The 57671-nt window shown below is 68.8% G+C and carries 53 protein-coding genes (2 of these 53 cut by a window edge); 16 read left to right on the top strand and 37 right to left on the bottom strand.

Annotation, left to right across the window (positions count from 1 at the left end; translation table 11 throughout):
- Together J2X34_RS20995 and J2X34_RS21000 are read right to left on the bottom strand one after the other, a co-directional pair.
- Positions 1–1361, bottom strand: partial view of a pyruvate dehydrogenase gene (locus J2X34_RS20995; protein ID WP_429519614.1) — the 5' portion only. It extends 415 nt beyond the left edge of the window; the window shows 1361 of its 1776 coding nt (coding positions 1–1361); its start codon is at positions 1359–1361; its stop codon lies beyond the left edge, outside the window.
- Between the two features lie 99 nt (positions 1362–1460).
- Positions 1461–1898, bottom strand: coding sequence for a nitroreductase family deazaflavin-dependent oxidoreductase (locus J2X34_RS21000; protein WP_174910940.1), 438 nt, complete (start codon positions 1896–1898; stop codon positions 1461–1463).
- 161 nt (positions 1899–2059) lie between these two features.
- Here J2X34_RS21000 and J2X34_RS21005 point away from each other — a divergent pair, with 161 nt between their 5' ends.
- Positions 2060–2293, top strand: a complete 234-nt coding sequence (locus tag J2X34_RS21005) for a hypothetical protein (RefSeq protein ID WP_114719448.1) — start codon at positions 2060–2062, stop codon at positions 2291–2293.
- 67 nt (positions 2294–2360) lie between these two features.
- Here the strand turns inward: J2X34_RS21005 and J2X34_RS21010 are convergent, their stop codons facing one another.
- Genes J2X34_RS21010 through J2X34_RS21020 form a run of 3 tightly spaced genes read right to left on the bottom strand, consistent with a single transcriptional unit; the run spans position 2361 to position 5465 of the window.
- Positions 2361–3032 carry a DUF4097 domain-containing protein gene (locus J2X34_RS21010; RefSeq protein WP_147283472.1) on the bottom strand — a complete coding sequence of 224 codons (672 nt, stop codon included), beginning with the start codon at positions 3030–3032 and terminating at the stop codon, positions 2361–2363.
- Positions 3019–4581: a hypothetical protein gene (locus J2X34_RS21015; protein ID WP_429519616.1), complete on the bottom strand. Its 1563-nt coding sequence runs from the start codon at positions 4579–4581 to the stop codon at positions 3019–3021. The genes J2X34_RS21010 and J2X34_RS21015 overlap by 14 nt, the downstream gene beginning before the upstream one ends.
- Positions 4578–5465, bottom strand: coding sequence for an ABC transporter ATP-binding protein (locus tag J2X34_RS21020; protein WP_429519618.1), 888 nt, complete (start codon positions 5463–5465; stop codon positions 4578–4580). The genes J2X34_RS21015 and J2X34_RS21020 overlap by 4 nt, the downstream gene beginning before the upstream one ends.
- A 161-nt stretch (positions 5466–5626) precedes the next feature.
- Between J2X34_RS21020 and J2X34_RS21025 the strand changes: the two genes are divergently transcribed.
- The 4 genes from J2X34_RS21025 (at position 5627) to J2X34_RS21040 (ending at position 9291) form a co-directional block, all read left to right on the top strand.
- Positions 5627–6958: a sensor histidine kinase gene (locus J2X34_RS21025; protein WP_114719316.1), complete on the top strand. Its 1332-nt coding sequence runs from the start codon at positions 5627–5629 to the stop codon at positions 6956–6958.
- Entirely contained in the window at positions 6943–7617 is a 675-nt protein-coding gene (locus J2X34_RS21030) for a response regulator (RefSeq protein ID WP_258557654.1), read from the top strand. The genes J2X34_RS21025 and J2X34_RS21030 overlap by 16 nt, the downstream gene beginning before the upstream one ends.
- A 229-nt stretch (positions 7618–7846) precedes the next feature.
- Positions 7847–8743: a DUF5995 family protein gene (locus J2X34_RS21035; RefSeq protein WP_114719314.1), complete on the top strand. Its 897-nt coding sequence runs from the start codon at positions 7847–7849 to the stop codon at positions 8741–8743.
- A gap of 278 nt (positions 8744–9021) precedes the next feature.
- Positions 9022–9291 carry a hypothetical protein gene (locus J2X34_RS21040; RefSeq protein ID WP_429519621.1) on the top strand — a complete coding sequence of 90 codons (270 nt, stop codon included), beginning with the start codon at positions 9022–9024 and terminating at the stop codon, positions 9289–9291.
- Between the two features lie 57 nt (positions 9292–9348).
- Here J2X34_RS21040 and dnaE read toward each other — a convergent pair whose 3' ends face one another.
- Entirely contained in the window at positions 9349–12885 is a 3537-nt protein-coding gene (gene dnaE / locus J2X34_RS21045; RefSeq protein ID WP_114719313.1) for a DNA polymerase III subunit alpha, read from the bottom strand.
- Positions 12886–13024: 139 nt separating this feature from the next.
- Positions 13025–13954, bottom strand: coding sequence for an EamA family transporter RarD (gene rarD / locus J2X34_RS21050; protein WP_429519623.1), 930 nt, complete (start codon positions 13952–13954; stop codon positions 13025–13027).
- Positions 13955–14124: 170 nt separating this feature from the next.
- Here rarD and J2X34_RS21055 point away from each other — a divergent pair, with 170 nt between their 5' ends.
- From J2X34_RS21055 to J2X34_RS21065, 3 genes are all read left to right on the top strand, one after another.
- Complete coding sequence (locus J2X34_RS21055) at positions 14125–15111, top strand: alpha/beta hydrolase (protein ID WP_174914782.1); 987 nt, start codon at positions 14125–14127, stop codon at positions 15109–15111.
- Positions 15112–15365: 254 nt separating this feature from the next.
- Positions 15366–15917: an NfeD family protein gene (locus J2X34_RS21060; RefSeq protein WP_429519625.1), complete on the top strand. Its 552-nt coding sequence runs from the start codon at positions 15366–15368 to the stop codon at positions 15915–15917.
- A 9-nt stretch (positions 15918–15926) separates the two neighbouring features.
- A complete protein-coding gene (locus J2X34_RS21065) occupies positions 15927–17522 on the top strand; it encodes an SPFH domain-containing protein (protein WP_429519627.1) in 1596 nt (531 codons plus the stop codon).
- Between the two features lie 64 nt (positions 17523–17586).
- Here J2X34_RS21065 and J2X34_RS21070 read toward each other — a convergent pair whose 3' ends face one another.
- Genes J2X34_RS21070 through lspA form a run of 3 tightly spaced genes read right to left on the bottom strand, consistent with a single transcriptional unit; the run spans position 17587 to position 19827 of the window.
- Positions 17587–18255, bottom strand: a complete 669-nt coding sequence (locus tag J2X34_RS21070; RefSeq protein ID WP_114719309.1) for a hypothetical protein — start codon at positions 18253–18255, stop codon at positions 17587–17589.
- 1 nt (position 18256) lies between these two features.
- The gene (locus tag J2X34_RS21075) at positions 18257–19183 is read right to left on the bottom strand and encodes an RluA family pseudouridine synthase (RefSeq protein ID WP_114719308.1); all 927 of its coding nucleotides are present in this window, start codon (positions 19181–19183) and stop codon (positions 18257–18259) included.
- Positions 19180–19827, bottom strand: a complete 648-nt coding sequence (gene lspA / locus J2X34_RS21080; RefSeq protein ID WP_397484363.1) for a signal peptidase II — start codon at positions 19825–19827, stop codon at positions 19180–19182. The genes J2X34_RS21075 and lspA overlap by 4 nt, the downstream gene beginning before the upstream one ends.
- Positions 19828–19892: 65 nt before the next feature.
- Between lspA and J2X34_RS21085 the strand changes: the two genes are divergently transcribed.
- Positions 19893–20846, top strand: coding sequence for a hypothetical protein (locus tag J2X34_RS21085; RefSeq protein ID WP_429519630.1), 954 nt, complete (start codon positions 19893–19895; stop codon positions 20844–20846).
- Positions 20843–21595: a hypothetical protein gene (locus tag J2X34_RS21090; RefSeq protein WP_429519632.1), complete on the top strand. Its 753-nt coding sequence runs from the start codon at positions 20843–20845 to the stop codon at positions 21593–21595. Before J2X34_RS21085 ends, J2X34_RS21090 begins: the two co-directional genes overlap by 4 nt.
- 78 nt (positions 21596–21673) lie before the next feature.
- Here the strand turns inward: J2X34_RS21090 and J2X34_RS21095 are convergent, their stop codons facing one another.
- The 4 genes from J2X34_RS21095 to J2X34_RS21110 all read right to left on the bottom strand — a co-directional run bounded on the left by J2X34_RS21095 (position 21674) and on the right by J2X34_RS21110 (position 25766).
- The gene (locus tag J2X34_RS21095; protein ID WP_258557672.1) at positions 21674–22150 is read right to left on the bottom strand and encodes a hypothetical protein; all 477 of its coding nucleotides are present in this window, start codon (positions 22148–22150) and stop codon (positions 21674–21676) included.
- 128 nt (positions 22151–22278) lie between these two features.
- A complete protein-coding gene (locus J2X34_RS21100; protein WP_114719304.1) occupies positions 22279–23625 on the bottom strand; it encodes a DNA polymerase IV in 1347 nt (448 codons plus the stop codon).
- Between the two features lie 48 nt (positions 23626–23673).
- Positions 23674–24834 (bottom strand): hypothetical protein, encoded by a 1161-nt coding sequence (locus J2X34_RS21105; protein WP_429519634.1) that lies wholly within the window; start codon positions 24832–24834, stop codon positions 23674–23676.
- Complete coding sequence (locus J2X34_RS21110) at positions 24834–25766, bottom strand: metal-dependent hydrolase (RefSeq protein WP_429519635.1); 933 nt, start codon at positions 25764–25766, stop codon at positions 24834–24836. The genes J2X34_RS21105 and J2X34_RS21110 overlap by 1 nt, the downstream gene beginning before the upstream one ends.
- 157 nt (positions 25767–25923) lie before the next feature.
- Here J2X34_RS21110 and J2X34_RS21115 point away from each other — a divergent pair, with 157 nt between their 5' ends.
- On the top strand, positions 25924–26541 hold the full coding sequence (locus J2X34_RS21115) for a TetR family transcriptional regulator (protein WP_114719301.1): 618 nt from the start codon (positions 25924–25926) through the stop codon (positions 26539–26541).
- Between the two features lie 48 nt (positions 26542–26589).
- On the opposite strand, the gene ileS is transcribed toward J2X34_RS21115, so the two are convergent.
- The 22 genes from ileS to J2X34_RS21225 all read right to left on the bottom strand — a co-directional run bounded on the left by ileS (position 26590) and on the right by J2X34_RS21225 (position 52311).
- A complete protein-coding gene (ileS, locus tag J2X34_RS21120; protein ID WP_429519638.1) occupies positions 26590–29778 on the bottom strand; it encodes an isoleucine--tRNA ligase in 3189 nt (1062 codons plus the stop codon).
- 253 nt (positions 29779–30031) lie between these two features.
- A complete protein-coding gene (locus J2X34_RS21125) occupies positions 30032–30274 on the bottom strand; it encodes a hypothetical protein (RefSeq protein ID WP_429519640.1) in 243 nt (80 codons plus the stop codon).
- Positions 30275–30315: 41 nt separating this feature from the next.
- Positions 30316–31164, bottom strand: a complete 849-nt coding sequence (gene wag31 / locus J2X34_RS21130; RefSeq protein WP_114719298.1) for a DivIVA-like cell division protein Wag31 — start codon at positions 31162–31164, stop codon at positions 30316–30318.
- Positions 31165–31278: 114 nt separating this feature from the next.
- Positions 31279–31581, bottom strand: coding sequence for a YggT family protein (locus J2X34_RS21135; protein WP_114719297.1), 303 nt, complete (start codon positions 31579–31581; stop codon positions 31279–31281).
- Positions 31582–31703: 122 nt separating this feature from the next.
- Positions 31704–32291: a cell division protein SepF gene (locus tag J2X34_RS21140; RefSeq protein ID WP_114719296.1), complete on the bottom strand. Its 588-nt coding sequence runs from the start codon at positions 32289–32291 to the stop codon at positions 31704–31706.
- A gap of 91 nt (positions 32292–32382) precedes the next feature.
- Positions 32383–33111: a YggS family pyridoxal phosphate-dependent enzyme gene (locus tag J2X34_RS21145; RefSeq protein ID WP_114719295.1), complete on the bottom strand. Its 729-nt coding sequence runs from the start codon at positions 33109–33111 to the stop codon at positions 32383–32385.
- A gap of 20 nt (positions 33112–33131) precedes the next feature.
- Positions 33132–33872: a peptidoglycan editing factor PgeF gene (gene pgeF, locus J2X34_RS21150; RefSeq protein WP_254622547.1), complete on the bottom strand. Its 741-nt coding sequence runs from the start codon at positions 33870–33872 to the stop codon at positions 33132–33134.
- Positions 33869–35086 (bottom strand): cell division protein FtsZ, encoded by a 1218-nt coding sequence (ftsZ, locus tag J2X34_RS21155; RefSeq protein ID WP_114719294.1) that lies wholly within the window; start codon positions 35084–35086, stop codon positions 33869–33871. Before ftsZ ends, pgeF begins: the two co-directional genes overlap by 4 nt.
- A gap of 221 nt (positions 35087–35307) precedes the next feature.
- Positions 35308–36150: a cell division protein FtsQ/DivIB gene (locus J2X34_RS21160; protein WP_429519644.1), complete on the bottom strand. Its 843-nt coding sequence runs from the start codon at positions 36148–36150 to the stop codon at positions 35308–35310.
- Complete coding sequence (gene murC / locus J2X34_RS21165) at positions 36147–37637, bottom strand: UDP-N-acetylmuramate--L-alanine ligase (RefSeq protein ID WP_429519646.1); 1491 nt, start codon at positions 37635–37637, stop codon at positions 36147–36149. Before murC ends, J2X34_RS21160 begins: the two co-directional genes overlap by 4 nt.
- Positions 37634–38770, bottom strand: a complete 1137-nt coding sequence (gene murG / locus J2X34_RS21170; RefSeq protein ID WP_114719291.1) for an undecaprenyldiphospho-muramoylpentapeptide beta-N-acetylglucosaminyltransferase — start codon at positions 38768–38770, stop codon at positions 37634–37636. The genes murC and murG overlap by 4 nt, the downstream gene beginning before the upstream one ends.
- Positions 38767–40230, bottom strand: coding sequence for a putative lipid II flippase FtsW (ftsW, locus tag J2X34_RS21175; protein WP_114719290.1), 1464 nt, complete (start codon positions 40228–40230; stop codon positions 38767–38769). Before ftsW ends, murG begins: the two co-directional genes overlap by 4 nt.
- Positions 40227–41756 (bottom strand): UDP-N-acetylmuramoyl-L-alanine--D-glutamate ligase, encoded by a 1530-nt coding sequence (gene murD / locus J2X34_RS21180; RefSeq protein ID WP_429519649.1) that lies wholly within the window; start codon positions 41754–41756, stop codon positions 40227–40229. Before murD ends, ftsW begins: the two co-directional genes overlap by 4 nt.
- 3 nt (positions 41757–41759) lie before the next feature.
- Positions 41760–42854: a phospho-N-acetylmuramoyl-pentapeptide-transferase gene (gene mraY, locus J2X34_RS21185; protein WP_114719288.1), complete on the bottom strand. Its 1095-nt coding sequence runs from the start codon at positions 42852–42854 to the stop codon at positions 41760–41762.
- The gene (locus tag J2X34_RS21190) at positions 42851–44377 is read right to left on the bottom strand and encodes a UDP-N-acetylmuramoyl-tripeptide--D-alanyl-D-alanine ligase (RefSeq protein WP_114719287.1); all 1527 of its coding nucleotides are present in this window, start codon (positions 44375–44377) and stop codon (positions 42851–42853) included. The genes mraY and J2X34_RS21190 overlap by 4 nt, the downstream gene beginning before the upstream one ends.
- The gene (locus J2X34_RS21195; protein WP_429519685.1) at positions 44374–46014 is read right to left on the bottom strand and encodes a UDP-N-acetylmuramoyl-L-alanyl-D-glutamate--2,6-diaminopimelate ligase; all 1641 of its coding nucleotides are present in this window, start codon (positions 46012–46014) and stop codon (positions 44374–44376) included. Before J2X34_RS21195 ends, J2X34_RS21190 begins: the two co-directional genes overlap by 4 nt.
- Positions 46015–46223: 209 nt before the next feature.
- A complete protein-coding gene (locus J2X34_RS21200; protein WP_429519652.1) occupies positions 46224–47993 on the bottom strand; it encodes a peptidoglycan D,D-transpeptidase FtsI family protein in 1770 nt (589 codons plus the stop codon).
- A 131-nt stretch (positions 47994–48124) separates the two neighbouring features.
- Positions 48125–48790, bottom strand: a complete 666-nt coding sequence (locus J2X34_RS21205) for a hypothetical protein (protein ID WP_429519687.1) — start codon at positions 48788–48790, stop codon at positions 48125–48127.
- A 5-nt stretch (positions 48791–48795) separates the two neighbouring features.
- Positions 48796–49812: a 16S rRNA (cytosine(1402)-N(4))-methyltransferase RsmH gene (rsmH, locus tag J2X34_RS21210; RefSeq protein WP_429519654.1), complete on the bottom strand. Its 1017-nt coding sequence runs from the start codon at positions 49810–49812 to the stop codon at positions 48796–48798.
- A gap of 273 nt (positions 49813–50085) precedes the next feature.
- Entirely contained in the window at positions 50086–50517 is a 432-nt protein-coding gene (gene mraZ / locus J2X34_RS21215) for a division/cell wall cluster transcriptional repressor MraZ (protein WP_114719283.1), read from the bottom strand.
- A gap of 531 nt (positions 50518–51048) precedes the next feature.
- Complete coding sequence (locus J2X34_RS21220) at positions 51049–51489, bottom strand: DUF3040 domain-containing protein (RefSeq protein WP_114719282.1); 441 nt, start codon at positions 51487–51489, stop codon at positions 51049–51051.
- Between the two features lie 204 nt (positions 51490–51693).
- Positions 51694–52311, bottom strand: coding sequence for an SAV_6107 family HEPN domain-containing protein (locus J2X34_RS21225; protein ID WP_429519657.1), 618 nt, complete (start codon positions 52309–52311; stop codon positions 51694–51696).
- 162 nt (positions 52312–52473) lie between these two features.
- On the opposite strand from J2X34_RS21225, the gene J2X34_RS21230 reads away from it, so the two are divergent.
- Genes J2X34_RS21230 through J2X34_RS21250 form a run of 5 tightly spaced genes read left to right on the top strand, consistent with a single transcriptional unit; the run spans position 52474 to position 57466 of the window.
- The gene (locus tag J2X34_RS21230; protein ID WP_429519659.1) at positions 52474–53094 is read left to right on the top strand and encodes a GNAT family N-acetyltransferase; all 621 of its coding nucleotides are present in this window, start codon (positions 52474–52476) and stop codon (positions 53092–53094) included.
- Positions 53094–54719 (top strand): phytoene desaturase family protein, encoded by a 1626-nt coding sequence (locus J2X34_RS21235; RefSeq protein WP_174914791.1) that lies wholly within the window; start codon positions 53094–53096, stop codon positions 54717–54719. Before J2X34_RS21230 ends, J2X34_RS21235 begins: the two co-directional genes overlap by 1 nt.
- Positions 54716–55537, top strand: a complete 822-nt coding sequence (locus J2X34_RS21240) for a carotenoid biosynthesis protein (protein ID WP_114719279.1) — start codon at positions 54716–54718, stop codon at positions 55535–55537. Before J2X34_RS21235 ends, J2X34_RS21240 begins: the two co-directional genes overlap by 4 nt.
- A 32-nt stretch (positions 55538–55569) precedes the next feature.
- Entirely contained in the window at positions 55570–56292 is a 723-nt protein-coding gene (locus J2X34_RS21245; protein WP_174914792.1) for an LppM family (lipo)protein, read from the top strand.
- A 10-nt stretch (positions 56293–56302) separates the two neighbouring features.
- Positions 56303–57466, top strand: coding sequence for a glycosyltransferase (locus J2X34_RS21250; RefSeq protein WP_429519662.1), 1164 nt, complete (start codon positions 56303–56305; stop codon positions 57464–57466).
- A gap of 29 nt (positions 57467–57495) precedes the next feature.
- On the opposite strand, the gene J2X34_RS21255 is transcribed toward J2X34_RS21250, so the two are convergent.
- Positions 57496–57671 carry the 3' end of an SGNH/GDSL hydrolase family protein gene (locus J2X34_RS21255; RefSeq protein ID WP_429519664.1) on the bottom strand. The gene runs 712 nt beyond the window's last position, so only the last 176 of its 888 coding nucleotides appear in the window; the start codon falls outside the window, past its right edge; the stop codon is at positions 57496–57498.

The following is a 57671-nucleotide window of genomic DNA, read 5'->3' on the forward strand; positions in this document are numbered from 1 at the left end:
ACGGTGAGGAGATCGCCCAGCAGCATCGACAGCCCGCCGTCACCCGACATCGCCACCACCTGACGGTCCGGCCGCGCGAACTGCGCGCCGATCGCGTGCGGCAGCGCGTTCGCCATCGAACCGTGCAGGGCCGACGACAGGAACCGGCGTCGGCCGTTGGGATTGAGGTAGCGGGCGGTCCACACATTGCACATGCCGGTGTCCGCGGTGAAGATCGCGTCGTCGGCGGCGAGGTCGTCGAGGATCGACGCCGCGAACTCGGGATGGATCGGGACCCGCTGCTTGGCCGCCTCGGTGTAGGCCCCGACGACCTTCGTCATGAGCTTCTCGTGCCGGTCGAGGGTCCGGTCGAGGAAGCCGCGATCGGACTTGCGGTCGACGAGCGGCGCGAGCGCCCGCAGCACCGACCGCGTGTCGCCGTGCACCGCGAGGTCGACGCCCGTGCGCCGGCCGAGTTTCTCCGCCGCGATGTCGATCTGCGCGGTGCGCACGTCGTCGGGCAGGAACTGGTCGTACGGGAAGTCGGTCCCGACGAGCAGCAGCAGATCCGCGCCGTGGATGCCGTCGTGCGCCGCGCCGTAGCCGAGCAGACCGGTCATGCCGACGTCGAACGGGTTGTCGTACTGGATCCACTCCTTGCCCCGCAGGGAATGTCCGACCGGGGCACCGATCGCGTCCGCGAGGGCGAGCAGTTCGTCGCGGGCGCCGCGGACACCGGCACCGGCGAAGATCGCCACCGCCGACGCGGTGTTGATCGCGTCGGCGAGCGCCCGGACGTCGTCCTCCGCCGGCACCACCGACGGGGTGCCGGTCCGCACGAGCGGGGGCGCCGAGCCCTCCGCCGGCTGATCGGCGACATCGCCCGGCAGCGTGATCACGGCGACCCCGGACTGCGCGATCGCGTGCTGCATCGCGCTCTGCACGATCCGCGGCGCCTGCACGGGGACGCTGATCATCTCGTTGTACCGGGAGCACTCGACGAACAGCCGGTCGGGATGCGTTTCCTGGAAGTACCCGGTCCCGATCTGCGCGCTCGGAATGTGGGACGCGATCGCGAGCACCGGCGCGCCCGAGCGGTTCGCGTCGTACAGGCCGTTGATCAGATGCAGGTTCCCGGGGCCGCACGAGCCCGCGCACACCGCGAGCCTGCCGGTGATCTGTGCCTCGGCCGCGGCCGCGAAGGCCGCGACTTCCTCGTGCCGGACGTGGACCCAGTCGATGCCACCGGATGCCGATCCGCCCGTGCGCCGCACCGCGTCCACGACCGGATTGAGACTGTCTCCGACGATGCCGTAGATACGCTGCACGCCCGCATCCACCAATTGGGAAACGAGTTGATCCGCAACAGTTTTCGCCGCCATATCCGCCTCCGCCCGAACGGTCCGGAATCGAGAGCTTGCTTCTCGCAGGCTACCCGGGTCCGCCCCGTTCGGCGCAGAGACGACGACTGTCCCGGCGAGCTAGTCCTGCGGGGACAACACGAAGACCGGAATCTGACGCTCGGTCTTGGTCTGGTAGTCGGCATAGGGCGGCCACGCCTCGACCGCACGCTTCCACCACTCGGCCTTCTCGTCGCCGGTGACCTCGCGCGCGATCATGTCCTGCTTGACCGGACCGTCCTGCAACTCGACGTGCGGGTCGGCGACCACGTTGTGGTACCAGACCGGGTGCTGCGGGGCGCCGCCGAGCGACGCGACCACCGCGTACTGCCCGTCGTGCTCGACGCGCATGAGCGGCGTCTTGCGCAGCTTGCCGGACTTGGCGCCCTTGGTGGTCAGGACGACGACGGGCTTGCCCTCCATCGTCGTTCCCTCGGTGCCGCCGGAGCGCTCGTACAGATCGACCTGGTCCGCGGCCCACGAGCTGGGGCTGGGTTCGTATTCACCGGTGAGAGGCATGTATCCAGTGAACACCGCGCACATGATCTTGACCACCCGAATGCCCGGACGCTGGGAGTTTCGTCCGCCTCCTCCAATTGTTCGCTGGACCGAACTTCGAAGTATGCGTACTCTGAACTCACCGGAGGAACGGACCGAAACCAGGAGACGAGGTGATCGCGATGACGACCGCAGCGCCGTCACGCCACACACGTCACCGGTCGAGTCTCACCGTCGACATCGCCGGCACCGCCTGGCCGCTCTACAAGATCGAGGCTCTGGTCGCCGCGCTCGGCGTGTTCCTCCTCGTCCTGGCGATCGCACAGGTCCTGCAGACCGCGGTCCTCACCGCCGCCGCCGTGGCGGTCGTCGTCTGGTGGACCCGGCGCGCCATGCTCGCGCACCGGCGCGACTGACCGGATCCCCGGTCAGGGCCCGAGCGGACCTGTAATTCTCTGCGAGCAACGGCCGGCTTGCGGAATGTCATGACTGTGCCGTCGTGGCAGTTGCAGCGCCGTCCTCGGTCGTCAGTCGCACCGGGACCCCGGCGGGGTCCAGCGGAACATCCACCGTGGTGTGACCGTCGGCGGAGACGGCCTCCACCGCGTAGCGGGTGCCGTCGCCGGGGGCGACGACCATGCCGACGTCGCCGGAATGCGACCGTAAGTCGACCTCGGCGCGCGTGTCGGTGACCGTCAGGTCCCCGGAGCGGGTGTCGGCCCGGACGACACTGCCGTAGGGCACCTCGATCTCGTAGTGGGCGATGCATGTGGGGTGCCCGACCGCGAAGCGATCGGGACATCGCGTGGTGATCGTCAGGCCGCCCCACTCCTGTTCGATGGTCTCCTCCGGCTTGTCGCCGTCGGTGTACTCGAAGGTCCGGCGAACCTGGATGTCGTGGCGGTCGGCGCCGACGATGTGAGCGTTGAGAGCGGCGGTGGTGAAGCCGATCTGCTTCGCGCCCGAATCATCGAACTGCAGTACGACGGTGGCGATGTCGCCGGCGTAGGTGTCGCTGCGCGACTCCTGGCTCGTCGTTCCGCTGGTGCAGGCGGTGAGCGTGACGGCGGCAAGTGTCATCGCCGCGACACCGCTGCCGCGCCGACACCATCGGAGACCCCGGGTACGAGGTGTGACGGATTCAGCGACGGACATGACGAACCTCCTGAACGAGCAACGCGGCGGCGATCAGCACGACGCCGACGGCGAGAGAGAAGACGGGCGAAGGACCGGCGAGCCGACCGTCGTCGCGGAGTGCACCCATGACGTCGACGGCGGCCACGCCGTTGAGGACCGCGTACCAGAGCACCAGGTAGACGGCCTGGAACACGCGAGGACTGCGGACGATCGAGCCGATCAGGAGTGCGAGCGCGGGAATCAGGGCCGCGCCGGTGACCCACGCGGCAATGCCGCTCACATCCGCTGCCGCCAGCATCCGCAGCAGCGGTCCGGCACCGGCCAGGACCGCGATGAGCACGCCGGCACCCCACTGGGCGACGAGTCGCGCGCGGAACGACACGCCACACTCCACGAGAGGATCGACGCCCTGTTCGAGGGCGTGCGTGCCCAGACGCGACCAGATCAGCACCGGCAGCAGCCACGCGAAGAGCAGCGCGGTGTCGACGCCGTCGGCCGGGACCACCAGTGCCGCACCCGTCACGATCGCGAGCGCGAGCCACCACCACCGCGACACGCCTCCGAGGTGGATGCGCACCTCGCCGACGAGAAGCCCCCAGAACGGGTTTCCGCGGGCGACCGGAGACAACGTTCGTGCGGTCCCGGCGAAGGCGGTCGACGCGCGCGCGACAGGCGATTCGACAGAAGTGGTCGCCGACGAGCTCCCGGCACCGATGCGCCGGGAAAGGCGGCCGCGGCGTGACGGGTCGAACCGACTGAACCACAGGGCCGGCAGTGCCGCGACGACCGTCGAGGCCACCGCCAGTCCCACCCCCGCGACGACGAGAGACAACGCGATATCCATACCGGACCACGCGAACTGCCCGAGCGCACCGGGTTCCGCTGTGAGACCGATGGAGATCTCGTCGTTCGCTCCGGGGTACTGGGCGGCCAGGTCGGCTTGGAACCCTGCGGTCGTCTCGGCGTAGATCAGGGGAAGGCCGGCAAGGAACATCGCGGGATACGCGAAGAACCACACGATGTTTCCCAGACCGCCTCGCAGCGGCGGGATCGTCTCGAAGACGATGGCGGCCGCCGCCGCGACGGTGAGGACCGGGAGACAGAAGAGCACGATCGGCAGCCACAGCGCCGTCAGGTCGAGGGTCGAGGATTCGCCGCGGAGCAGCTGCATCACAGGTGCGATCAGCGCGAGTGCCACAGCCATCGCCGCCAGCACCAGCAGGTTGCTGAAGTACTTGCCCAGCAGGTACATCGGAGTGCGCAGTGGGCTCGCGGCGAGTGTTTCACCGACGCCGGTGGAGACGTCGCGGCCGATGCTGTCCCGAACGACGTAGAACCCGAACAGCGGGAGCCACAGGCTGCCGATCATCGCGAGCATGACCCCGACATAGCCGCTGTCATATACGCCCCGGAACGATCCGACCTTGACCATCGCGTAGGTGGCCGACGCGGGCGGGATCGCGACGTAGCCGAGGGCGAGAGCTCCGAGCACGGTGACCAGGAACGCGGGACGTCGCGAGCGGTCCCGGAAATCTGCGAGCGAGACTGCGGCGACTGCAGTCGTCATCGGGTCACCTCGAACTGCGCGGTCGCCGGACCCACGGCGAACATGTAGGCGTCCTCGAGATCGGGTTCGACCGGACACGCGTCGGCAGTCGGCGGGGCGGTGGCGACCGCGCGGACCCGTACGCCGCCAGCCGTGCGGACGGTCCTGGTGACCATGCCCCGCCGACGGATGTCCGCGGCCGCATCGGCCGGCACCACCGACTCCCACACCGTCCCGGTCGCGGAGCGGAGCAGATCCGCGGGAGCGCCGCGCCACCGCAGGTGCCCGCCCGCGAGAACCGCGATGTCGTCGGCGATCGCCTCGATGTCCGACACGATGTGGGTGGACAGGATGACGATTCGGTCGGACGCCAGATCACCGAGCAGGTTGCGGAACCGCATGCGCTCCTCGGGGTCCAGCCCCACCGTGGGTTCGTCGACGACGAGGACCTCGGGATCGCCCAAGAGTGCCTGCGCGATCCCGAGCCGTTGGCGCATGCCTCCGGAGAACTTGCCGACCGGCCGCGAGCCCGTATCGGCAAGGTTGACGAGTTCGAGCAACTCGTCCACCCGCGCCCGGGCCGATCGCGCACTCAGCCCCTTGACCGCGGCGAGGTACCGCAGGAACTCCCTGGCACTGAGGTGCGGGTAGACCCCGAAATCCTGTGGCAGATAGCCGAGTACCCGCCGAAGGCTCGCGGGCCGGACCGCGATGTCGGCGCCGTTCCAGGTGACCGAACCGGCGGTCGGGCGGGTGATCGTGGCGAGAATCCGCATCAGCGAGGACTTTCCGGCTCCGTTGGGTCCGAGAAGACCGAGCACGCCGGGTCCGATCCGCATCGTGACGTCGGAGACGGCCGGTTTGCCGCGATACGTCTTGGTGACATTGCTCAGCTCCAGTTTCATGGGTCCTCGTTCCTCTGCGAAATCACTTGCAGCAAGCGGACCATTCGACAGGTGATGCGGGCACTGGGTCCACGCGGCGAAAACGGGGTGGTGCCAGCACCACCCACGAGGTGCGCTCCGGACCATTCGCACCAGGCAACCAGCCCGATAGGCTCTGCGGGGTGCCCTCCGACGAACCGCTCACACCTCTCGCCGCGATCACGCGGCGGCGGTTCCTGCTCACGGGTTGGCCGTGGCGCGCACTGGCCTATCTGTTGACGACGCCGCCGGTGGTACTGGCGGCAGCGTTGCCGTTCTCCGGGCTCGTCGCGCCCTGGATCGTGCTGGTGGTCTGGGCCGGAGACGGCTCGTACCCACAGCCACTCGGCACGGTTCTGTTCCTGGTCGTCCTCGGCGCGATTCTGGTCGTGGGACTCGGACCGCTGCTCGCGGTACCCCTCGCGGCGCTGGAACGACAACGGATCAGGCTGGTGATCCCCGGCCGGGCGATCACCGCACATCGCCACCCACCCGCAGCAGGATTGTGGCCGCGGCTGCGAACGCGATACACCGAGGCGGCCACCTGGAAGGCACTCGCCTACGCGAGTCTGTTGATCGTCGTGGCGCCCGCGGCATACGTCCTGGCGGCGGTGTTCGTGTTGCTGATTCTCATCATGCTGGCCAGCCCTCTGCTGGTGAGCGAGGGGCAGCCGGTCGCGCTGGGACTCAGCCAGCTCACGTCGGCCCCGCAGGCTGTCCCCTACGCGATCGCGGGTCTGGCTCTGCTGCCGACGATCCCGTACGTGTTCGCGATCCTGGCGGGTCTCCATGCCGTGATCGCCCGGGCGCTGCTGCTGGCCGACGACCCGGACAATCTGCGCGCTCAACTCGTCGAGGTCGCTCGATCCCGCGCACGGTTGGTGGACGCGTTCGAAGCCGAGCGGCGACGAATCGAACGGGACCTGCACGACGGCGCCCAGTCTCTACTGCTCAACCTCACTCTGCAGCTCGGCATGGCCCGGCTCGATCTGCCGACAGGATCTCCGGCCTCGGCGAGTGTGGCGCACGCGCACGAGCAGGCCAAGCAGCTCATGACCGAACTGCGGCAGCTCATCCGTGGAATCCATCCGCGGGTGCTGACCGACCGTGGCCTGCCCGCTGCGTTGCGCGAGCTGACCGAGGACGTGGCGATTCCGGTGACCGTCACCGCCGACATCCCGCGCCGACCACCATCGCATGCCGAGATCGCCGCGTACTTCGTGGTGGTCGAAGCGCTCAACAACGTCACCAAGCACGCCGATGCCACCGAGGTCGCGGTGACCGCCCGCATTCAGGGCGACGCGTTGACCGTCGAGGTCGTCGACGACGGCCGCGGTGGTGCCGATCCGGGCCGGGGCAGTGGCCTGACCGGCCTGGCCGACCGGGTCGCCGTGATCGACGGCAGAATGCTGTTGTCCAGCCCGCCCGGCGGGCCCACCATCGTCCGTGTGGAGCTTCCGTGCAGCCAGAATTGACAACCGACATCCGGGTGGTGCTCGCCGAGGACGGCGCGCTGCTGCGAGAGAGCCTTGCCCTGATGCTCGAGCGGTTCGGATTCCTTGTGGTGGCAGCGGTGTCGGACGCCGACGCACTGGAATCGGCTGTGGCCGAGCATGCCCCGGACATGGTTGTCACCGATGTGCGGATGCCGCCGGGGTTCACCGACGAAGGGTTGCGTGCCGCCGTGGGGTTGCGGCGCCGGTACCCGGATCTCGCCGTCGTCGTGCTGAGCCAGTACGTGGAACTGAGTTACGCGGACGACCTCCTCGGCGGGGAGGGCGGTCGGGTCGGTTACCTCTTGAAGGACCGTGTCGTCGACGTCGAAGACTTCGCCGCCACGCTGCGGCAGATTGCGAGCGGCGCCACAGTCATCGATCCCACGGTCGTACGCCAACTCTTCCGCCGCCACCGCGACCCGCTGTCCGCACTGTCACCGCGCGAGCGCGAGGTACTCGCCTTGATCGCCGAGGGCCACTCCAACATGGCCATCGCGAAGCTGTTGTTCATCACCGAATCGGCGGTCGGCAAACACGTCGGGAACATCTTTGCCAAGCTGGTTCTGCCGCCGACCGACGATGCGAACCGCCGGGTCCTCGCGGTGCTCGCGTACTTGAGACGCGACGAGGTGGACTAGTCGACACAGGGCGGCCCTCGGGACATCCTCCGTACCACCGAAACTCCCGGGTGCATTTGTGGCGGACCATTCCGGGATACGCTGACCTACGCATTCTCGCCGAGGCGACACGCACGACACGCCGCCAACCCCGTCTGGCGAGGTTCGACGATGGCGCGATACGAGGTCTGTCAGGTGGCCGAGGACATCTATCGCACCGCCGACGACTGACCCGACGAACGGAGAATCGATGCGAACCCGCCGCTCTCCCGCACCCCTCATCGTCGTGCTCGGCGCCCTACTGACAGTGGTCGCACCCGGGCCGGCGCAGGCAGACGCGCCGCAATCCGTATCGACGGCGTGCGGATCACCCCTGAGCGCAAACGAGGTCGATCGAGTCCTGGAACTCGCCGACACCTCAACCGTGCCGGGATCCGGGCTGGACCGCTTCGAGGCCGCCGTGGAGCGGCACCGCGAGATCACCGACATCCTTGTTGCGCACAGGGATCGGCGCGGGCTGTTCTCCCTCGGACTGAACGCCGTGGAGCACGAGGCCGTCCTGCCCCTGCAGCGCGACCCCGCCGCACTCCCCGACCGACGATGGTCCCCCGCGATCAGCTACGACCTGCTGGCCCGCTATCTCCGCAATGTGCACGCCGAGTTCTCCGGCACCGCCACCGACCCCGCGTGGGCGAACTACTTCGCGATGACCCGGCAGTGCTCACTGAGCCCGGCGCGGGTCGCGATGGCCGGCTACAACGCCCATCTCACCGTCGATCTCGCGCACGCGGTCGCGACCAGCGGAACCACCACCGACAACGTTCCCGACTACTACGAGATCGTCGATTCGATTGCCGTCAGGGGCGGTTCCATCGTCACGCTCTCGAAGGATCTCTACGGCGCCGACCTCGGGCCGCTGTGGCGGTTCTACTTCGTCGGTGAGGGACTCGACCGCCTGGCCGGGAACAGCGAGCCGTCGAAGCTGCTGCTGCGCGCCGCCGACAGCGGATACAACACGATCACCCTCGCCAACGGATTCGCGCTGCAGGACCCCCGGACCGCGCAGCCCGCCGACCAGGAGATCGACGGGCTGTGGCGCGCCACCGACGGCGCCCTGCAGACCCTGTCCGACATCGGCGGACTCTGACGAACCAGCCGACTTCGGCGCGCGTGGCTCCTGTGAGTCTCCTAGGAGTTTCGACCAACCGGACAAAACCGGCAATATCATGGGGCTTGCAGCAACAGCAGCGGTGCGCCCGAGAGCTGCCCTCGAGGACGCCGGTGGACGTGCCGCGCCGGCCACGACACCGTCGACCGCCCACCGGGACGACGCGATCCGACCCCGCCACACCGACCCGAGCCGAACCGAACCGACGGTGCACCCGAGACGCAAACCCGTCCGGGGGCCGTGCGGAAAGGATCGCCATGGAACACAGGAAGCAAACCCCGGACACGGCGGGCAGCGCACGCCGGGTACTCGCGAGAGTCCTCGTCACGCTGTCGTTGGCGGCCGTCCCCCTGGGGCTGGTCGCAGCACCGGCACTCGCCGATCCCGCGACGCCCGCAACCAGCCCGAGCGCGGTTGCAGTGACGCAGGTGCACCACCAGCATCACCACCATCACGGCGGTTGCTGGCGCTGGGAGCAGAACCATCAGGGCCAGTGGAACTGGATGTGGCACGAACACCACCGGTGACACTGCGCCACACCCCACCGTCCGGGTCTTGCCGACCCGGACGGTTCGCGTCACGGCTCAGCCGGCGAGGCAACTCGGCCCGAGCAACGCCTTGAGATCGCCCATCAGCGCCGACGACGGCTCCACCCGCAGGACCTCGTCCACCATCCACAGCGACGTGCCGCGACTGCCGATCAACCGCACATGGACGTCGGACGTACCGGGGTGACGCGTCAGCACCTGCTTGAGGGCACCGAGCTTCTCCTTGGTGCACTGCCGCACCGGCAGGCTCACCGCGACCGGCTTCGCGACACCGATAGCCGAAAGGTCCGGCACCGCAAGGTCATTCGCGATCAGCGAGACGCGGTCGTCCCGGATCGACACGCGCGCCTTGACGAGCACCACCGAGTCCTCGACCACATCCATCCCGTACACCGAGTACGCCTGCGGGAAGAACAACACCTCGATACCACCGGAGAGGTCCTCGAGCTGCGCGGACGCCCACGTCAGTCCGTTCTTGTTGATCCGCCGGTTGACCGACGCGAGGATGCCGCCGACGGTGACCTGGGTGCCGTCCTTGATGTCGCCCTCGAGGATGGTCGGGATCGCCGTGTCCGACTGCGAGGCGAGGACGTGTTCGATGCCGTTGAGCGGATGCCCGGAGACGTACAGGCCCAGCATCTCGCGCTCGAGCGCGAGCCGGTGCTTGGTGTCCCACTCCTCGTCGGGAATCTTCACGTTGAAGACCGACGTCACCGACTCGTCCGCGTCGTCGCCACCGAACAGGTCGAACTGCCCCATCGCCTCGGCCTTCTTGGTGCCCATCACCGCGTCGATCGCGTCGGCGTGCACCAGCATCAGACCCTTGCGCGGATGCTCGAGCGAGTCGAATCCGCCTGCCTTGATGAGTGATTCGGTGACCTTCTTGGAACAGGCCAGCGCGTCGATCTTCCCGAGGTAGTCGGAGAAGTCGGTGAACTTCGACTTCTCGGTGCGCGCCTTGATGATCGACGCCACGACATTCGCGCCGACGTTGCGGACCGCACCGAGGCCGAACCGGATGTCCTCACCGACCGAAGCGAAGTTGACCTCGGACTCGTTGACGTCCGGCGGCAGCACCGTGATGCCCATCTTCCGGCAATCCGACAGGTACACCGCCGCCTTGTCCTTGTCGTCGCCGACGGACGTGAGCAGACCGGCCATGTACTCGGCCGGATAGTTCGCCTTGAGGTACGCCGTCCAGAACGACACCAGGCCGTAGCCGGCGGCGTGCGACTTGTTGAACGCGTAGCCGGCGAACGGGAGGATCGTGTCCCACAGCGCCTTGATCGCAGGCTCGGAGAACTCGTTCTTGAGCATCCCCTCGCGGAAGCCGGCGTAGGCCTCCTCCAGCACCGAGAGCTTCTTCTTACCCATGGCTCGACGGAGAATGTCTGCCTGTCCCAGCGAGTAGCCGGCCACCTTCTGAGCGATCTGCATGATCTGCTCCTGGTAGACGATCAGGCCGAAGGTGTCCTTGAGGATCTCCTTGAGCGGCTCCTCGAGCTCCGGGTGGATCGGCTTGACTTCCTGCCGCCCGTTCTTGCGGTCGGCGTAGTCGTTGTGCGCGTTCATGCCCATCGGACCCGGGCGATACAGCGCCAGCACCGCGACGATGTCCTCGAAGCCGGTGGGCTGCATGCGCCGCAGCAGATCCCGCATCGCACTGCCGTCGAGCTGGAAGACACCGAGGGTGTCACCACGCGCGAGCAACTCGTACGTGGCCGGGTCCTCGATGGGCAGCGTGTCGAGATCGATGTCGATGCCGCGGTTGGCCTTGATGTTCTCGATCGCGTCACCGATGACGGTGAGGTTGCGCAGACCGAGGAAGTCCATCTTCAGCAGGCCGATGGCCTCGCACGACGGGTAGTCCCAGCCGGTGATGATCGCGCCGTCCTGCGCGCGCTTCCACACCGGGATCGCGTCGGTGAGCGGCTCGGAGGACATGATGACCGCGCAGGCGTGCACGCCGGCGTTGCGGATCAGGCCCTCGAGGCCCTTCGCGGTCTGGTAGATCTTCGCGACGTCCGGGTTGGAGTCGATGAGCGCGCGGACCTCGACGGCCTCCTTGTAGCGCTCGTGCTCGGGATCGGTGATGCCCGCGACCGAGATGTCCTTCGCCATGATCGGCGGCGGCAGCGCCTTGGTGATCTGATCGGCGATCGCGAAACCGGGCTGCCCGAACTGGACTCGCGCGGAGTCCTTGATGGCGGCCTTGGTCTTGATGGTGCCGAACGTGATGACCTGGGCGACCTTGTCGCTGCCCCACTTCTCGGTGGCGTAACGCACCATCTCGCCGCGGCGACGGTCGTCGAAGTCGATATCGATATCGGGCATCGACACGCGCTCGGGGTTGAGGAACCGCTCGAACAGCAGGCCGTGCGGAATGGGGTCGATGTTGGTGATGCCCATCGCGTACGCGACGAGCGAACCGGCCGCCGAGCCTCGACCGGGGCCGACGCGGATGCCGACCTCGCGCGCATGGTTGATCAGGTCGCCGACGACGAGGAAGTAGGCCGGGAAGCCCATCTCGTTGATGACGCCGATCTCGTAGTCGGCGCGCTCGAGGTACTCCTGCGGCGGACCGCCGGGGAAGCGACGGTCGAGTCCGCGCAGCACCTCGTGACGCAGGAACGTCTGCTGGGTGTGCCCGTCCGGGACCGGGAAGATCGGCATCCGGTCGTGGTGGGCCCACACGTCGTCGTACGACTGCACCCGCTCGGCGATGAGCAGCGAGCTGTCACACGCCTCCGGGACCTCGGAGTCCCAGATCGCGCGCATCTCCTCGGCCGACTTGAGGTAGTACCCGTCACCGTCGAACTTGAAGCGCGTCGGGTCCGAGAGCGTCTTGCCGGTCTGGATGCACAGCAGAGCCTCGTGGTTCTCGGCCGCGTCCTTGGTCACGTAGTGGCAGTCGTTGGTGGCGAGCGGGCGGATGCCCAACTGCTTGCCGATGTCGAGCAGGCCCTCACGGACGCGGCGCTCGATCGACAGGCCGTGGTCCATGAGTTCGAGGAAGAAGTTGTCCTTGCCCCAGATCTCCTGCCACTTCGCGGCGGCCTCGAGCGCCTCCCGGTCGTGGCCGAGACGCAGCCGGGTCTGGATCTCACCCGACGGGCAGCCGGTCGTGGCGATGATGCCCTCGGCGTGCGTGGCGATGAGTTCCTCGTCCATGCGCGGCCACTTGCCGAGCTGACCCTCGATCGACGCGAGGGACGACAGCTTGAACAGGTTCCGCAGCCCGGTCGCGTTCTCGGCGACCATCGTCATGTGCGTGTAGGCGCCCGAACCCGAAACGTCGTCGGACTTCTGGCTGCGATCGCCCCACAGCACGCGCTTGGTGTTGAACCGCGACTCCGGCGCGATGTACGCCTCGATGCCGATGATCGGCTTGATGCCGTGCTTCTTGGCGACGTTGTAGAACTCGCTGGCGCCGTACATGTTGCCGTGGTCGGTCATACCGACCGCGGTCATCCCGAGGCGCTCCGCCTCCTTGAACAGCGGGCCGACCTTTGCCGCACCGTCGAGCATCGAGTACTCGGTGTGATTGTGCAGGTGAACGAACGAGTCAGCCACGCGCGCCTCTCTGTCTACGGCCGGTGTGCGAGCACCGGCGGGTCCAGCAGCCTCCAGCAGCCACTGAGTCTATGCCCTGGCACCGACGGCCCGGACAGTCGCTACCGAACGTCTGTCACCGCGCCGCGGCGGGTGATTCTCACGGCACCGCGACGGCTTCGACGGCCGACTGAGCCTGCCTGCGGGTCCGCCGCGCACGGACCAGAGCGTCGGTGGTGAACACCACCAGCGCGGTCCAGATCAACGCGAACCCGATCCACCGCGACGGCGGCATGACTTCGTGCATCACCGCCACACCCCACACCATCTGGAGGACCGGCGTGAGGTACTGCAGAATGCCGAGCGTGGTCAGCGGAATGCGTTGCGCCGCGACTCCGAACAGGAGAAGCGGTACCGCGGTGACCGGCCCTGCCGCCATGAGCAACAGACTGTGGCCGACGCCGTTGCCGAAGAACGAACCGGCGCCCGTGACGGCGAGCACCACCAGATAGGCCACCGCGAACGGCGCCGCGACCACCCCTTCCGCCGTCAGGCTCGTGCGCGGGTCGAGCGGGATCACCTTCTTGATCAACCCGTACGTCGCGAACGACAGGGCCAGCGTGAGCGCGACGAGTGGCGGTCGGCCGTAGTCGACGGTGATGATCACCACCGCGATCGCCGCCAGCACCAACGCCGCGACCTGCGCGCGGGACAGCTTCTCCCGGAAGATCAGCACACCGAGAAGCACGCTGACCAACGGGTTGACGAAGTATCCGAGCGCCGCCTCGACGACGTGGCCCGACACGATGGCGTAGATGTACGTGCCCCAGTTGATCCCGATCGCGACGGTGGCCGCCGACACCAGACCCCACGTCCGCGCGCCCATCCCCCGCAGCGAACCGAGCCTGCCCAGCACGACGAGCACGACGAGCATCAGCAGCACCGTCCACACCATCCGGTGGGCCAGCACCTCGAGCGATCCGGCGGGGGCGAGGAGACCGAAGAAGATCGGGAACAGGCCCCAGATCAGGTAGGCGCCGACACCCGACAGCAGTCCGGTGGAATCGTCACTTCGGGCCCGCTGTGTCACGTAGTCCGACGATAGCCGCCGGGCTACTGTGACTCGTCACGCACCGGTACGGATCCGGGGCGCAGACGCAGGAGCCCGCGGTGACGACGACCACAGAGCCCGAGAACACGAATGCCGCGCGGTCGGCGGGTCATCCGTGGCGACGACGCTCCGCATGGACCCTCGGCCTGCTGCTCACCGTCGTCCTGGTCTTCGCCCTCGCCTTCCTGACCACGCCGTGGCCCGGCTCGATCCTTGTGCGCTTCATCTTCGACAAGGGCGCGCAGAAGACGACGGAGGCCCTCGAGAAGCACGCGCCCGACGGCATCGCGTCGATCCCGGACCTGCAGTACCGGACCGGCGACAACGACGCCTACCTCGACGTCTACTTCCCCGAGGGCCTGGCGGGCACGCCGCAGGTGCTGCCGACCGTGATCTGGACGCACGGCGGCGCCTGGATCTCGGGCCACCGCACGAACTACGCACCGTACTTCCAGCTGATCGCCGACGCCGGATTCACCGTCGTCTCGCTCGACTACTCACTCGGACCCGGACGCAAGTACCCGACCGCCGTCGAGCAACTGCGCGACGCTCACGCGTACGTCCTCGCGAACGCCGAACGCCTGCATGTCGATTCGAGTCGGATCGTGCTGGCCGGCGACTCGGCCGGCGCGCAGCTGTCGAGCCAGCTCGCGACGATCGCGACCAATCCCGAGTATGCGCGGGCCGTCGGGATCGAGTCGGCGCTGCAGCCGGAGCAGCTGCGCGGGGTCGTGCTCAACTGCGGCATCTACGACGTGCCGAACATGGTCGGCGGGCCCGGCATCATCGGATGGGGCACCACCGAGTCGATCTGGGCGTACACCGGCACCAAGGACTTCGAGAACTCGGAGGCGGTGGCGCAGATGTCCACGCTCCACCACGTCACCGACCAATTCCCGCCCTCGTACATCTCCGGCGGCAACGCGGACGGGCTGACCGAGGAGCAGTCCCAGGCGCTCGCCGCGAAGCTGACCGGCCTCGGGGTCGACGTGACCACGCTGTTCTACCCGGACGACCACGAACCGGCCCTGGGGCACGAGTACCAGTTCGACCTCGACAACGCCGACGGCATGAACGCGCTCGCCCAGACCATCGAGTTCATCCGCAAGCACACCGCGGATGCCCCCGTGAACTAGACGATACGAGGCAACCCCTCGTTCCGAGTGACCGGACCGCACCCCGCCGGTGTTCCGGATTTCCGCGCCGATAACGCGAAACAGACTTGGCCAGAACGGATCCCGCCCTCCTACCCCCTCTCCGGAAACCCCGGTCCCAGTCGAGCCCGAGACTTCTCACAGCAGGTACCGGACGGCGAATTTGCCGCGCGCACAACCGCCTCGGCGTCTGCGATATGGTCGGTGGCGAATCCATTGTCAGGGGAGGGACAATTGTGACGACCATCTACCTTGCTTGTCTCGCCATGGGTCTCGTGGGGATTGTCGGGACACTTGTCGTCGGCGAGACCGGATCGGATGTCGGTGACACAGACGGAGGAAGCGGGCTGCCGTTTCTGAGTCTGACCACCGTCGCGACTGCACTGTTCGGCGTAGGTGTCGGCGGCAGCGGCGCCAGTGTGGCGGGCGGGAGTGGCCTCGTTGCCGCGCTCACCGCGACTGCCGGCGCAATCGTTCTGGTCGGTCTCACCCGAGGTGTGCTGTTGCCGTATCTACTGCGGCAACAGTCCAACTCCCACATCGGACGGCAGGCCTACATCGGTCTCGTCGGCACGGTCACCATCCCGATCGCCCCCGGAGGTTGGGGTGAGGTCGCGTTCACCGACACCGAAGGCAACCGGGTCCGCGCGCGAGCAGTATCGACCGAAGCTGTGATGCTTCCCGTCGACGCGCGGGTCTACATCGGCGATATCGATGCCGACAACGTTCACGTCGTGGCCGTCCCCGACGATCTCGCATCGGATTCTCCACTGCACAAATCGAACTGAGGAATCTTCATGGTGACAGTCGTGGCCGCCATTGTGGTGGCTCTGGTGATCTTCATCGGATTACCGCTCGTGTACGTCCGGAACTACATCAAGGTGCCGCCGAACGAGGTCGCGGTCTTCACCGGCCGCGGCAAGCCGAAGGTCGTCCGGGGCGGCGCGCGCTTCAAGATCCCCGGCATCGAGCGGGTCGACATCATGTCGCTCGAGCCGTTCAACGTCAGCATCAACCTCCAGAACGCGCTGTCCAACGACGGCGTCCCGGTGAACGTCGAGGCCGTCGGCCTGGTGCGCATCGGATCCGCCGACGAGGCCGTGCAGACCGCGGTCCAGCGGTTCCTGACCTCCGATCTCGACGAACTGCGCCGACAGATCAACGAGATCCTGTCCGGGTCGCTGCGCGGCATCACCGCAACCATGACCGTCGAGGATCTGAACTCGAATCGCGAGACCCTCGCCCGCAGCGTCGTCGAGGAGGCCGGTACCGACCTCGCCCGCATCGGCATGGAGGTCGACGTCCTCAAGATCGCCGGGATCAACGACCACAACGGATATCTCGAGTCCCTCGGGCAGCGGCGCATCGCGGAGGTCAAGCGTGACGCCGCCGTCGGCACCGCGAACGCCGAACGCGACGCCCAGATCCAGTCGGCCAAGGCCCGACAGGAGGGCGCCGTCGCGCAAGCCGAAGCCGATACCGCCATCGCGACTGCCAACCAGGCGCGCGACGTCGAACTCGCGAAGCTGCGCGCCCGGACCGAGGCGGAGAACGCCGAAGCGGACCAGGCCGGGCCGTTGGCCCGCGCGACCGCCGAGAAGGCAGTCCGCATCGCGCTGGAGCAGGCCGAAGCGGCACGGGTGGAGGCTCGGATCGAGGTCGAACAGCGGCGCGCCGAGCAAGCCAAGGCGGCGCTCGAAGCCGACGTCATCGCCCCTGCGGAGGCGGAGCGTCAGGCCGCGGTCGCCCGCGCCGAGGGCGAGAAGCAGGCCGCAATCCTCAAGGCCGACGCGAACGCCGAGGCCGCTCGCCGCTCCGGAGCCGCCCAGGCGGACTCCCGCAAGCTCGCGGCCGATGCGGTGCGCGCCGAACAGCAGGCCGAGGCCGACGGCATCAAGGCCCGGCTGGGTGCCGAGGCGGAGGGCCGCAAGGTGTCCGCCGACGCGCTGCGCGCGGAGCAGCAGGCCGAGGCCGACGGTTTGCGTGCCCGGCTCGAGGCCGAGGCCGACGGCAAGCGGAAGGTTGCAGAGGCCCTCAACGCGTACACCCCTGCCGCGGCCCAGATGCTGATGCTCCCCGACGTCCTCGCGGCACTCGTCGAGGCCACCGAGGCAGCAGCGAAGCCAGTCGGTGACATCGACCGGATCTCCATCGTCGGCAGCGCCGACGGCGTGTCCGGCAGCGTCGGCTCCATCCTCGGCATCAGCCCGTCGACGATCGCCGGCGTCATCGAGACCCTCGAATCCTCGGGCATCGACATCGCGGGCATTCTTAATTCGGTCGGGCACCACCCCCAGCAGGGCGCACCGACGGATATCTCGCCCACGGTGGCGACGGCACGCGTACCCGTGAGCGCCGGCAGCAACGGCGTGAGCGACACACCTGGCGCGTGACCGCATACGAACGGCCCGCGCCACGGATTGTGGTGGGCGGGCCGTTCGTGTTCGGTCCCACCGGTCACGGCAGCGCCGGTACCGGCCCGTCGTCCGGCCCCGGCACCACCACCGTGGTCTGGGACGGCAGCAGCGGGCTGACCGCGAACGCCCCGGCGACCGCGTCCGCGGGCAGCGCCTCGACCGCGCGCGCGGTCGGGGTCGCGGCCAGTGCCCGCAGCTGCGCGAGCGAACCGCGGACCACCGCACCCACCACACACGTGCACCCCGTGGACAGGCGCGCCGCCGAGTACGCCATGACCTGCGACTGCCGGTCCACGCCTGCCCCGGCCATCGACAGCCGCGCCGATGCCACCGTGGACGCGCGTTCGACGGATTCCCGATTCGCCGCGACCGGGATCGTGACGATCGGTGTCTGCACCCGCTCGATCGGCACCCGGAACATCACCTGGGACACCCTCAGGTCGCCCACGGTGTCGAGCAGGGTCGACGCCGTCGCCGGCGCATCCAACGACACCAGCGCCCAGTGCTCCGCACCGGCGTCGGGCCCCGCGTCCTCGACCAGTGACGCGTTCGCACGGTCGAGATACTCGGCGACCGGCTCCCCGGCGTCCGGGCCCAGCCTGTCGGTCGACACCCGCGCCGGGGGCACCGGGTTCGCCACCCCGAGCGCGACGACGGTACCGGTGAGCGCGACCGCCGCAACGATGGTCGGCCACCTCCGCGAACTCATCTCACGTGCCCCGCAGAACTCCGAGCGCGTGCTGCAGATCCTTCGGGTAGTCGCTGGTGATCTCCACCCAGTGACCGTCCGCCGGATGTGCGAACCCGAGGGAGCGCGCGTGCAGCCACTGACGTTCCAGGCCCAGACGCTCGGCCAGGCGCGGATCCGCACCGTAGGTGAGGTCACCGCAGCACGGGTGCCGCAGCGCCGAGAAGTGGACCCGGATCTGATGGGTCCGGCCCGTCTCCAGGTGGATGTCGAGCAGGCTGGCCGCCTGGAACGCCTCGACCGTGTCGTAGTGCGTGATGCTCGGCTTGCCGTCCGCGGTGACCGTGAACTTCCAGTCATTGCTGCGGTGCCGGCCGATCGGCGCGTCGATCGTGCCACTGCTCGGATCGGGATGGCCCTGCACGAGTGCGTGGTAGCGCTTGTCGATGGTGCGCTCCTTGAACGCGCGCTTGAGCACCGTGTACGCGCGCTCCGACGTCGCGACCACCATGACGCCGGACGTGCCGACGTCGAGACGGTGCACGATGCCCTGACGCTCGTGCGCCCCGGACGTCGAGATCCGGAAGCCCGCCGCGGCGAGGCCACCGATCACCGTCGGGCCGGTCCAGCCGACGCTCGCGTGAGCCGCGACGCCGACCGGCTTGTCGACCGCGACGATGTCGTCGTCGGCGTAGAGGATCTCCATCCCCTCGACCGGTTCCGCCTCGATCGTGAGCGGACGCGGCGGCTCGGGCAGCTCCACCTCGAGCCACGTGCCGGCGGACAGCCGATCGGACTTCCCGACGGCGGCACCGTCGATCCGGACCGCGCCTTCCTCCGTGAGCACGGCCACCGCGGTGCGCGAGAGTCCCAGCAGGCGCGCCAGTCCGGCGTCGACCCGCATGCCCTCGAGTCCGTCGGGAACCGGCATCGATCGTGTCTCCCTCATGCCGCATCCCCCTTCCGCGAGGTCTCTGTCGTCGTGTCGGTCTTCGTGCCGCTCGGTTCGATTCCGAACAACGTGAGCGCCACCAGCAGGATCGCACCGCACACGATGGACGAGTCGGCGACGTTGAACACCGGCCACCAGCCCACCGAGACGAAGTCGACGACGTGACCCTGCAGCGGTCCCGGCGAGCGGAAGAGTCGGTCGATCAGGTTGCCGAGCGCGCCGCCGAGGACCAGGCCCAGGCCGAGCGCCCACCACGGCGAGCTGAGGGTCCGGCCGATCTTGATCACGCCGATCACGACACCGACCGCGACCAGCGTGAGGAGCCACGTCATTCCGGTCGCCATGGAGAAGGCGGCACCCGGGTTGCGGATCAGGGTCAGGGTGACCGTGTCGCCGATGATGCGGACCGGATCCCTGGGATCGATCAGCGCGACGGCCAGGACCTTCGTCACCAGATCGAGGGCGAACACCACGACCGCGACGGCGACGAGCAGGAACATGCGACGCGGGCCGCGCGGTGCCGCCTCGGCGTCGCCGCCCGACGACGCCTCGACGGGATTGTCGGGGTCCGGTACGGGCTGATCGGGAATGGGTTTACCTTTCACGGCGCGGTCGTCGCTGTCGGTGCGGTCGTCACTCACTCCGCCATCATCCCCTACCCGGGAGACAGACCGGTCATCCCACCCGCGCCGACTAACCTGTTGGCGTGCCACTGCCGTCGAAACTCTTTCGTCCCGGAACCGCGCTGATCGCGGTCACCCTCTCCCTCACCGTCCTCGTCACCGGGTGCGGAAGCGGCGGCGATGCCGCCCCGTCCAGCCCCGATGCGGTCGGTGCCGCGTCCGACGAGGTGACGGTCCCGGTGACGGCCGCCACCACGGAGGTCGTCGACGCGGGAGCCGAGCCGCGGAGTGTGGTGCAGTTCCGTCCCCCGCAAGGCACCCGGCAGCAGGCCCGGCTGGTGACCACCGGCACCGTCCAGCAGCAGATCGACGATCAGCCCGCACAGGATTTCTCCAGCCCGGAGTTGACGATGCCGCTCACCGCCCTGGTGACGCAGGGGGCGTCCGACAGCACGCCGGCCACGACCACCGATCTGACGCTCGGAACCCTCACCACGGCGGACGTCGCGACGAACGAACTCCTTTCGCCCGCAACCGATTCGCACGCCGGGTTCACGATGAACCTGTCGGGAGCGATCACTGCGCTGCGGCTGCGTCCGGACCCCGACGCCCAGAACAAGGCCCGGTCGATGATCGAGCAGGCGTTCTACCAGGCCGTCTACCGCACCGTCGCGTTCCCGGAGCAGCCGATCGGCGTGGGCGCGGTGTGGACGATCCACCAGCAGGTGATGAGCGCCGTCGCGCTGAACCAGGTGACCACCGCGACCCTGACCGCACGCGACGGCGATCGGCTCACGATCGATGTTCGGGTGGCGCAGTCCCCGCAGTCACCCGTCTTCGAACTCCCGAACGGCGCGGGAACCCTGAACGTGGATTCGTACTCGCTGCAGGGCTCCGGTCGTGTCGTCGTCGATCTGGGCAAGCCCCTGCCCGTCGACGGTTCGATCAGCGTCGAGGGCACCCAGTCGTTCAGCGACCCGTCAGACGCGATGAGACTGCGTCAGACCACCAGCGAGCGGGTCGAGTGGTCCGCATGACGCGGCGCCGCTACCCCCTCGTCGCAACGGTCACAACGGTCGCGGTGGTCGGGGCCGCACTGTCCGCGTGTGGATCGTCGGACGAGCCCGCGCCCGCAGCCGTCGATCTGGGCCCCGTGGTGACCGCCCCGGCATCGGCGCCCGGGACGGGGCCGATCACGGACTCCGCGGTGCTGAAGGCCGCCCTCCTCACCGCCGCGGATCTGCCGCCCGGCTTCGCACCACTGCCCGATCCCGTCGACGACCTCGGTCTCGCACCGGATACGGGCAACGCAACGGACCGCTCGCGCACCGATCCCACCGGATGTGCGAGCGTCCTCGACACCGTCTCCCGCCAGGTTCCCGGCGCGGCCGCATCCGCCGAGGAGAACCTCGCGGGTCCGGGATTCACCAGCGTCGACGTGGACGCGGCCGGCTACGCGGGCACGGCCGCCGCCGATGCCTTCGCGACCGTCCAGTCCACCTTCCGTGACTGCACGACCTACACCGGTACCGATTTCGACGGCACGCCCGTGCAGTACCGCCTCGAGCCCCTGCAGCAGCCGGCCGTCGGTGACGCGTCGACCGCGGTCCGGCTCACCACCACCAGCGAGGGATTCACGCTGGTGTCCGACGCCGTCGTCGCGGTCGTCGGCTCGACCGTCGTACAGGTGGTCGCGACCGGACCGGACGCCGCGAACGGCGACCTGCTCACCGGGCTCGCACGCACGACGACCGACCGCATTCGGGCGGCGTCGCAACCGAAGTAGGTGCGCCCGGCACACGAACGCCGATGCCGGCGCCACCCGAGGAGGGCGACGCCGGCATCGGCGTGACGTACGGAACTGCTACGCGGGGCAGGCCGGCGAGGTCAGGTTGGCCATCGTGACCAGCTGGCACGCGTACTGCTGCGACATCTTCCAGACGCCGCCCTCGGCGACGAAGTCGACGGTGGCCGGGTTCGCCTGGCCGTTGACGGTCAGCGTGACACCGGCGGTCACGGTGTCGTCACCGGTCGGCGTGACGTCGACTACCTCGATGCCCGCGTTAGCGTCCTTGGCGGCCTTCGCGACCTGGTTGATCAGTTCCGGATCCGCCTCGGCGCCCTGAACCAGCTGGACCTTCTGGTCCAGCGGGACGCTCTCGTCGAACGCCTTCGCGAGAGCCGCATTGAGCTCGGCCGGCGTGGGCGGGGCCAGCGCCGGCGTCGCGGCGGCAGCGGTGGTCGTGGTGGCCTGGGCGGTGGTGCGCTCGCTGCTGCCGCCGTCGTCCGAGCAGGCAGTCATGGTCAGGGCAGCCGCGATCGCCACGCCCGCGATGGTCATCTTCCGAAGCTTCAAGTCTTCGTCCTTTTCTTCTCGGTCGAAAATCGTTCACGGCTCAGCCGGGATGCACATCCACTCTCCCAGCTATGACGCCAGTTCACAGCAAGCGTACCGGGATGAGGCGGACCTCACCCGAGGCTGTCGAGCGGATCGGCCACATCCAAGTCCCCCGTGGTGTCCTCGAAGGTACGCGACTGCCCCGGTCCGCTGCTACGGGTCTCGAACCGAACCGTCACCACGCCGTGTCCAGCGCCCTGCACCCAGCCGTGTCCGTACTCGGGGTGCGACACGTCCAATCCGGGATGCCACCGGGGCCGCGACTCGGAAGCCGCACGGTCCGACGAAACGTCCTCGAGTCCACCACTTTCCGACACATCCTCACCCTGGTCCAGCTCGGGGAACAGCGACCCCTGGACCACCGCGGACAACCCACCGAAGCCCACGCCCACCAGGCGGATCGGACCCAGTTCGAGCGGGTCGATCGCCTGGCGCTGCGCCGTCGCGGTGAGCGTCTGCAGATCGGTCGTCGCGTACGGCAGCGTGATCGATCGGGTCACGATGCTCATATCCGACTTACGGAGTTTCAGGACGACGGTGCGGGCCGCGCGGCCGTCCCGCGCCAACCGCCTGTGCGCCGCGGCGGCACTCGACTCGACGGCCCGCCGCAGCTCGGACAGTGTCACGATGTCCTGCGCGAAAGTCGTTTCGGCACTCACCTGTTTGGCGTCGGCGCGTTCCGCGACCGGACGGTCGTCGATGCCCCGGGCCAGCCGCTGCAGACTCGGTCCGATCGTCGTCCCGAGAATGGATGCCACCTCGGCCTCCGGCAGCGCCGCGAGGGCGCCGACGGTCTCGATCCCGAGCCGCTTGAGCTTCTCCTCCGCGACTGGACCGATACCCCACAGCTTGCGCACCGGCAGCGCCTCCAGCAGGGCCTGCTGGACGTCCGGGGACACCACCGTGATCCCGTCCGGCTTGGCCAGACCGGACGCGATCTTCGCGACCTGCTTGCCCGCGCCGGCGCCGATCGAGGCGACCAGCCCCGTCTCGGCGAGAACCAACGCCCGCAGCTCTTCGCAGTAGCGCTCCACCTCGGCCTTGCCGGCACCGGCGAGCTCGGCCGGTTCCCCGAACGCCTCGTCGAGCGAAAGCTGTTCCAGCACAGGCATCCGCACCCGCAGCGCCTCGAACACCTCCCGGCTCACGTGCCCGTACAGCCCACCGCGGGGCGGCAGCACGACGGCCGACGCCCCCACCAACCGGCGCGCCTGGTGCATCGGCATGGCCGAGCGCGCGCCGAAGACCCTCGCCTCGTAGCTCGCCCCCGCAACCACTCCCCGACCGCCGAGGCCGCCCACGAGCACGGGACGACCCCGCAACGTAGGACGGGTCAGCTGCTCGACGGATGCGAAGAACGCGTCCATGTCGAGATGCAGGACCCACCGGCGGCTGCGTGTGGGGTCGGCGGAGTCCATGGATGAAAAATACGCCGAGCGGACGACAGGCCCCGTCGAGGCCTTCGGCTATGCGGTGGGCGTCGCCGACGGCTGCCCGTCCGCCCGGACGGTGCCGGCCTCGGCCGTGCCGCGCGGCACGGTGAAGGTGGCGGCCACGCACGCGATCGCGACGGCGAAGCACGCGATCGTGTACCAGAGGCTGCCGATGGGATCCCCGTTGCTCGTGACGCCGTCGACCGCCCCGAAGAAGTCCGGCAACGCGCTCAGCCACAGCACGCCGAGCACCGCGATGTACACGATGGAGTAGATCCGGACGAAGTCGTTCGAGTAGGCGGGGACGTCGGACGTTCCCGCGCGCAGCCGCGACCACTGCTTGTACAGCAGCGGAATCGCGACGACCGTGACCGCGACCAGTTCGGCGGCGTAGAGGACACCCCGGACCGTGTCGCTGCCCATCCCGAAGACCGTCGCCGGGAGCGGGAGGACGAACACACCGACCGACGCCGCGAGACCGACCACGATTGTGCGCCAAACCAACCCGAGTCCGGAGAAGTGCCGGCCGTCGTCGACGTGACGTCCGACGAAGAACTGCACGCACAGGGCCAGCGACATCGGCCACAGCGCCGCGAACACCACGACGCTCGGCAACGGAACCGAATCGAAGAAGGGCAGGTTGACCTTGTTGTCGAGGGTCCACTCCCACCACCGCAACTGCGGACCGAGCTGGTCGAACATCTCGTAGAACGCGTGGTGCACGAAGCCGACGCACACCGCGCCGAGGAACACCCCGTAGCGCCGGAACACCCCGAGCATCCGGACGATCTCGAACGCCAGCGTCGCCATCAGCGGATAGATCGCGACGATGTACAGCGGCAGTCTGCCCCACAGGAATTCGACGGTGAACACGTTGTGCGCGAACATCGTACCCAGGTATTCCTCGGTGCCGAACGTGGCCGGGAAGTAGATCGGCGGCTCGATCACGAAGAGGAAGGCGGTGGCACCGAACCACAGCACCAGGTTGGTGGGATCGCCGTGCCGCCGCAATCGCAGAATCGCGTACACGAGCGCCAGCACCGCGCCGAGAACGATCGTGAACTCCAGGACCGGTAGCGTCCAGTTCTCCAACGCACCGGGGTTGCGGAACTCGACGAGCCCCCCGGCCTCGTCACACGAGAAGCCCAGCCGGGTGGCCAGATCCTCGAACGTGGGTGAACACAGATCCGACATCAGTTCACCGCCTTCGACGACACCGACTCGGCGGAGTACCAACGCGTGCAGTCGTAGCCGTCGTCGTAGCGGGTGAACCACTCGCCGGCGAGCACGGGCAGGTTCTCGTGCGTCGGGTCGTGGCCGGGCAGCTGGCTACGAACGGCGCCGCGCAGAGCGGTGAGCTGCTCGCCGAGGGCCAGGCCGTCGAACGCGCGCGGCATCGGCCCCTTGGTCAGGTAGGGCGCGAAGCTGGTGAGCACCCGCTGCTTGGTGCGGTGCCGGGCAAACATCGACATCGAGTCGACCTTCCGCTCGGACAGCGGAACGTGCTGGTTGAAGCCGGCGCATGCGATCCGGATCGACTTCATCACGTGCGCGAAGATCGACGGCGCCATCCGCATCCGGTACATCTCGTTGCCGACGAGCGAGTTGTAGATGATGAGCGCGGAGCTGCGGTGCTCGACCTCTTCGACGAAGTGCCAGAGGAACAGCGAGGCGACCCGGTCGTCGCCGGGCGCGAACAGTGTGGCCTCGTTGTCGAGCATCAGCTTGAACACCGGGGTGAAGGTCGCCTCGAGGTCCGCGGTGTACGCGAGGCGATAGTCGATCGAGGTGCGCTCGGTGAGCAGATCGAACTCGCCGATCACCGCGTCGAGCGTGTTCTGCAGGCCGGGGTAGCGCCGGATCAGCCCGTTCACGTGCTGGCGGTGTGCGGTCGAGTGGTGGCCCTCCTGACGCATGAACGCCACCGCCTCCTCGGCGACCGCCGGGTCGGTGATCAGTGGCTTGGCCTGCAGGATCAGCTTCACGATCATCTTCTCGAAGCCGATGGCCAGGAACGACACCGCGTTCGACATGCTCGACCATGCCGGGTTGTCGGGGTTCCACAGGAACGGGACGTCCCCGTCGTCGAACCCGAAATCCATCTTTCGGGGCTTGAGATCCGTCATGCGCACTACCTCGTTCGTCGTCGGTGAGGGGCCCCGTCCGCGCAGGCCGGGGCCACAATCGCGGCAATCATACGATTGTGATCAAAGTTGTATGATTACTTTCGCGAAATCGCCGCCGCCTGCGCGAGAACCAGTGCACTGCTGATAAATTCCGCCCGTGGCACGCAGACGCGGATGGGGCGGCAAGCCGCCGGCCGACGACGAAGAGGCCGCGCGGCGCATCGTCGCCGCGGCGGTCGAGACGATCTCCCGCACCGGATCGGCCATCAGCATCGCCGACGTCGCGGAATCCCTCGGCGTGATCCGGCAGACGGTGTACCGGTACTTCCCCAGCACCGACGCCCTCCTCCGCGCCGCCGCCATCGCCTCGGTCGACGGGTTCCTCGACCGCCTGACGGCGCACGTCCGGGGACGGGCGGATCCGGCCGACGCCCTGATCGAAGCCGTGGTCTACACCCTCGACGAACTGCCCCGCACCCCGCACCTGGGCATCATGCTGTCCGGTTCGCACTCCCACACCGAGGGAATCACGTCGGACGAGGCGCTCACCTTCGGGATGACGATGATCCGACGCTTCGACGTCGACTGGGATCGGCACGGGTACGACGAACCGTCTCTGCGCGAACTCGTCGAGTACCTGCTGCGGACAATGCAGTCGTTCTTCGTCTCCCCCGGAAACCCTCCACGCGGCGAGCACGAACTCCGGCGGTACCTACGCCGCTGGATGGGCGCCGCGATCAGCGCCCAGACGACAGCACACACGACGAAGCCCTGAGGAACCTACGGTCCCTCAGGGCTTCGTTCGCGAAGCGTCGCTACCCGATCACGCCTTGGTGACCGTGGCGCGCACGCCCTCACCGAGTTCGACGACCGCGTCCCCGGAGACGTCGCCGAGTTCGAGTGTCGTCGCCAGGACCTCGCCCGCGATCAGATCGCGGTGCCGCTGTGCCCAGTCGAGACGATCCGCGGGAACCTGCAGCGTCACCGAGATGCGATCGGAGACATCGAGACCCGCCGCACGACGCGCGTCCTGCAGTTCACGGATGCGGTCCTTGGCCCAACCCTCGGCCTCGAGTTCCTCGGTGACCTGCGAGTCGAGTACCACCAGACCGGCGCCGTCGGGCAGGGCCGCCGTCGACTCGGGCTCGGCCGCGACCAGCCGCTGCGTGTACTCCTCGGGGAGCAGCGCGATGCCCACGGCAGGAGCGGAGCCTGCGGAGCGACCCGGCCACACCGTGACCACACCGTCCGTCTCGGACCAGTCGCCCGCCTTGACCGCCTTGATGACGGTCTGCACGTCCTTGCCCAGGCGCGGACCCGCGGCCCGGGCGTTGACGACCAACTCGAAGCGACCGTGCACGTCGACGTCGTCGGTGACGTCGACCTTCTTGACGTTCACCTCGTCGGCGATCAGGCCCAGGTACGGGCGCAGCCGATCGGCGTCGGGTGCCGCGACGGTGACCTCGGGCAGCGGCAGCCGCACCCGAAGGTTCTGCGCCTTGCGCAGACCCAGCACCGTCGAGCAGACGCCCCGGACATCGTCCATCGCGGCCACCAGCTCCGCGTCGGCCGGGAGCTCGGACGCCGTCGGCCAGTCCGTCAGGTGCACCGACCGGCCACCGGTCAGGCCCCGCCAGATCACCTCGGTCGCCATCGGCAGCAGCGGCGCCGCCAGACGGCTCACGACCTCGAGCACCGTGTGCAGGGTGTCGATCGCGTCCCGGTCCTCGTCCCAGAACCGGTTGCGCGAGCGTCGCACATACCAGTTGGTGAGCGCATCACAGAACGTGCGCAGCTCGTCGCACGCGCCGGCGATGTCGGTCGCCTCGAGCGCATCGGTGATCGCGTCCCGCGTCGCGGCGAGCTTGGCGAGGATGTACCGGTCGAGCACGTTCGGCGAGTCGGTCCGCCACTGGCCGGGCTTGGACGCGTACAGCTGCAGGAAGCTCCAGGCGTTCCACATCGGCAGCAGCGCCTGTCGGACACCCTCGCGGATGCCCTGCTCGGTGACCACCAGGTTGCCGCCGCGCAGGATCGGCGACGACATCAGGAACCACCGCATGGCGTCGGAGCCGTCGCGGTCGAAGACCTCCTTGACGTCCGGGTAGTTGCCCTTGGACTTGCTCATCTTCAGGCCGTCGTCGCCCAGAACGATGCCGTGTGCGGCAACGGTTCTGAACGCAGGGCGGTCGAAGAGAGCGGTCGCGAGCACGTGCAGGTTGTAGAACCAGCCGCGGGTCTGCCCGTTGTACTCGACGATGAAGTCGCCCGGGTAGTGCGTCTCGAACCAATCCTGGTTCTCGAACGGGTAGTGGACCTGAGCGAACGGCATCGACCCCGACTCGAACCAGCAGTCCAGCACCTCGGGAACGCGACGCATCATCGACTTGCCGGTCGGGTCGTCCGGGTTGGGACGGACCAGCTCGTCGATCATCGGCCGATGCAGGTCGGACGGACGGGCACCGAAATCGGCCTCGAGCTGGTCGAGCGAGCCGTAGACGTCCACGCGCGGGTAGGCCGGGTCGTCCGAGATCCACACCGGGATCGGGCTGCCCCAGTAGCGGTTACGGCTGATGTTCCAGTCGTGGGCGCCGGCGAGCCACTTGCCGAACTGCCCGTCCTTGATGTGCTCGGGCACCCAGGTGATCTCCTGGTTGAGCTCGACCATGCGATCACGGAACTTGGTCACCGCAACGAACCACGACGGCACGGCCATGTAGATCAGCGGCTGGCCCGAACGCCAGCTGTGCGGGTACGAGTGCTCGATCGTCTCGTGCCGCAACAGCTTTCCGGCAGCCTTGAGGTCCTTGATGATGACCGGGTTGGCATCGAACACCTGCAGGCCCTCGTACGGCGGCACCATCGAGGTGAACTTGCCACCCGGATCGAGCGGTTGGACGATCTCGATGCCGTTCGCCGTCGCGCACTCCATGTCCTCCTCACCGAAAGCCGGTGCGAGGTGGACGATTCCGGTACCGGAGTCGGTGGTGACGTAGTCGGCCGACAGCACGCGGTGCGCGTTGGCGTGCCCCTTGTCGGGGCCGTGGAAGAAGTCGAACGGCGGCGTGTAGGTGAGGCCGAGGAGCTCGGCGCCCTTGTACTCGCCGAGGACCTCGGGCGACTCGCCTAGCTCACGCGCGTAGTGGCCGACACGGGCGGCGGCGAGCACATAGCGCTTTCCGTCGGCGCCGAGCACCTGCACGTAGTCGACGTCGGGGTGCACCGCGATCGCCAGGTTCGACGGCAGCGTCCACGGCGTCGTCGTCCAGATCAGGGCATTCGCACCGTCGAGCGGCGAGCCCGGGGCAGTCAGCACCATGTCGACGGTGACGGCCGGGTCCTGCCGCATCTTGTACGCGTCGTCGAGGCGAGTCTCCTGGTTCGACAGCGGCGTCTGCTCGTACCAGCTGTACGGGAGCACCCGGAAGCCCTGGTAGATCAGGCCCTTGTCGTAGAGCTCCTTGAACGCCCACATCACGGACTCCATGAAGTCCAGATCCAGGGTCTTGTAGTCGTTGTCGAAGTCGACCCAGCGCGCCTGACGGGTGACGTAGTCGCGCCACTCGTCGGTGTAGCGCAGCACCGACTGCTTGCAGTACGCGTTGAACTCCGCCAGACCCATCGAGTCGATCTGCGACTTGTCCTTGATGCCGAGCTGCTTCTCGGCCTCGAGTTCCGCGGGCAGACCGTGGCAGTCCCAGCCGAAGCGCCGGTCGACCTTCTTGCCGCGCATCGTCTGGAAACGTGGCACCAGATCCTTGACGTAGCCGGTGAGGAGGTGGCCGTAGTGCGGCAGACCGTTCGCGAAGGGCGGGCCGTCGTAGAAGACGAACTCCTCGGCACCGTCACGGTTCGCGATACTCGCCCGGAACGTGTCGTCCGCATCCCACGCTGCGAGCACCTTCTGCTCGAGCGCCGGGAAGGACACACTTCCAGTGGCGCGTTCACCGACGAGATCGACGCGCGGGTACGCGTCGTTCGTCTGGGGAGGGGTGGATTCGTTACTTGTCACCGCGCGGCTCCTCGTGCCCAACTACCGGCACGGGGACGACGACGGCGCCCTGTGCGCCGCTACCGCGGTACCACCCCGCTTGCTCGTCGCCACGTTCGCGAGACGAGCCACTCGATCAAGGCTGTGACGGGCCCACCCGTTCGGTTCTACTGAGCCGGATCCGGGTTACGCGATCAACGCGAATCCCGAATCTCGACCGTTCTTCCGAAGGCTCCCCGGTGATCGCCGGATCTCAGCCGTATGTGCGTTCAGTCTAACCCTGAGCCGAATTCCCGTCGGAATCACCGTGGTCGGACTCGACGTCACCGTTCTTCGTGTCGGCCGGCGCAACGGCCGGTGCCGCCTTCCTGCTCGCCAGCGCACTGACGAGCAGGAGGACGGCACCCGCGACACAGACTGCGATGCATCCCCAGGCCCAGAGGACGGAACCCGTCATCAAGGCGATCACCAGCAGGGTAAAACCCACTGCCGCGAGGACCAGCGTCATGACCAGCACGATTCACCCTCTACTCGAGAGCCGGCCGGGCGTCGGCTCAGTCAGTTGTTTCCCTTGGCGAACGACTGGCTGAAGCCGGACTGGTTGAAAGCGTCCTGGCCACCGTCGACCGGCACGGCCGAGCCGCGCTGCTCCAGCTCCTCGAGCTGCGACTCGAGGTACGACTTGAGCCGCACCCGGTACTCGCGCTCGAACGTCTTCAGCTGCTCGATCCGACCCTCGAGGACGGAACGCTGCTGATTGATCGTCGCCATGATCTCGGTGTGCTTCTTCTCGGCGTCGGCCTGCAGCGCATCGGCCTTCTCCTTGGCCTGCCGCAGCTGGGTCTCCGAGCGAGTCTGGGCGTCCGAGAGGAGCGACTCCGACTTCTGCTTGGCGTCCGAGACCATGGTCTCCGACTTCTGCTTGGCGTCGGAGACCATGGTCTCCGACTTGGTGCGCGCGTCGGTGACGAGGCGCTCCGAGTTGGTGCGGGCGTCGCTGAGGAGCTGCTCCGCCTCGACCTTGGCGTCGCCCGTCAGGCGGTCGGCCATCTCCTGCGCGAGGCCGAGGACCTTCGCGGCCTGCATATTGGCGTCCTCCGACGGACGCGGCGCTGCCGCGGGAACCGGAGCAGGCTTGGGCTGTTCGACGACTCGAACCGGTTCCGGCGCGGGAGCCGGAGCGGGCGCCGGCGCGGCGGCCGAACGCGGAGCCTTCTTCGCCTCGGCCAACTCCTGGTCGAGCTCGCCTACGCGCTGACGGAGATCTGCATTCTCCTCGATGAGCCGGGACAGCTCCTGCTCGACCAGATCGAGGAAGGCGTCGACCTCGTCCTCGTTGTAGCCACGCTTCCCGATCGGAGGCTTGCTGAACGCGACGTTGTGCACATCAGCTGGAGTCAGCGGCATGGAAGGATCCCTTCACGCGTCAATTGGCGGTCTAGCACGCATTGAGTTCTAGGGCATTGCGCGTACTCGTTAACCATTTCGTTACCCGTCACACTGTAACTGCGGGTCATTCTGTCACACCAAACCCGTAGGTGAAGCTAGTCCCGAGACCACCTGCATGAGGATGAACAGCAGGAACAGCAGCACCATGATCGACAGGTCGAGCCGGACCCCACCGAGCGAAATCGGTGGAATGAGCCGGCGAAGAAGCTTCACCGGCGGGTCTGTGACCGTGAAGATCGCCTCGAGCACGATCACGACGAAACCCGTCGGTCTCCAGTCACGGGCGAACACCCGGATGAACTCGACGATGATCCGTCCGATGAGCAACAACCAGAAGATGAACAGGATCACGTAGATCACCGAGAACACGGCCACACCTTCACTCTGCCTGACAACGACCGGTCGATCAAAACGATCTCGCTACCCGAGTCGCGCATCACACTCGCGCGCAGTCGACGACTCGGTCACATCGGCGGATCGCCCGTTCGGACCGCGGACTACTTCTGGTTGTAGAACCCGGTCTCCGCGATGCGGCGACGCTCCTCGGCGGAAACGTCGATGTCGGCGGGTGAGAGCAGGAACACCTTGGTCGCGACCTTGTCGAACGACCCGCGGAGCGCGAAGGCGAGCCCGGCAGCGAAGTCGACGAGCCGCTTGGCATCGGCGTTGCTCATCTCGACGAGATCCATGATCACCGGCGTGCCGTCGCGGAAGCGCTCGCCGATGGTGCGGGCCTCGCCGTAGTCCCGGGGACGCAGCGTGGTGATCTTGGACAGCGGCCCGCCCTCGTCGACCACCGACCGGCGGCTCTCGTGCCGCTCCATCCGCGGGTCGACGGCGAGTGCGCCGCGGGTGGCGCCGCGCGGTGCAGCACCTCGTGGCGCGATGGGCTCGACCCGCGCCGACGAACGGGGAGCGGACTCGTAGCGGTCGAAATCACTCTCGACCTCGTCACGGCGGGACGCCGCGTAACCGGGCTCGGCGTACTCGCGGCGGCCCTGCCCGGGCTCGTCGATGTAGTCGTCCTCGAAATCCTCGAGGGGAACCATGCCGAAGTAAGCCTTGAACTTGTGCAGGCTGCTCATTGATCGACCTTCCTGGGCGCGGCGGACTGGTTCTGACGAATCCTGCGGTCGACCGCAGAGATCTTCTTGGTGTTACTGGTGTGACTGGTGATCATTTCGAGACTATCGGTCGGCGGCCGAGGAGGGCGGTTCCGACACGCACACAGGTCGACCCGTGGCGGACCGCGGCCTCGAGATCACCGGTCATCCCGGCGGACAACGTCGTCGCCTCGGGATGCGTGCGCAGAAGGTTCGCGTGGAGCGTCGAGAGTCGCGCGAATGCAGCGTCGGGGTCGACGCCCAACGGCGGCACACCCATGATTCCGCCGAGCACCAGGTTCGACGACCCCGCGACGCGATCGGCCAGCTCGCCGAGATCCCCGGCCGGTACCCCACCACGGTCCGGATCGGCATCCAGGCTCACCTGGAGGAGAACCTCGAGCGGATCCGATCGAGCGCCCTCGTCGAGCGCACCCGCGGCCGCGCGGTCGAGCGCATCGGCGAGCCTGACGCTGTCGAGCGAGTGGACCGTGTCGGCCCAGCGCACGACCGACTTGACCTTGTTTCGCTGCAGGCGACCGATCATGTGCCAGCGCACCGACTCGTCGGCGCCCGGAGTCGACCGGAAGTCGGCCACCTTGGTGCCGGCCTCGGGTTCGCGCGACTCCCCGAACGCCCGGCAACCGAGATCGTAGAGAATCCGGACATCCGTCACCGGGTAGAACTTCGTCACCGGTAGCAGCGCCACCTCGGTGAGAGGGCGCCCGGCTTCCCGGCAGGCCGCGTCGAGTCTGGCGCGGACCGCCGTCAGCGCCGATGCGATTTCGTCGTGCCTACTCATCGGCCGTCAACTCGATCCCGTCACTCTTCCCCGGGTGGGTCCATCCAGATCACCGCTGCCAGGCGGCCCGTGGGCGCTCCCCGGCGGTGGCTGAACAATGTTGCATCCTCGATCGTGCACCGCGGATCCTCGGCGACACCCGAGACCCCGGCGGCCAGTAACTGCCGCCGCAAACCGGCTCGCAGATCGAGCCCCGGCGTGCCCTTGACCGTGCGAGTGGCGCTGCCGGGCAGGAACTTCTCGACATCGGCCTGCATCGCGGCCGGAACCTCGTACTGACGACCGCTCGCCGCGGGCCCGAGGAACGCGCCGATCCGCTCGGGCCGCGCGCCCTGCTCGATCATCGCGCCGATCACCTTGGGCACGATGCCGATCCGGGCTCCGATCCGACCGGCGTGCACGGCGGCGATGACACCGGCCTCGTCGTCGGACAGCAGGATCGGCACGCAGTCGGCGCTCAGCGTGACCAGGGCCAGACCGGGCACCGTGGTCACCAGCGCGTCGGTGGCGGGAACGGGACCGTCGACAGGACCGTCGACGACCGTGACGTTCCGGCTGTGGATCTGTTCCATCCACACCAAGCGCTCGAACGGCAGCCCGATGCCGTCGGCGAGCCGGCGGCGGTTCGTATCCACCGCAGCCGGATCGTCGCCGACGTGATCACCGAGATTGAACGACTCGTACGGCGCCGCGGACACACCACCGGCTCGGGTCGTCACGACCCGCCGGACCCGGACACCCGTCACGGAAACCCCGCTCAACGGCGCATGAAGGAAGGCACATCGACGTCGTCGTCTTCGCCTTCCTCGTTGCTGACCGGTACTGCACGGGAAGCACTGCCACCCAGCGGCGGCAGGGTCGACCCCGTGGGCGCGCCGACCGGCTCACGCGGAGCCGCCGGTGCCGCCGGTGCGGGCTCGGCGGGTGCCGCCGCGGCGCGCTCGGACTGCCCGACCTCGCCGGCCCGTCCTGCGCCGATGTTCCCGCGGCCGATGGCCGACTGGACCTCGAGCGGCCGCTTGGCCGGCGCTCCGCCGTCGAAGCCCGCGGCGATCACGGTGACGCGAACCTCGTCGCCGAGCGAATCGTCGATCACCGTTCCGAAGATGATGTTCGCGTCGATGTGCGCGGCCTCCTGGACCAGCGACGCCGCCTCGTTGATCTCGAACAGACCCAGGTCCGAACCGCCGGCGATCGACAGCAGCACTCCGCGCGCGCCCTCCATCGACGCTTCCAGCAGCGGCGAGTTGATCGCGGTCTCGGCGGCCTTGATCGACCGGCCCTCCCCACGGGAGGAGCCGATGCCCATGAGCGCGCTTCCGGCGCCGGACATGACGCTCTTGACGTCGGCGAAGTCGACGTTGATCAGACCCGGCGTGGTGATCAGGTCGGTGATGCCCTGGACACCGTTGAGGAGCACCTCGTCGGCGCTGCGGAACGCGTCCATGAGGCTGACGGCGGCATCGCCCAGCTGCAGCAGCCGATCGTTGGGGATCACGATCAGGGTGTCGCAGGACTCACGCAGAGCGGAGATCCCGGACTCGGCCTGCGAACCGCGGCGCTTGCCCTCGAAGGAGAACGGCCGCGTGACGACACCGATGGTGAGGGCGCCGAGCTTGCGGGCGATGCTCGCGACGACCGGGGCACCACCGGTACCGGTGCCACCACCCTCGCCCGCGGTGACGAACACCATGTCGGCCCCCTTGAGGACCTCCTCGATCTCGTCCTTGTGATCCTCGGCGGCCTTGCGGCCGACCTCCGGGTCGGCGCCGGCGCCGAGACCACGGGTCAGTTCGCGACCCACGTCGAGCTTGACGTCGGCGTCGGACATGAGCAGCGCCTGCGCGTCGGTGTTGACCGCGATGAACTCGACTCCCTTGAGTCCCTGCTCGATCATGCGGTTGACCGCGTTGACGCCGCCGCCGCCGATACCGACGACCTTGATTACGGCGAGGTAGTTGTGCGGGGGCGTCATGGGCTCTCGCCTTCCGTGAGTGGATTTCGCGCTCGTACTAGGGGTGAGTATGGAAAACCCTCAACCTCAACCACAGGGTTAAGGTTATGTCAAGTAGTCCCTTGGGGCGAAACGCTATGCAGTGCCACAGCGATCCGCCAGCAGGCGCGCCGACACGCGCCAAGTTTTTGCGGGGCACGGAGCCCCCGATCCGCTCGTGGCGTGAGCCTCCGGATCGCCCATCACTTTACTGTGGGCAGTTCGGGACTCGACACATCGAAGATCCGACCGGGCTGTGTCAACAGTGCGGAGACCACTGCCGACTTCCTCTCGGAATCGTCGACACCGCCCCACACCACGACACGGCCGTCCACCAGAGTAACCGAGACACTCGAAATCGTCGGTGCGGCAACCTCGGACACCTGGACCCGGACCGCCTCCGGCAGCGACCCGAGCACCTCCAGCGCAGCCTGGGTGGCGTGGTCGGCCTCGGTCGGTGTCGGCGTGACGAGTCGCACCACACCGAACGGCGGCGGCTCGACGGCGTAGTCCACCCCGGTGGCGTCCATCAGATGCGTTCCGTCCGGGGAATCGAAGAACACCACCGGAATCCGTTCGCGGACGGTCACCCGCACGGTCGACGGATATTCGCGCTGCACCCGCGCTTCCGCGACCCGGGGTATCCCCGCGACACGCTTGGCCGCTGCCGCGGTGTCGACCCGCAGCAGTGGAGTCCCGTCCGCGATCCCCGCGACCGGCAGGACCTCCTCCGCGGTGAGGAACCCGTCACCGACGTACTCGACCTGACGGACCGACATCATCGGGCTGAACCACAGCGCGGCGCCGAGGCCGCCGAGCACGACCACCACGGCGGTCGCGATCAGGAAAACCTTGCGCCGCAACGACCGGGCGCGCGCCCGCTCCTCCGAACCGCGAGCGGTCTTCGCCTCCGACTCCGGTCCGTTCCCGTCGCGCCGACCGGACGACGTCGCCTGGCGCGGCGAACTCCGGCGCGTGCGATCGCCGCGCGACCGGCGCGCATCGGGCCGGCCGCTGCGGGGTCGACCCCGACGATCGGCCGTCACTGCGGCTCCGAACCCGATCCCGCCGAACGACCACCGTGGTTGGGCCGCGACCGCAGTGCATCGAGTATCGGCCCACCGAGCATCGTCACGTCGCCCGCACCCATCGTGATCAGGACGTCGCCGGGCTCGACGAGTCCGGCGACCTGACGCGGCACCTGGGACCGATCGGGCTGATAGTGAACAGGTTTCGTGAGCGCCTGCGCGACCAGCGCGCCGCTCACTCCGGGGATCGGCTCCTCGCGCGCGCCGTACACGTCGAGCACCACGACCTCGTCCGCCAGGTCGAGCGCCTCGCCGAACTCCTGCGCGAACGTCACTGTCCGCGAGTACAGATGCGGCTGGAACACCACGACGACACGGCCCTGCCGGCCGTCGTTGTCGACGAGTTCCCGCGCGGCGCCGAGCACCGCCCGGACCTCGGTCGGATGATGCGCGTAGTCGTCGAACACCCGGACCCCGCGCTCGCGGCCGGTGAGCTGGAACCGGCGGTGGACCCCACCGAACCCGGCCAGCCCCTCGAGCAGTTCGTCCACCGACGCGCCGGCGTCCACGCCCGCGAGCAACGCGGCAAGCGCGTTGAGCGCCATGTGCTTTCCGGGCACGCCCAACCGCAACGTGCGCGGCTCGACCTCGCCGGCGAAGCGGATGTGCGCCACTCCCCCGACGTCACGCGCCTCCCAGGACAGCAACTCCACACCCACCGGAACCGGACCGGCGGACGCGGCGGCCTCCGCCGTGCCGTAGCCGACGACCCGTACCGCGCTGCCGGACTCCACCGTTCGCCGCGCGAGCGCAGCCGACCCCGGATCGTCGAGGCACACCACGAGCAGGCCGTCCGGAGCGATCCGCGCGACGAAGTCGTCGAAGACCTGGACGTACGCCTCACTGCTACCGAAGAAGTCGAGATGGTCCGCCTCGATGTTGGTGACCACCACGACGTCCGGGTCGTACTGGAGCAGCGAGCCGTCGCTCTCGTCGGCCTCCGCGACGAAGACCTCACCCGAGCCGTGATGGGCGTTGGTACCGGCCTCGTTCAGTTCGCCGCCGACCGCGAAGGACGGGTCGAATCCACAGTGCTGCAACGCGACCACGAGCATCGAGGTCGTCGAGGTCTTGCCGTGCGTGCCCGACACCAGGAGCGTGCGATGCCCGCGCATCAGCGACGCCAGGACCGCGGGGCGCAGGATCACCGGAATGCCGCGCTTCGCGGCCTCGACGAGCTCCGGATTGTCCTTCGGGATCGCGGCGTGCGTGGTGACGACGGCCGTCGGGCCACCCGGCAGCAGATCGAGGGCGCTCGCATCGTGGCCGATGCGGACGACAGCGCCGCGAGCACGCAGCGCGAGCACGCCGCGGCTCTCCTTGGCGTCCGAGCCGGACACCTGCCCACCCCGGGAGAGCAGGATCCGCGCGATGCCGGACATTCCGGCACCTCCGATGCCGACCATGTGTACCCGCTCGAGACCCGCGGGTAGCTGCTCGTTCATCGGTTTCCCCTTGCTACATCGACAACGATCTGTGCGACGGTCGCCGCCGCACTGCGGTGGCCGGCACCGGCCGCGCTGCGGCCCATCTCCTCGAGCCGTGCGCGGTCGGCGAGCAACGGCACCACGGTCTCCGACACGTAGTGCGGCGTCAACTCCGCATCCGGAACGATCATCCCACCTCCGGCAGCGACGACGGGCCGGGCATTGAGTTCCTGCTCGCCGTTTCCATGTGGCAACGGCACGTACACGGCGGGGAGGCCGACGGCCGAGACCTCGGCGACGGTCATGGCGCCCGAACGACAGATCACCGCGTCGGCGGCGGAGTACGCCAGGTCCATGCGCGTCAGGTACGGCACCGCCACGTACGGCGCCTCCGGATGCGACTCGACTTCCACGGAGTTCTTGGGACCGTAGGCGTGCAACACGGAGATACCGGCCGCCGCGAGCTGCGGGGCGGCACCGGCGACGGCCTCGTTGAGCGACCGGGCGCCCTGCGATCCGCCGAACACCAACAGCACCGGACCGTCCGCCGGCAGACCGAAGTGCTCACGCGCCTGCGCGCGCAGGGCCGCCCGATCGAGTCCGGTGATGGACGAGCGGACCGGGATTCCGACGATCTCGGCATCCGCGGTGCCGCGCGCGGCCACCCCGGAACCCGCGACCGCGGCCAGGACGCGACGGGCACGACGGGCACCGATCTTGTTCGCGATGCCCGCACTGGCGTTGGCCTCGTGGATCACGATCGGGATCTTCCGGCGGCGGCGCAGCAGACCCGAACCGGCAGCAAGATACGCGGGCAGCGCGACATAGCCGCCGAAGCCCACGACAACGTCCGCGTCGGTACGGTCGAGCACCGCGCGCGTGGCGGCCACCGACCGCCGAATCCGGCCGGGTAGCCGGAACAGATCCATCGTGGGCTTGCGGGGCAACGGAACCGGCGGGATCAGCTCGAGCGGATACCCCCGATCGGGGACCAGGGTGGTCTCGAGGCCTCGCTCGGTCCCGAGCGCCGTCACCACGGCGGACGGATCGAGCGCACGGATCGCGTCCGCGACAGCCATTGCCGGCTCGATGTGCCCGGCCGTCCCGCCGCCGGCCACCACCACGGACAGGCCTGTCTTGTCGCCGCTCACCTACGCGTTCCTCGCTCTCCTGGACGGGGATCGCGCGAAGTGCCCGCGCGGTCCCGATCCCTCATGGGGCCGTGGCCCCGCTTCTCGTTGTTCCGTCGACCGTCGTCGGTCGGCCGGCGTCGGGGTTGGTCGTGCCGAAGAGCACGGGTGTCCTTGGCGCCCGGGCGTTCTCCGCGGGCGGGCTGCACCTTCCGGTTCTCCGTGCGGCGCACGACGGCCGCCCCGCGCGGGCGCGGCGGGATGTACGCCGCCGGCTTGGGCAGCCGCAGCAGTCGAGACATCCGTCCGTCCTGCCCGCTGTGCAGCGCGGCGACCGCCTCCGGCTCGTGTCTCGCCGCGTTCGCGACCAGACCGAACATCAACAGTGTCGTCGCCGTCGAGGTGCCACCCGCCGACACCAGCGGCAACTGCAGACCGGTGACCGGCAGGATGCCGACGACGTAACCGATGTTGATGAACGCCTGACCGGTGATCCACGCGGTCGCGGTCGCGCTCAGCAACTGCAGGAACGGGTCCGCCGAGCGCCGCGCGATGCGCAGACCGGTGTACACGAACAGCGCGAACAACCCGATCACCGCGCCCGCCCCGATGAATCCCAGTTCCTCGCCGATGATCGCGAAGATGAAGTCGTTGTGGGCGTTGGGCAGATAACTCCACTTGGCCCGGCTCTGGCCGAGCCCCTCACCGAACAGGCCACCGTCCGCGAGCGCATACTTCGCCTGCCGCGCCTGGTAACCCGCGCCCTGAGCGTCGTCACCCGGGTTCAGGAACGACTGGACGCGCGCGGACCGGTATCCCGCAGTCAGCGCGAGGGTTACGGCCGCCGCACCGCCCGCCAGGAGCACGGTGAGGAAGATCTTCAGCGGAAGGCCCGAGAACCAGAGCAGCGCCAGCAGGATGATCGCGAGCGAGATGGTGGTTCCGAGGTCGGGCTGCAGCACGATCAGGACGAAGACCAGCAGCGCCGCGGGCACCAGCGGGATCAACATCTCCTTGAGCGATGCACCCTCCCGCCGCCGCGTGGCGAGCAGGTGCGCGCCCCACACCGCGAACGCGATCTTCGCGAGTTCGGAGGGCTGCAACGAGATCGGACCGATCACGAACCAACCGCGGGTTCCCTGCGACTTCGTACCGATGCCGGGAATCAACACCAGCACCAGCATCGCGACCGTCACACCGAACGCCGGCAGCGACCACGTACGCATCACCCGGATCGGGATCAGCAGCGCGATGTAGAAGATCACCAGACCCAGCGTCGCGAAGATCAGCTGTGAGACGAACTTTCCATACGCGGACCCGTCCCGCGCCACCGACTCGACACTCGACGACGACAGCACCATCACCAGCCCGAGCACCGTCAACAGGACCGCGATGGTGACGACGAGATGAAACGACGTCAGCGGACGAGCCAGCCACGCCCCGATCCGGGTGCGCGGCGCGCGCTCGGGGGCTCCTGTCATCCGCGGGTCCCGGACTCCGGCTCGATGTCGGCCAACGCCGTGACCGCTGCGGCGAAGCTGCGCCCGCGGTGTCCGTACGAGTCGAACATGTCGAGCGACGCGGCAGCAGGTGCCAGCAGCACGGTGTCGCCGGGAGCAGCCAGGGCCGTGGCGGCGCGCACGGCCTCCGCCATCACGGTGTCCGCGTCGGCCGTGGGAAGATCGAGGTGGAGCACGTCCGCTCCGGCGATCGGTTCGACCACGGACCCATCGTCTCCCGCGCGCACGTGAACGACCGGGACCTCGGGGGCGTGTCGCGCGAGCGCCTCGGCGATCTGATCGGCGTCACGGCCGATGAGCACCGCACCGGCCAGTCGGTCCGCGACGTCGGCGACCAGGTCGTCGATGCGAGCCCCCTTGAGCAGGCCGCCGGCGATCCACACCACCGAGTCGTGCGCGACGATCGACGACCGCGCCGCATGCGGATTGGTCGCCTTGGAATCGTCGATGAACGTGATGTCGGTGAGCCGACGGACGACCTCCGCCCGGTGCGGTCCCACCCGATGAGCCCGCAGCCCCGCATCCACCGCTGCCGGGGAGACGCCGATCGCGCGGGCCAGCGCGGCCGCCGCCAGCGCGTCGCACAGTCCGGCCGGCCCCGGCGGGCTGATCTCGTCGGCCGCGACGAGGGGAACCGAATCCGCGAACGCCCGGTCGATCAGCATCCCGCCGCGAACGCCCAACTCCCCGACGTCGGGCGCATCGAGCCGGAAGCCGACGGTGTGCCCGTCACGCGGCCGCTCGACCAGCGTGGCGGCGACCGCGTCGTCGAGGCCGACGACGGCGACGCCACCGGTGAGGGCCTGCGCCTTGGCGTCCGCGTAGCCCTCCATGCCGCCGTGCCAGTCGAGATGATCCTCGGCGATGTTGAGTACGACGCCGGCTGTCGGGCGCACGGACGGCGCCCAGTGCAGCTGGAACGACGACAGCTCGACGGCGAGGACGTCGACGCGGGGCTCCTGCGCACGCAGTGCGTCGAGCACCGGCAGGCCGATGTTGCCGCACGCCGCCGACGACATGTCCGCGGCCTCGAGGATCGAGTGCAGCATCGACGTCGTCGTGGTCTTGCCGTTGGTGCCGGTCACGACCAGCCACTGTCGCGGCGGACCGTACACCCCGGCCCGGTCGACATGCCACGTGAACTCGATGTCGCCCCAGATCGGGATGCCGGCGGCCGTGGCCGCCGCGAGAACCGGCGCGTCCGGCCGGAACCCCGGACTGGTGACGACGAGGACGAACTCGGCGACGCGCGCCGGGTCGGCGACCAGGTCGTCGAGCGGCACCGTCTCGGCACCGAGCTCGGCGCAACGGGCGAGGGCGTCCACGTTGGTGTCGGTCACCGTCACCCGGGCACCGAGGTCGTGCAGCGGAGCTATCACCGCGCGGCCGGAGATGCCGGCGCCGGTCACGAGGACGCTCGCGCCGCGCAGTCGGTCCAGATCTCCCGCGTCGACTCCCGCGCCGTGTCCGGTCCCGTCGAGCTGCATCCGTCAGTCCCCGATCGCCGCGAGATATTCGCTGTAGAACAGTGCGAGGCCGATCGCGGACGCGATCGCGGCCAGCAACCAGAATCTGATGATCACCTGGGTCTCGGCCCAGCCGCCCAGTTCGAAGTGGTGGTGGAACGGCGCCATCCGGAACACCCGCCGTCGGCTCGATCGGAACACCGCCACCTGGATGACCACCGACGCCGCCTCGGCCACGAACAGGGCGCCGATGACGACCATGAGCAGCTCGGTGCGGGTGGTGATGGACAGGCCGGCCAGCATGCCGCCCAGCGCGAGCGAACCGGTGTCGCCCATGAAGATCTTCGCCGGCGCCGCGTTCCACCACAGGAAGCCGATGCATGCCGCGGCTCCGGCGGCACACAGCAACGCCAGGTCCAGCGGATCACGGACGTCGTAGCAGCCCTTCGACGGACCGAGGCTGCCCGGCCCGTCGACGCAGGCGTTCCGGTACTGCCAGAACGTGATGATCACGTACGCGCCGAGCACGAGGCTCATCGAACCGGCCGCCAGACCGTCGAGGCCGTCGGTGAGGTTCACCGCGTTCGACCACGCGCTCACCAGCAGGTAGCAGAACAGGATGAAGACGATCGATCCCATGCTGACAGTGGCGATGTCGCGCACGTACGACAGGTGCACGCTGCCCGGGGTCAGACCGCTGCCGCCGCGGAACTGCAGCGCCAGGATGCCGAACACGACCGCCGCCACCAACTGGCCGACGAGCTTGGCCGTCTTGTTCAGACCGAGGTTGCGCTGCTTGCGGATCTTGATGAAGTCGTCGAGGAACCCGACGCCACCGAGCGCGGTGGTCAGACCGAGCACCAACAGGCCCGACGCGGTCGGCCCCTCAGCGTCGTAGCCGATGCCGATGAGATGCGAGCCCCAGTAGCCGGCCCAGATTCCCGCGAGGATCGCGACGCCGCCCATCGTGGGGGTACCACGCTTGGCCTGATGGCTCGCCGGGCCTTCGACCCGGATCTCCTGCCCGAAGCCCTGCCGCGAGAAGACCTTGATCAGGACCGGCGTCAGCAGGATGGACACCGCGAGGGCGATGCCCGCGGCGAAGAGGATCTGCCTCACTGCGGCGCCTCCGAATCGGTGATCTGCGCGGCGTCGGTGGTCGGCGCGTCGAGAACCGCGTCCGCGACCTCCCACAGTCCGATCGACTGCGAAGCCTTCACCAGTACGAGATCACCGGCCTCCAGTTCCTGCTCCAGCAGCGCGATCGCACTCGCACCGTCGGGCACGTGGACCGCCTCGTCACCCCAAGAACCTTCCATCACCGCTCCCTGGTACATCGCGCGGACGGGCCGACCGGCTCCGACGAGGATCAGCTTGGTCACGTCCAGGCGCACCGCGAACCGTCCGATCGCGTCGTGCTCGACCACTGATTCTGGTCCGAGTTCCGCCATTTCGCCGAGGACTGCCCAACTCCGGCGTGCCGGACCACGACCGGACCGGGCCATCGACACGAGCGCCTTGATCGCCGCACGCATCGAATCCGGGTTCGCGTTGTACGAGTCGTTGACGACGGTGACGCCGTCGGCCCGATCGCGGACCTCCATCCGACGCGCCGAGACCGGCCCGGCGGAACCGAGCGCCGCCGCGACCTGGTCGAGCGTCGCCCCGCACTCGAGCGCGACGGCGGCCGCCGCGAGCGCGTTGCCGACCTGGTGTTCGCCGTGCACCGCGAGCGTGACCGGGATGCTGCCGGCCGGGGCGGTCAGAGTGAAACTGGCGCGCGCCTGATCGTCGAGGCGGACGTCGGTCGCGCGGACATCGGCGGTGCCGGACTGGCCCACCAGCACGACGCGTGCCCGGGTCCGCTGCGCCATCGCCGCGACCAGCGGATCGTCGGCGTTGAGCACCGCGACGCCCCCCTCGGCGGCGGTCGGCAGCGACGCCGGCAGCTCGCCCTTGGTGTCGGCGATCGCCTCGCGGGAACCGAACTCGCCGAGGTGCGCCGTGCCCACATTGAGGACCACACCGATGCGCGGCGGGGCGGACTTCGCGAGGGCCGCGATGTGCCCGCGTCCGCGGGCGGACATCTCCAGGACCAGGAAACGGGTGTCGGCGTCGGCCCGCAGCGCCGTCCAGGGATGCCCGAGCTCGTTGTTGAACGAACCGGGCGGGGCCACGACGGACCCGAGCGGCGAGAGAACTGCCGCCAGCAGGTCCTTCGTGGAGGTCTTGCCGGACGAACCGGTCACCCCGACGACGGTCAGGTCCGAGTCGGCGGTGAGCCGGTCGATGCTCGCGCGCGCCAGCTTCGCGAGCGCCTCGAGTACCGCCGCGCCGGAGCCGTCGGTGTCGTGTTCGAGGGCCAACGCGCCGTTGTCCGACGCGCCGAGCGGCTCGACCACGATCGCCGGGACACCGACCGGGCGGGCCGCGAGCACGGCCGCCGCGCCCGCCGCCACCGCAGCGGCCGCGTGGTCGTGCCCGTCGGTCGTCGCGCCCGGCAGCGCCAGGAACAGCCCACCCGGTGTGACCTTGCGGGAATCGAACTCCACCGTTCCCGAAACGGTGGCCGACGGATCGTCGACATCGTGGAGCGTCCCGCCGACCGCCTGTGCGATCTGGGCGAGCGTCATCGGGATCATGCGTTTCCTCCGTGTGCGGGGTCTTCGGAGGCGATCCGATCGATCGCCTCTCCCAGAACCTCGCGGTCGTCGAATGGGTACTTCACCCCGTGGATCTCCTGGCCGATCTCGTGGCCCTTGCCTGCCACGAGGACCACGTCGCCGGAGCGGGCCCAGCGGACCGCGGCGGCGATGGCCTCACCGCGGTCTCCGATCTCGAGCACCTCACCCCGCTCTGCCGCCGGAACCGACAGCGCGCCCTCCGTCAGCGCGGCCCGGATGGTGGCCGGATCCTCGGTGCGCGGATTGTCGTCGGTGATCACCAACAGGTCCGCGCCGCGGGCCCCGGCCTCGCCCATCAAGCCCCGCTTGCCGGTGTCGCGGTCTCCGCCGGCGCCGACGACGACCGCGATCCGGCCGTCGGTCTGCCCCCGCAATGTCGCGATCACGGCCTCGACCGCAGCGGGCTTGTGGGCGTAGTCGACGACGGCCAGGAAGTCCTGCCCGCGCTCGACCCGCTGCACACGGCCGGGCACGTCGACCCCGCCGATTCCGGCGATCGCCGCGTCGACGTCCGCGCCCGCCGCCGCGCAGACCGCCACGGCCAGCACCGCGTTCGCGACGTTGTACTGCCCGGGCAGACGCAGCGACACCGAGTGCGTCGTCCCGTCCGGCCCGGTGAGCGTGAAGACCTGGCTACCCGACGGCACCGCCTCGGCCTGCCCCGCGGTCCAGTCACCTGGTCCGCTGGTGGCGACCGTGGCGACGGCGCCGGGAAGGTTCGGGTGCGCGCGGCGGGCGATGTCCGCCATCCGCGCCCCCCACTCGTCGTCGGTGCAGATCACCGCGCGCTCCGCACGGACCGTCGAATCCGCCGCGAAGAGGCGGCTCTTCGCCGTGAAGTAGTCGTCGAAGTCGCGGTGGAAGTCGAGATGGTCCTGGGACAGGTTGGTGAACGCACCGATAGAGAACCGAACGCCGTCGACCCGGCCGAGAGCCAGCGCATGACTCGACACCTCCATCACCACGGTGTCGATCCCCCGCTCGAGCATCGCCGCGAACAGGGCGTGCAACTGCGGCGCCTCCGGCGTGGTGAGCGCGCTCGGCACCCGGTCCCCCGCGACGCGGGTCTCGATCGTGCCGACCAACCCGATGCTGCGACCGGCCGCCGCGAGGCCCGACTCGATCAGATATGCCGTCGTCGTCTTGCCCGAGGTTCCGGTGATGCCGACGACCTGCATCTGCTCCGACGGATGGCCGTAGATCGTGGCCGAGACCTCGCCGAGCACCCGCCGTGGTTCGGGGTGCACCAGCACCGGCAACGCGGGGACGTCGGTGGACTCACGGAACTGGCGGGCGACGAGCGTCAGACCGGCGTCGTCGGTGAACACCGCCACCGCGCCGGCCTCGACGGCCGACCCCACGAACTCGGCGCCGTGAGCACGCGCCCCCGGGAGCGCGGCGAACAGATCGCCCGCCAGCACCGACTGCGCCCGCAACTCGACGCCGGTGACCGTGGTCGGCACAGCCGCGTCCCGGTCCACTCGATCGGATCCGAGCCATTCGATCCGGGCACCGACCTTGTCGGCCAGGTCTTCCAGGTCGGTCCGGGGCGGGTTCGTCGGGCGAAGACCGCTCCCCGGCGCCGCACCCGGCATGGATGGCTGCGGACTCGGATGCACAGGCAGTGGGTCCTCTCGGAATCGAATTTCGGTTCGGGGTTCGTTCGGTCGTGTCCATCCTTGCGGACGGAGACCGACGTGTCAGATTACCGGCGGCGGCGCCACGGGCACGACCCACCATGTTCGGTACACACCGGTTACGTGGGAATCGTCACCCCGACGGGCGGGACGCGGCCCGGACGGTGTCAATCGGCCTGCAACACCAGCCGCCGACCCGGGTCCGGTGACAGCGGAACGCTGTCCCGCTGCAGGAGCCACGACGCGATGTTGTGGAACAGCGGCGCGGCCGACTGTCCCCCGCCGCCGTCGATACCGCGGACGGGCGCGTCGAGCATGATCCCGATGACATAACGCGGATCATCCGAGGGCGCGATGCCCGCGAAGGTGATCCAGTAGTTGGAGTTCGAGTAGCACCCGCAGGCAGGGTCGACCTGCTGCGCGGTACCGGTCTTGCCACTGATCTGGTAGCCGTCGACGCCCGCCTGCGGCCCGGTGCCCTGCTGGTAGCCCATCGGGTCCTTCTGGGTGACCGACCGGAACATGTCACGAGTGGTACGCGCAGTCTGCTCACTTACCACCCGCACCGGTTCGGGGCGTTCGGTCTCGATCCGGGAGCCGTCCGGCGCGAGGGTCGACTTGACGATCCGTGGAGCGATCCGCTCGCCGTCGTTGGCGATCGCCTGGTACATGCCGGTCATCTGCAGAAGCGTCATCGACAGCCCCTGGCCGATCGGCAGGTTGGCGAACGTACCGCCGGACCAGTCGTCGAGGTCCGGGACGTTGCCGGCGCTCTCGCCCGGCAAGCCGACGTCGGTGCGCTGGCCGAGTCCGAACTTGTGCAGCATCTCGGCGTAGCGCTCCTCCCCGACCCGCTCGGCGAGCATCAGCGTGCCCACGTTCGACGACTTACCGAAGACGCCGGTCGAGGTGTAGGGCGCGACGCCGTGCGCCCACGCGTCCTTGACCGAGACACCGGCCATCTGGATCGAACCGGGGACCTGGAGCACTTCCTCGGGGGTGGTCAGCCCGTACTCGATCGCCGCGGCCGCGGTCACGATCTTGTTGACCGATCCCGGCTCGAACGGCGAACTCACGGGCAGGTTGCCCATCTGGGCGGTGCGCGGGTTGTTCCCGACGCCGATGGCCGGGTTGAACGTGCCGTCGTTGGTCATCGCGAGGACTTCGGACGTCTTCGCGTCGAGCACCACCACGGATGCGTTCTTCGCACCCGACAGGTCCTTGGCCTGCTGCGTCTGCTGCTGCACGTAGTACTGCAGGTCGGAGTCGATGGTGAGTTCCACGTTGGATCCGTCCACCGCGGGCTGCAGATCTCGTCGACTGCCGGGGATGACCGCACCGTCGGACCCGCGGTCGTGCGTCTCGGAACCGTCGTTGCCGGCAAGCGTCGAATCCATCGACTCCTCGAGCCCGAGCAGTCCGTGTCCGTCCCACCCGGTTGCACCGACGATGTTCGCCGCTAGCGAACCACCCGGGTACTCGCGAATGTCCTGCCGCTCGAGTCCCACTTCCTCGAACTCGTCGGCGATGTCCGCCGCCACCGCGGGATCGACACTGCGGGCCAGGTAGACGAACGTCTCGTTGCTGCGCAGCTTGTCGAGCAGTTCGCTCTCCGAGACCGTGTCGCCGAGCCGCTCGTGAATCCCCTTCGCGATCTCCTTCAGCCGGGTGTCCGGATCGGGAGCGGTCTCGCCGGTCTCGTCCTTGGCACGCTCCTCCTCCATCCGCTTGCGCTCACGCACCGGCTGGAACGTCAGCGCCTTGGCATCGAGAGCGTAGGCCAGCTTGTTGCCGTTCCGGTCGAGGATCGCACCCCGAACCGCCGGGAGGGTGACGGTCGTCGTGCGCTGATTCGCGGCCTCCGCCGACAACCGGGGCGCGTCGATCCCCTGGACCCACAGCAACTGCACCGCCACGACCCCGAGTGCAACGAGCATCGTCGCGCGGCCGTACTTGAGACGGAACCCGAAGGAATCGGTGCGCCTCGCGGCGGGCTTACGCCCCCGCGATCTCCGCGGCGGTGCGGGCCGACGCGGACGTGAGGCGGGAGTGCGTCCACCCACCGACGTCACTGCCGAGCACCCGCCGGGGGTTGAGTGATCACCGTCACAGGCGTCAATTGTTCACCGCGAGCCTGGATCCGGCCGTCGTTGACGGGCGGCGGCGTGGCGGCGGGAGGCGCGGTCGTGGGGGCAGGCGGCGTCGCCCGAGGCGCCGCCGGCTCGGCCACGGGCGGAGGCGTCCGGTCCAGCGGAGCGACCGGCTTACCCTCGGCGGGCTTCGGAGTGCCGATCACCTCGACACTGCCGTCGGTGGACACGACCAGTCGCGCTGGATCCTTCACCGGGATCAGCCCCTGCTCGGCAGCCTTCTCCGCGAGCACCGGCGCCGAGTTGCCCGCCGCGACGTCACGCTGGAGCGCCGCCGTCCGCTCGCGCAGGCCCTGGTTGTGAGCGCGCGCGTCCGCGAGCTGGTACGAATCCTCGGCGGACCGTGTCGTCAACAGCAGAGTCGTCGCGAGACCGAGGCACAGCAGGCCGATGATGGTGGCCACGAACGGGATCCGGGCCACGATCGCGCGCGGCGACGACGCCGGAGTCGACGCCGTCGAGGTCGGCCGGGCGCCGCCCACGACGGATGCCCGCTGCTGCCGGCGCTCGTATGCCTTCTGCGCCGCACTGGACCGCCGGACACGCGCGGACCCGATACCGGTGGACGTCATCCGAACCGTCATGTCAGTCACGCTCCAGCCCTCCTGGCGATTCGTTCCGCTGCCCGCAGACGCACGGGCGCTGCTCTCGGGTTGTCTTCGATCTCCTGTTCGGACGCACGTTCCGCTCCTCTCGTGAGGATCCGGAACTCCGGCCCCATACCCGGCAGTTCCACCGGGAGGCCTTCAGGCGTCTTCGACTTCGACAGTGGCGTCAGCTCCTGCTTGACCACTCGGTCCTCGAGCGACTGGTACGACATGAACACGACCCGACCACCGACCGCCAACGCGTCGAGGGCAGCGGGGATCGCGGCTCGCAGCGAATCGAGCTCGCCGTTGACCTCTACCCGAAGTGCCTGGAAGGTGCGCTTCGCGGGATGGCCACCCGTGCGGCGCGTAGCTGCCGGGATGGCGTCGTAGATGAGCTCGACCAGCGCGGCGCTGGTGGTGAACGGCTGCTTCTGACGACGGCGTACCACCTCGGAGGCGATCCGCCCCGCGAAGCGCTCCTCGCCGTACGTGCTCAGGATGCGCGCCAGCTCGCCGTGACTGTAGGTATTGAGCACCTCGGCCGCGGTGATCCCCGTCGTGGGGTTCATCCGCATGTCCAACGGCGCGTCGACCGAGTAGGCGAATCCGCGCTCGGCCTCGTCCAGCTGCATCGACGAGACACCCAGATCGAACAGGATGCCGTGCACCGTGCCGATCGAGTCCAGGCCGGCCTCCTCGAGCGCGTGGACGATGCCGTCGTAGCGCGTGTGCACGAAGGTGGTGCGGCCCGCATAGGGGGCCAGGCGCTCGGACGCGATGCGGAGCGCCTCGGGGTCACGATCGAGCCCGATGAGATGCAGGCCGGGATAGGTCCGCAGGAAATGCTCGGAGTGCCCACCCAGACCGAGTGTCGCGTCGATCATGACCGCGCCCTCGCCGAGGGGGTTGTGGGCTGTGAGTGCCGGCCCGAGAAGGTCGTCCGCGCGGTGCAGCAGCACCGGGACATGACCGAACTCGCCGGGGACGGACCGGGTGTCGTCCTCGCCGTCGACCATGGTTCCTCCGGCTCCTGCTCGATGCTGTGGGGCTTGCACGTGGTTGGGGGTCCGAAGAGGTGGTTCGGCGGGCTGTCGTCGACTGATGCGCTGCAACGAAACTCGCGAACGTCACTCTCCGGGAGAGCGAATGCCTCGAGGTCCCTGTCCGATCGAGGAACCTGGCGCTGGGGAAGTGCGTCAGGGTCCCGGCGGTGAACCTGGCGCTGGGGAAGTGCGTCAGGGTCACACTCGGGCAGAGGCCTCGCGGCACTCGCCTGTGGCGTCGGTGGGCTAGAAGATCCCCTCGAGCGCCTCGTCTCTGGCTTGTGAGTAGCTTTCCTCGTGCTCCGCGACGTAGGACTCCCATGCCTGGGCGTCCCAAATCTCGAGGAAGTCGACCGATCCGATCACCACGCAGTCCTTCGACAACCCCGCATAGCGACGATGGTCGGAAGACAACGTGATCCGTCCCTGGGCATCGGGATGCTGCTCGTCGGTTCCCGATGCAAGCGCACGCACGAATGCGCGAGCCTGCGGATTGCTTCGGGAAGCCGCTGACGCACGACGCGCAAGCGCGGTGAACTCCTCACGGGGGTACACCGCAAGGCTGTGGTCCTGCCCTTTAGTGACCATCAACCCTCCCGCCAACGCGTCCCGGAACTTCGCAGGCAACGTGAGTCGCCCCTTGTCGTCGAGCTTCGGCGTATAGGTACCGAGAAACATCTCGACACCTCCCGCCGGGGCCCTGTGGCGAACGTGTGGTCGATACCGGCCGGTATCGCCCTGCATTCTGGCGGGTCACTCACGCGATCCGCTGCGCACCACATTACCCCACTTTCCTCCACTTTCAATCCGATCGGGGGGCCGATTTGACATCTGCGCGCGAATAACCGCAGATCACCGGGCATGGCTCGAAGTGGGGCGTTTCCGCCCACGTGATCGCAAACACGAGAGCCTCCCCGGCCCCGACGGAGGGCCCGCACTCGGCCGGCCGAGAAAACCCCAGTTCAACGCTCCGCCTCCCTGCGATAGCAGAACCTCGGATCGAACCCACCGGCGGCAGGAGCAGGCAGTGGGGACATGTGGGGGCAACGTGTGGGGAACTGTGGGTGAGGCGGGAGGGATCGGCCACAGACCCACACGGACCGACACGGCCACCGCGGACGCGCCGACCGCACGAAAAACGGCGATGGCGCGACCTTTGCGGTCGCGCCATCGCCGTTTCGAGAGCCTGGGCGTTTCTGACGCCGGAAGCTACTCCTGTTCGAATCTCCTGCGGAACCGATCCTCCATCCGGGACGAGAATCCGCCGCCGGACTTCTTGCCTCCATGAGGCTTACGCGGATGCGATCCTCGCGCACCCGGCCCTTCACCGGACGGGTCGTCCCCGTCGGGTACCGCTGCCAGATGCCCCTTCCCTCCACCGAACAGGAAGAGCACACCGGCACCGAACATAACGACGAACCCGATCACACTGACGATCGGGAATCCGCCCAACCACAACACATCCAGAGCCACGCCCGCGATGAGCAGGACGAGACCCAACGCAAAGAGGGCCACCGCCTGCAATCGACGTTTTCCAGCGGGGGCACGCATTCGCCCGCCCCTCACCGTGGACGCGAACTTGGGATCCTCGGCGTAGAGAGCGCTCTCGATCTGATCGAGCATGCGCTGCTCGTGCTCGGAGAGTGGCACGGTACCTCCCCCGGCACTAAGAGTTGGCACCTCGCCGCGGTGCGGAGAGGTGGGTAACGGACTAGCGGTTACCTGAATTCAATAATACGAGGAGAGTCCTCCTCTGACCACCTACTCCGTCGACGAGTTCCCACCGAATCGGCGACAATCCGGTATGCCCCACCAGAAGGGCCCGTGAACGTGTCCGGAATCACCGCATCCACGCTACGCCGAGAGCCCGGAAACAGCGCCCCGATTCGTCGCCCCGAGGCGATCCTCGACCGCAGTGAGGAACCTCCCCACCTCGAAATAGAACGCATCCGCATCCGCATCCGTCACGGTTCGCGTCACACCGGCTTCGATCGAGGCCCGGAGCGCGGAATGCTGGGCGAAGTAGTCGGCCCACTCCACGAAATCCGGTGCCGCCCGCGCCATGAGGACCCAAGCGCTCCGGGACCGAGGCCGCCTCGCCCGACCGGAGTTCGCCGCCCCTTCCACCCCGGCGAGGACCGCAGCAGCACCACGGAGTGCCCCGAGGTACGCACAACGGAATCGTTCCGCAGCCTGGACCGCACCCGCCGCCTCCGACAGCAGACCGTCCGCGCGACGCAACAACGCGACCGCAGACATCGGAGCCGACACCGGCCCCGCCGGCCCGACCGGTGAACCCGACACGGCAGGACGCCCGGACGATCCACAACCGGTCGTCGCGATCCTCGACCGCCCGGACATCGACCGCCGCTTCGGCACCGCCTCGCGCTCGACCACCTCTTCGGCATCCGCAGCTCCGACAGCACCGACAGCACCGACACCCCGCGCAACTTCAGGCACGACCTTCGACATGACTTCGAGCACCTCCCAACGCTCCGAAGTTCGGGACCGCCGATCCGGTGATGTTCGCTTCCCTCGAACATCACCGGATCGGCCATATCGAACATGCGTTCGACCTATTCAATATAACTGGCCCCACCGACATGTCGTCAAGAGAGAAGGGTGAGCCCGCGCATGGATGCGAGCACCGGCGAGAGCCCCGACACGAATCCGGAGTCCGCTCCGGTCGTCGTGGACCTGTCGGTATCCGACATGCGTGCCCGGCTTCCCGAGGCGCTGTCGATCTATGTGGCGGCCATGGGATACCCCCGCGGAACCGAGTACCACCGCGCACCCATGTGGACCGAGCACATGCAGCGAGCCGGATGGCGCGCGGTCGGCGCGGTACAGGCCGATCCCGAACTCCCCGACCGCCCGGCACCGTTGGTCGCGATCGCCTACGGCTATCGCGGCGCCCCCGATCAGTGGTGGCAGCAGCAGGTGCGGCACGGGATGCAGGCGACCGGGTGGAGCCGGGAGCAGATCTCGTACGTTCTCGGTAGCTACTTCGAGCTGACCGAACTGCACGTCCATCCGGACGCGCAGGGACACCGCCTGGGCGAGCGACTGCTCCAACGCCTGCTCGCCGACCGCCCGGAGCGGGGCGTACTGCTCTCCACCCCAGAGGTGGACGACGAGGACAACCGGGCCTGGCGCCTGTACCGGCGCACCGGGTTCCGCGACGTCGTCCGCCACTTCACCTTCGCGGGCGATCGCCGACCGTTCGCTGTTCTCGGACGGGGGTTGCCGCTGTGATGCCGGAGTTCACGAGAGCCGCTGACGCTCGACTCGACGCAGTGGTGGTCGGTTCGGGCCACAATGCCCTGGTCTCGGCCTGCTATCTGGCCCGATCGGGATGGTCGGTGGAGGTTCTCGAACGGGACACCGTCGTCGGTGGCGCCGTCTCGACGGTCGAGCGGTTCCCGGGACACAAGGTGGATCGCGGGTCGTCGGCGCACATCATGATCCGGCACACCGGGATCATCGAAGAGCTCGACCTCGCCGCGCACGGACTGCGCTACATCGACTGCGACCCGTGGGCGTTCGCCCCGGCGCCGGCGGGATCGGACCGACCGGGAATCGTCTTCCACCGCAGCCTCGATCGGACATGCCGATCCATCGAGGAATCGTGCGGTGCGGCCGATGCGGACGCCTACCGACGTTTCGTCCGGACGTGGGGGCCGCGGACCGAGCGCGTGATGCGGGCCTTCGCGGCGCCGCCCACCGGAGGACACCTGCTGCGGTCGTTCTGGGGCCTCGACACGTCCGGGGGCGGCAGCGAGATCTCCCGCGAGTTCCTGACGTCGGGCGATGCGCTGCTCGACGAGTACTTCGACAGCGAACCGCTCAAGGCGGCACTCGCGTGGTTCGGTGCGCAGTCGGGTCCGCCGATGTCGGAGCCGGGAACCGCGCCGATGGTCGGGTTCGCGGCGCTGATGCACACGCTGCCACCCGGTCGAGCGGTCGGCGGCAGCGGCGCGCTGACGGCGGCGCTCGCCGCCCGGCTCGCCTCGGACGGTGGAACGGTCACGCTCGGTGACGGCGTGACCGAACTACGCAAGGACTCCGACGGCTGGACCGTGGTGACGGAGTCCGGACGTCGGATCCGTGCCCGCCGAGTCGTCGCCGGCTGCCACGTGCTGACCACTCTCGATCTGCTCGAACGCGGCGGCTACGACCGCGCGACACTCGACCGCTGGCGTCGCCGGATCCGGGTGGGGCCCGGCATCGGCATGGTGCTGCGTCTAGGGACCGACGCGCTGCCGTCGTACCCGAGCGCGCCCTCCGATGCGACGGACGCGACCGCGACATCGGGCCTGCAACTCCTCGTCTCCGACCGGGCCCAGCTGCGGACGGCGCACGGAGCCGCCCTCGCCGGCGAGTTGCCCCCCGAACCGGCGGTGCTCGCGATGAGCTTCAGCGGCATCGACCCGACGATCGCCCCCGCCGGCGAGCACCAGGTGACACTGTGGTCGCAGTGGCATCCTTACGCGTTGTCCGGCGGCCGCAACTGGGCGGATCTCGGCGAGAGCGAGGCCGATCGCATCGTCGCGAGTGTCGACGCCCTCGCACCCGGCTTCGCCGACAGCGTGCGTCACCGACACATCCAGACACCTGCGGACATCGAACGCGAGATGGGTCTGATCGGCGGCAACGTGATGCATGTGGAGATGTCACTGGACCAGATGTTCATGTGGCGTCCGATCCCCGAGCTGTCCGCGCACCGGGTACCGGACGCGGAGAACCTGTACCTCACCGGAGCGTCGACCCATCCCGGCGGTGGCGTGTCCGGCTCGAGCGGACGCAGCGCGGCGCGGGTCGCCCTGTCCGACGCGCGCGGTGGTCGACTGCGACAGGCGCTCCGCAAGCCCTTCCGATGAGCCCCCCGAACACAGTCATGCTGCGCGCCTCGGTGGCGCTCGCCGTCGCCGCGGTCGCCGCGCAGATCGTCTATCCGCTGGTGGACGGCCGATCCCGGGACGTGGTGACGGTCGCCGTGGTCGCGCTGCTGGCCGCCGCTTCGATCGTGCACGCCGTGGCCGTGCGCGGCGGACGGTGGGCCGCCGGGATGGTCCTGGCGACGGCCGGGGTCGGTCTGCTGTCCGAGGTGGTCGGAACCGCGACGGGCATCCCGTACGGCTGCTACGAGTACGCCACCGGACGGCTCGGCTGGGCCGTCGCCGACGTGCCGCTGGTGGTCCCGTTCGCGTGGACGGCGGGCTTCTACCCGGTGTGGTGCGTCGCGTCGCGACTGACCCGCGCGCGGCTCCCCCGCATCGTCCTCGCGACGATCGGCGTCGTCGGCTGGGACCTGTATCTGGACCCGCAGATGGTCGCCGACGGCCAGTGGCGCTGGTGCGTCACCGATGCCGGGCTGCCCGGTGTCGAACACATTCCGCTCACCAACTACGCGGGCTGGGTCGTCGTCGCCCTCGCGATGGCGGTTCTCGTCACCCTCCTGGACGTGCTCGACCGTCGTCCCCGAACGACGCCGCTCCGGCACGACGCGGTGCCCACCGCACTGTTCCTGTGGACGTGGCTGGGCTCGGCGCTGGCCCACGCGGTGTTCCTCGACGCACCCGAACTGCGGTACTCGGCCGTCTACGGCGCGGTCGCGATGGGCGTACTGGGGGTGCCACTGCTCGTGGTTCTGGCGCGCACACGCCGGAACGAGCTGGACAACACCCCTACCGCCTGACACGAATACCCGTGCCTGGCACGATGACCCCTGTGCAGCCGTCCACGCCATCGCCATCACGTACCCGGTTCCGTCGCCTGTTCTCGACCGCGGCACTCGCACTGATCACGGTGCCGCTGCTGGCGGGGTGTCTGCGTGTGCAGGTGTCGATGGGCGTGTCGGCCGACGACAAGGTCTCGGGGCAGATCGTGGCAGCCACCGTCCCCAAGGACGAGAACGACAAGGGTCCACAGCTGACCCCGCCCCCGTCGCTCGCCAACCGGATCCGGGTGCAGGAGTACCAGAAGGACGGGTACGTCGGAACCGAGGCGTTCTTCAGCGGACTGTCGTTCGGCGACGTCCAGGATCTCGGTGGCATGTCGGGGCAGACCGACGGTGCCCTGCAGTTGTCGCTGCAGCGGGCCGGTGATCTGGTGAACCTCAGCGGTCGGATCGATCTCGAGAACGTTCCGGCCCAGGGCACCGACGTACAGTTCACGATCGCCTTCCCGGCCCGGGTCGCCACGACCAACGGCACTCGCGAGGGCGATTCGACCATCACGTGGAAGCTCCCGGCCGGCGAGGTCAGCACGCTGCGCGCCGAGGTTCGCTACGCCGATCCCAAGACCCGCAGTTTCGCCGGATGGGCGGGTATGGCGGCCGGCGTCACGATCGCCGTCGCGGCGATCGTCGGTGTGATGGCGTGGGCCACCCGCAACCGCAGAACACCGTCCGGGCCTCGCCGCGAGGAGCCTCTCGAGACGTCGACACGGTGAGCCTTCGATAGTGGTTCCACCGTTCGAACCGCTCGCCGTCGCGACCCGCGCGGGTACCGGGCTCGCGCTCGCGGCGGCCGCCGTCACGGCCGCGAACGTCGCCGGGTTGCCCCGACTGCACGCCGAACCGGTGACCGAACCCGTGACGGTCCTGGTGCCGGCCCGGAACGAGGCACACCGGATCGCCGGTCTCCTCGAGGATCTACGCGGCCAGACCCTCCTCGGCACGCTGCGCGTGATCGTCCTCGACGACGACTCCACCGATGCGACGGCACTGGTCGCCGAACGCGCCTTCGACGGCGACAGCCGCTTCGCGCTGATCCGAACCACGCAGGCCCCGCCACCCGGATGGTTGGGCAAGACCGCTGCCTGCCGGACCGCCTCCGAGCACGCGGCCCGACTGGTCGATCCGCGACGGCCGGGTGTGCTGGTCTTCCTCGACGCCGACGTGCGACTGGCCCCGGACGCCCTCGCGGCCGCCGTGACGGAGTTACGCCGCACCGGCGCCGACCTCGTCTCCCCGTGGCCCCGTCAGGAGGCAGTCTCGGCCACCGAACGCATCATCCAGCCGCTGCTGTGCTGGTCGTGGTTCTCGATGCTGCCGGTGCGCGTCGCCAACGACAGCCGCCGCCCGTCGACGGCGGTGGCCTGCGGGCAGTTCCTCGTGTTCGACGCCGCGGCCTACTTCCGGATGGGCGGGCATGCCGTCGTCGCCGACAGCCTCACCGAGGATCTCGACATCGCCCGGGAGCTGCGCCGGCGGGGCGGACGGACCGCGGTCGTGGCCGCGGAGGACAAGGCGACGTGCCGGATGTATGTCGGCCCCGCCGCGCTGCGTGCCGGATACACCCGCTGGTTGTGGACGGCGTACGGCTCGGCCGCCGGATCGACGGCGGTTGCCGCGGCGGCCGCACTGACCTATCTGGTGCCGCCGGCCGCGATGCTGTTCGGGCGCGGCAACACCCGCCGGTGGGGCGCTGTGGGCTACGCCGCAGCCACCGCCTCGAGACTTGCTGCGCGCACGGTCGAGACCGGACGACGACCCCGGGTGGGCGACCTCCTGGACGCGGCCGCCCACCCGGTGTCGATCGTCGGCCTGATCGGCCTCACCGTCGCCTCCCACCGGGACCGCCGACGTGGCGGACTGCGGTGGAAGGGCCGGGCGATCGGCTAGCCCCGTACCGTGGCAGCACTCGGCGTTCGCTAGCCGTTCGCGATCACCGCGGCGACCTCCCTCGCGAGGGCGCGTTCGCCGTCTGCATTCGGATGCACCGGCACCGGCTGCGCGGAGTAGACCAGCGGCTCGATCCACCGCTCCCCCACCGGCTTACAGCCGTCGTGCCCTTCCGATACCCGGGCCATGTCGACGAACGACGTAC

Origin of the sequence: Rhodococcus sp. BE178, assembly GCF_050433545.1 — a bacterium.
In the GTDB taxonomy this organism is placed as follows: domain Bacteria; phylum Actinomycetota; class Actinomycetes; order Mycobacteriales; family Mycobacteriaceae; genus Prescottella.

What these genes read in the sequence shown, in the direction of transcription:
- J2X34_RS21000 (WP_174910940.1), bottom strand. Translation starts at nt 1,898, where the DNA reads ATGCCTCTCACCGGTGAATACGAACCCAGCCCCAGCTCGTGGGCCGCG.
- J2X34_RS21005 (WP_114719448.1), top strand. Translation starts at nt 2,060, where the DNA reads ATGACGACCGCAGCGCCGTCACGCCACACACGTCACCGGTCGAGTCTC.
- J2X34_RS21010 (WP_147283472.1), bottom strand. Translation starts at nt 3,032, where the DNA reads ATGTCCGTCGCTGAATCCGTCACACCTCGTACCCGGGGTCTCCGATGG.
- J2X34_RS21015 (WP_429519616.1), bottom strand. Translation starts at nt 4,581, where the DNA reads ATGACGACTGCAGTCGCCGCAGTCTCGCTCGCAGATTTCCGGGACCGC.
- J2X34_RS21020 (WP_429519618.1), bottom strand. Translation starts at nt 5,465, where the DNA reads ATGAAACTGGAGCTGAGCAATGTCACCAAGACGTATCGCGGCAAACCG.
- J2X34_RS21035 (WP_114719314.1), top strand. Translation starts at nt 7,847, where the DNA reads ATGCGAACCCGCCGCTCTCCCGCACCCCTCATCGTCGTGCTCGGCGCC.
- J2X34_RS21040 (WP_429519621.1), top strand. Translation starts at nt 9,022, where the DNA reads ATGGAACACAGGAAGCAAACCCCGGACACGGCGGGCAGCGCACGCCGG.
- J2X34_RS21065 (WP_429519627.1), top strand. Translation starts at nt 15,927, where the DNA reads ATGGTGACAGTCGTGGCCGCCATTGTGGTGGCTCTGGTGATCTTCATC.
- J2X34_RS21070 (WP_114719309.1), bottom strand. Translation starts at nt 18,255, where the DNA reads ATGAGTTCGCGGAGGTGGCCGACCATCGTTGCGGCGGTCGCGCTCACC.
- J2X34_RS21075 (WP_114719308.1), bottom strand. Translation starts at nt 19,183, where the DNA reads ATGAGGGAGACACGATCGATGCCGGTTCCCGACGGACTCGAGGGCATG.
- J2X34_RS21090 (WP_429519632.1), top strand. Translation starts at nt 20,843, where the DNA reads ATGACGCGGCGCCGCTACCCCCTCGTCGCAACGGTCACAACGGTCGCG.
- J2X34_RS21095 (WP_258557672.1), bottom strand. Translation starts at nt 22,150, where the DNA reads ATGACCATCGCGGGCGTGGCGATCGCGGCTGCCCTGACCATGACTGCC.
- J2X34_RS21100 (WP_114719304.1), bottom strand. Translation starts at nt 23,625, where the DNA reads ATGGACTCCGCCGACCCCACACGCAGCCGCCGGTGGGTCCTGCATCTC.
- J2X34_RS21105 (WP_429519634.1), bottom strand. Translation starts at nt 24,834, where the DNA reads ATGTCGGATCTGTGTTCACCCACGTTCGAGGATCTGGCCACCCGGCTG.
- J2X34_RS21110 (WP_429519635.1), bottom strand. Translation starts at nt 25,766, where the DNA reads ATGACGGATCTCAAGCCCCGAAAGATGGATTTCGGGTTCGACGACGGG.
- wag31 (WP_114719298.1), bottom strand. Translation starts at nt 31,164, where the DNA reads ATGCCGCTGACTCCAGCTGATGTGCACAACGTCGCGTTCAGCAAGCCT.
- J2X34_RS21140 (WP_114719296.1), bottom strand. Translation starts at nt 32,291, where the DNA reads ATGAGCAGCCTGCACAAGTTCAAGGCTTACTTCGGCATGGTTCCCCTC.
- J2X34_RS21145 (WP_114719295.1), bottom strand. Translation starts at nt 33,111, where the DNA reads ATGAGTAGGCACGACGAAATCGCATCGGCGCTGACGGCGGTCCGCGCC.
- ftsZ (WP_114719294.1), bottom strand. Translation starts at nt 35,086, where the DNA reads ATGACGCCCCCGCACAACTACCTCGCCGTAATCAAGGTCGTCGGTATC.
- murC (WP_429519646.1), bottom strand. Translation starts at nt 37,637, where the DNA reads ATGAACGAGCAGCTACCCGCGGGTCTCGAGCGGGTACACATGGTCGGC.
- ftsW (WP_114719290.1), bottom strand. Translation starts at nt 40,230, where the DNA reads ATGACAGGAGCCCCCGAGCGCGCGCCGCGCACCCGGATCGGGGCGTGG.
- murD (WP_429519649.1), bottom strand. Translation starts at nt 41,756, where the DNA reads ATGCAGCTCGACGGGACCGGACACGGCGCGGGAGTCGACGCGGGAGAT.
- J2X34_RS21190 (WP_114719287.1), bottom strand. Translation starts at nt 44,377, where the DNA reads ATGATCCCGATGACGCTCGCCCAGATCGCACAGGCGGTCGGCGGGACG.
- J2X34_RS21195 (WP_429519685.1), bottom strand. Translation starts at nt 46,014, where the DNA reads ATGCCGGGTGCGGCGCCGGGGAGCGGTCTTCGCCCGACGAACCCGCCC.
- J2X34_RS21200 (WP_429519652.1), bottom strand. Translation starts at nt 47,993, where the DNA reads ATGCTCGTTGCACTCGGGGTCGTGGCGGTGCAGTTGCTGTGGGTCCAG.
- J2X34_RS21205 (WP_429519687.1), bottom strand. Translation starts at nt 48,790, where the DNA reads ATGACGGTTCGGATGACGTCCACCGGTATCGGGTCCGCGCGTGTCCGG.
- rsmH (WP_429519654.1), bottom strand. Translation starts at nt 49,812, where the DNA reads ATGGTCGACGGCGAGGACGACACCCGGTCCGTCCCCGGCGAGTTCGGT.
- mraZ (WP_114719283.1), bottom strand. Translation starts at nt 50,517, where the DNA reads ATGTTTCTCGGTACCTATACGCCGAAGCTCGACGACAAGGGGCGACTC.
- J2X34_RS21225 (WP_429519657.1), bottom strand. Translation starts at nt 52,311, where the DNA reads ATGTCGAAGGTCGTGCCTGAAGTTGCGCGGGGTGTCGGTGCTGTCGGT.
- J2X34_RS21230 (WP_429519659.1), top strand. Translation starts at nt 52,474, where the DNA reads ATGGATGCGAGCACCGGCGAGAGCCCCGACACGAATCCGGAGTCCGCT.
- J2X34_RS21235 (WP_174914791.1), top strand. Translation starts at nt 53,094, where the DNA reads ATGCCGGAGTTCACGAGAGCCGCTGACGCTCGACTCGACGCAGTGGTG.
- J2X34_RS21240 (WP_114719279.1), top strand. Translation starts at nt 54,716, where the DNA reads ATGAGCCCCCCGAACACAGTCATGCTGCGCGCCTCGGTGGCGCTCGCC.